Below are 57,671 nucleotides of genomic sequence, written 5' to 3'. Positions count from 1 at the left end.
GCATCAACCTGGAACCGACCGCATCAAACATGCAAAATGCGTTACCTTGGTTATGATTTTTGCGCAGTGTGTAAAGAAGGAATTATTGAAAAAATTCACGATTTAGTATCACCAATAGATTCTTATGCTCCAACTGAAGCTACTATTAACACCCCAAGTTTTCCCTTAAATTTTGAAGCCAACAGTATTCAAACACTTCCAGAAAACACTATAACAACAACGTGGACTTTAAACGGAGACACCATTGCAACCAATGAAATGAACATTGCGATTGAAGAGAGTGATTTAGTTACGGATACCAACACGTTAACTGTTTTGGTACAAGATGAAACTAGCTTAATCAATATCGATAATCATGAAACAATTCATGTAGCGACCGTCACTTGGACAATTGACAATACCTTAGGAATACAAAATGTAAGGGAAAACGAATTTAGCTTGAAGCTATACCCTAACCCAACCACGAATATTGTAAACATACAAATAGACAACATATTAAATGATATTTTAACCGTTGACATTGTAAGTCTTGATGGAAAAATAGTAAAGTCTGTAAACGTATATAATCAAAAAAACACGTCACTAGATATTAGTAATTTGAGTTCAGGAATATACGTAACTAACTTTTATGCTAATTCTGTATTAATTGCAAGCAAGAGACTTGTTAAACAATAAAAGCAGAAATTATTCTGATGTTGGCGGATAGCTTGAAAACATTTTTTCTACCAAAGAATGAAATCGTTCTTCTCGCTTTTTAGGAGTGTCATTATCACTGTAATTACTCTCACTGATAGCTTGCCAAAACATGCCTGTTTTAGTATCGTCTACAAACTCAATAGTTAATTCTCTTGTATTTTTCTGACCATCAATTGGTAGGCCTACTGATAAACCTCCTCCAACATTACGGCCAGAACCACCCACACCAATACCAACATTGCTATTTGTTCGGTTTTGAATATCCTGACTAAAAATATCAATAAAAAAATCTGGATGTTCAGATCGTGTTAAACCCATCGATTCTAGTTTTGCGTCCATGACTCTAATTAAGCGTTTGGTATCTAATTGAGATAAACCCGTTTTCATATCACCAAAATAATTGTAACTTTTGTAGTGATTAAAGTCAGTAGATTTCTCGTAATCGTAGTGAACTACAGCACCACAAGACGTTAAAAGAAACGTTAGAAATAAGAATTTTAAAGCTTTCATCTTTTTAATTTAAAGATAGTAAAATCCCTTTATTCCTTTATCACAACTTTTGTTAAACTCCCTGTCGTGGTTGTAATTTCAATCATATACATCCCAGGTTGGAAATTTGTAAAATCGATTTTCTTTTCAGTAGTTTCAAATACTTTTTTACCCAAACTCGAATACAGCTTCACATTTATTAATTGATGTGTATTAATGTCATCTATAAATAATGTTCCAGAGACTGGATTTGGGTGCAGTTTAAATTCAGCTATTTCATTTTGTTGAAGTGACAAATTGTTGCAAACTAACTGTACTTCAGACCTTGTATTGCAGCCCAAGGCATTATCTAGAATAGTAATGGCATTATTAGCTATTAAAGTACAGACCAAATCATTTTCACATACCGAAAGTTGAGTATTGTTAATGATTTCAGCAGAGGTAAAACTATTGAATTGTGCTGTGTTTAACCTTGAAATATCCGTTAAATTAGCATGTTCACCAATATATAGAAAAGGACTTTGAACTAGTCCGCCAATAATATTGAGATTCTCGTTTAAACCATTTAAATCTGTTAACGCATCGTTATTCTCTAAAATGAGTGTTACAACCTCGCCAATTGGTTCTGATCCTTCTAATGACGTTAAGTTTTCCATATCTCTAATTAGAAATACCACAGGTAGATTAACCGTAAAGTTATTTAAGAATTCTATATGCTGAAGTAAGGGATTGTCATCAATTACGATAAAGGCATCTTCGTCGCTTAAACCAGTTATTGTTAAGGCTTCCAAACCTTGTAAGCTAGTAAGTGCTGTCTCATTAATAAGAAGACTTCCTACGGAGTTTATTTGAGATAGTGAGGATACATCGGTAATATCACTCCCTTGGATTAATAAAAAGCCCTCTATGGTATCGCAATTGGGATATTCTAAACTAAAATTATTGACTTCGGCCTGACTGAAAAATAGAACATCTTCTCCCGGACATTGTCCAAAACCAATAAAACTAAAAACCAGTGCCATTAATACAAAATACATTCTCATCATACAGAATTTAGGATTATACTAAAAAATCATACTATTTTTTATCTTCAGTGGGCTCTACTGCCTTTGTTAAAGATGATGAAATAATCCCTGTCGGAATAGCCACAATCCCTAAGCCAATTAACAACATGAAAAACGTAAAAATACGACCACCTACGGTAACCGGATAAACATCACCATAACCTACAGTAGTTAAAGTTACGATGGACCACCAAAGACTAGAAAAAATAGAAGAAAAATGTTCTGGTTGCGCTTCGTTTTCAAAATAATAAATACCAACTGCTGCAAAATAAATAAGCATGATGGTAATAATCATAAAGAGAATGATCTGTTCTTTCGCCAATTTCATAGCATTCGCAAAGTGACGTATGGCTTTATTGTACCGTACCAATTTAAATAGTCGGAACAGTCGAAACATTCTAAGTAATCTCAGCGATCTTAAATCAATTCCGAAAGCGAGGTAAAACGGTAAAATGGCTAAGAAATCGATAATCCCGAAAAAGCTGAAGATAAATTTCAGTTTACGATCAGCCACATAAATACGCGCTAAATACTCAAACGTAAAAATAATAACACAAAAGGCTTCTATAGCGTTGAGAACAACTCTAGTTTGAGGTTTTAAATCTGGTAAAGTTTCAATTGAAAATGTAATGAATGAAACAATAATTAAAAACTGAATAAAATAAGCAAAACGTTTACTTTGTATAGTGTCGTTTAACTCAACCAGATTTTTAAGATATGATTTCATTTTAATGCGTTCTAAACATTAATCATTTAACATCTTCCAAAGTTTATCTTTTAATTCGGTAAGGCCTTGCTGCGCCACAGAAGAGATAAAAAGATACTCTGACTTTAAGTCTTTATCGAGAATAGTTGCTATTTCAGATTTTAACTCATCGTCTAACATATCTGACTTAGAGACACAAATTAGACGTTCCTTATCTAGCATTTCTGGATTATAACGTCGTAATTCGTCTTCTAAAATTTCGTATTGCTCAACGATATCTTTGGCATCAGCCGGAATTAAAAATAAGAGTATAGAGTTACGTTCAATATGTCTTAAAAAGTAATAACCTAAACCTTTTCCTTCTGCTGCACCTTCAATAATACCAGGAATATCTGCCATTACAAACGATTGGAAATCGCGATATTCTACAATACCTAAATTTGGCTTTAATGTAGTAAACTCATAATCTGCAATTTTAGGTTTTGCAGAGGTTAATACAGACAATAATGTAGATTTACCAGCATTAGGAAAGCCTACCAAGCCAACGTCTGCTAAGATTTTAAGTTCTAACGTAATATCCTTTTCTTCAAGAGGCATTCCTGGCTGTGCGTAACGTGGAGTTTGATTTACAGAACTTTTAAAATGCCAGTTACCGCGACCTCCCATACCGCCTTCTACAACAATTTTTTCCTCACCATCTTCTGTGATTTCAAAAAGAACGGCATCTGTTTCAGAGTCTCTAACTACAGTTCCTAAAGGTACATCGATGTAAATATCTTCACCATCAGCTCCTGTGCTTCGCCCCGAACTTCCGTGTGCACCATGACCCGCTTTAAAGTGACGTTTAAACTTTAAGTGAATTAGCGTCCAAAGGTTAGAGTTTCCACGCAAAATAATATGACCTCCACGACCACCATCTCCTCCATCTGGACCACCTTTTTGTATATATTTTTCGCGATGTAAATGCGCAGAACCTTTTCCTCCGTTACCAGAAGAAACATGCATTTTTACGTAGTCAACAAAATTTCCTTCAGTCATGCTTACTTTCCGTAGATACGGAAACTTTTTTAATTAATTAAAACAATAGATTCCTGCTCTTAGCAAGAATGATAGTTTACAGTTTATCTATCACTGTGCTTAAACGCACTGTAATTTCTTCAATACTACCAACACCATCCACACCAAAATATTTATTTTGATTTGCGTAGTAATCCTTTAATATTGCTGTTTTTTTATAGTATTGTTTTATACGGTTTCTAATTATATCTTCATCCGAATCATCGGTTCTACCACTCGTTTTTCCGCGCTCTAACAAACGTCCTACCAGCACTTCATCATCGACTTCTAATGCAACCATAGCATCAATTTGAGAATCCTTTGCTTCCATTAATTCATCTAAGGCTTTAGCTTGTTCGTTGGTTCTTGGAAAACCATCGAAGATAAAACCGTTAGCTCCAGCGTTTTTCTCCACTTCTTTATTCAACATATCAATAGTCACCTGATCTGGCACTAATTCTCCTTTATCCATATAGGATTTAGCTAACATTCCTAATGCGGTTTCGTTTTTAATATTAAATCTAAAAACGTCACCTGTAGAGATGTGAATTAAATCGTATTTTTCTTTTAGAAAATTAGCTTGAGTTCCCTTACCTGCACCTGGAGGGCCAAATAGCACTATGTTTGTCATATGTTGTGTGGTTTTTAATTGATATACATCTGGTAAGTCTCTTCCTAAGCCGTCATAATCTAAGCCATAACCCACAATAAACTTGTTAGGAATCTCCATACCGACGTAATGAAGTTTAAAATCTTTGTTATAAGCTTCAGGTTTATAAAACAATGTTGCAATAATTAATTGTTTTACATTTTCGTTTTCAAAAATGCGGTGCACTTCTTCTAAAGTGTTACCTGAATCTATAATATCTTCTAAAATAACAACCGTTCTTCCTGTTAAATCTTGGGTTAAACCAATTAAACGTTGAATATCTTCCGTAGACTTTACTCCTTCATAAGAAGCTAGTTTAATAAAAGTTACCTCACAAGGTTTGGGATATTTTTTCACAAAGTCGCTCACTAACATAAATGAGCCGTTTAAAATTCCTATAAAAACAGGCACTTCATCACCCAAATCGTCAGCAATACCATCTACCATCTTTTGGACAGCAGCATCTATTTCTTGTTCAGAGATAAAAGGTTTAAAGTATAAATCGTGAAGCTTAATCACTTTCTTTTTATTTTAGAAATGCAAAGATACATATTTGATTGCTGTTTCAGGGATTTTTGATTTACGAATTTAGAAGTATGTGTCATTTTTAGCGTATTTTTGCTATTGAAAAGCAGATATTTAATCTTAAAAAGTTTCCCTTAAACTTGGGAATAATATAAAAAATTGATGAACTATTTCTCTTCCAATTTTAAACTCGGAATTTTAGGTGGTGGCCAACTTGGTAAAATGATGTTGTATGACACCAGAAAATTTGATATTTACACATGTGTAATCGACCCTAGTCCAGAAGCACCATCGCGCTTAGCTTGCGATGAATTTACAACAGGTGATTTGTTAGATTACGATACCGTTGTCAACTTCGGAAAACACCTAGACGTTTTAACTTTTGAAATTGAAAACGTTAATGTAGACGCCTTAGAAACACTAGAAAAACAAGGAGTTAAAGTCTTTCCTTCGTCAAAAACATTACGAACAATTCAGAATAAAGGCACTCAAAAATTATTTTATCGTGATCATGGGATTCCGACAGCAGATTTTTCAAGATTTGCCTATACCTCTGAGATTGATGACGCCATAAATCATGGAGGCTTAAATTACCCTTTTGTGTGGAAAAGCGCACGTTTTGGATACGATGGTACTGGAGTGAAAGTGGTAAGAAGCATTTCAGATTTGAAGGATTTACCAAATGTAGAATGTATTACTGAACAATTAATTCCTTTTAAAAATGAATTGGCTGTCATTGTTGCGCGTAATGCACAAGGCGATGTGAAGACTTATCCTGTTGTCGAAATGGAATTTCATCCAGAAGCCAACCAGGTAGAATATGTTATTTGTCCTGCAAGGATTCCTGAAGAGATTGCCAAAAAAGCAGAATCAGTCGCCTTGAAAGTAGCTTCTGAATTTAAACATGTTGGTTTATTAGCTGTTGAAATGTTTCAAACTGAAAACGATGACATTTTAGTTAATGAAGTGGCTCCAAGACCACATAACTCTGGACACTACAGCATTGAGGCTAGTTATACATCTCAATTTGAGCAACAGATTAGATGTATTCTTGGTTTACCTTTAGGTGATACCGCGAGTAAAGTTGCTGGAGTTATGGTGAATTTGGTTGGTGCAGAAAATCACACCGGAAATGTAGTGTATAAAAACATTGAAAACATCTTAGCTATGGATGGAGTTACACCGCACATTTACGGTAAGAAACAAACCAGGCCATTCAGAAAAATGGGTCATGTTACAATAGTCAATAAAGATTTAAATACAGCGAGAACCATAGCAGAACAAGTAAAACAAACAATCGAAGTAATTAGCGAATAAAAATGAGTAAAGTAGCCATTATAATGGGAAGCACTAGCGACATGCCAGTAATGCAAGACGCTATTGATATCTTAAACGGATTTGACATAGATATTGAAGTCGATATCGTTTCAGCACACAGAACACCAGAAAAGCTATATGAGTTTAGTAAAAACGCTCACCTTAGAGGCATTAAAGTTATCGTTGCAGGCGCAGGTGGAGCAGCACATTTACCAGGTATGGTAGCTTCAATGTCTCCTTTACCAGTAATTGGAGTGCCTGTAAAAAGCAGTAATTCTATTGATGGTTGGGATTCTGTATTGTCTATTCTTCAGATGCCAGGAGGTGTTCCTGTAGCAACTGTAGCACTTAATGGTGCAAAAAACGCTGGAATTTTAGCTGCACAGATTATAGGCAGTTCAGACCAATGTGTTTTAGACAAGATAATGGTTTATAAAGAAGGCTTAAAAGCGAAGGTTATTGATGCTTCAAAAAGCTTATAAAAAAAGCCTCAATTTACATCAAGGCCTCTCTTTGCTATTAATCAATTCTTTATAGTCATATGTATCACTAAAAAGATGTTGCAAAAATACAAATTACTCCTATATTCATTCTCTTAATTTTTAGTTAAAAATCAGATTATCAATTATTTGATAAAAAAAATAATATATAATGACAATTCTTAATCATTCTTTCAATACTCCATATAAAACAGCACCTTTTTCTAAAATAAAAACAGAAGATTATCTATCGGCTTTTAATATTGCTATAGAAAAAGCTAAAGCTGAAATTGATGCCATTGCTTCAAATGAAGAAGCTCCTAATTTTGAAAACACCATAGCAGCTTTAGATTATTCAGGTGAAGAATTAGATCGTATATCTAGTATTTTCTTTAATCTAAATTCGGCTGAAACCAATGACGAGATTCAGAAAATTGCTCAAGAGGTGTCCCCTTTACTTTCTGAATTTAGTAATGATATCACATTAAATGAAGCTTTATTTAAACGTGTAAAAGCGGTTTATAATGCAAAATCGAGTTTAGACTTAACTACAGAACAAAACACACTACTCGATAAAAAATACAAAGGCTTTTCTCGAAATGGTGCCAATTTACCAGAAGATAAAAAAGAAAAACTACGTGCTATTGACAAAGAGTTAAGTCAGTTAAAATTAAAATTTGGTGAACATATTTTAGCAGAAACCAATAGATTTGAAATGCATCTTACCGACGAAGCCGAGGTCTCAGGTTTACCAGAAGGAGCCAAAGAAGCAGCTAAACAACTAGCCGAAAGCAAAGACAAAGACGGTTGGTTAATCACCTTAGATTACCCAAGCTATATTCCGTTTATGACTTATGCAGATCATAGAGCATTAAGAGAAAAACTCTCTAAGGCCTTTGGCAGAAAAGGGTTCCAAAACGATGAATTAGACAACCAAAATATAGTTCTTAAAATAGCGCAATTGCGTTTTGAACGTGCACAACTTTTAGGCTATAAAACACACGCACACTTTGTATTAGAAGAGCGTATGGCAGAAACACCAGAAAAAGTAACCTCGTTTTTAAATGAACTATTAGAAAAGGCTAAGCCAGCCGCTAAGGACGAATTTAAAGAACTAGAAGATTTTGCAAAAGATTTGGATGGTATTGACCAGCTTCAAAAATGGGATTCTGGCTATTACTCAGAAAAGTTGAAACAAAAATTATTTGACTTGGATGACGAGCAATTGAAACCTTATTTTAAGTTAGAAAATGTGGTTAATGGAGCGTTTACTGTGGCCAATAAATTATTTGGTTTACAATTTGAAGAAATTAATACTATTGATAAATATCACGAAGACGTTTTAACGTATAAAGTTACTGATAACGAAGGAGAATTAGTTTCCATTTTCTATGCTGACTTTTTCCCAAGAGCAGGCAAAAGAAATGGTGCTTGGATGACCTCTTTTAAACCACAGATGATAAAAGATGGGGTTAATGAAAGACCACATGTATCTATCGTTTGTAATTTTACTAAGCCAACTAAGAGTAAACCATCATTATTAACTTTTAATGAAGTTACCACCTTGTTTCATGAGTTTGGGCATGCGCTTCATGGTATGCTCGCCAACACAACATACCCTAGTATTTCTGGAACTAGTGTTTATTGGGATTTTGTAGAATTACCAAGTCAGGTGTTAGAAAATTGGTGCTACGAAAAAGAAGCTTTAGAATTATTTGCAACCCATTACGAAACGGGTGAAGTGATACCGATGGAACTCATTGAAAAAATAAAAGCGTCAGCTACATTTCATGAAGGGATGCAAACATTGCGTCAATTGAGTTTTGGATTACTAGATATGTCTTGGCATGGTATAGATCCTTCAAACATCAACAATGTTAAATCTCATGAAGTAGAAGCCTTTGGGGATACAAACTTATATCCTGACGTTGCAGAAAACTGTATGAGCACATCGTTTTCTCATATTTTTCAAGGAGGATATTCTTCTGGCTATTACAGTTACAAATGGGCCGAAGTTTTAGATGCTGATGCTTTTGAATACTTTAAAGAAGAAGGTATTTTTAATAAAACGGTTGCCGATAAATTTAAAACCTATGTCCTATCTCAAGGAGGTACTGAAAACCCAATGATATTGTACCAAAAATTTAGAGGACAAGAACCAAAGCCTGAAGCTTTATTGAGACGTGCAGGTTTATTAAAATAAAACTTAAAGTTTAAGCGTTCACTGTTTATGAAAGTATTAAAACTTTTTAGACATGTCGCGATCATTATAGTGTTAACAGCAATCACGCAAATTGGCGGAATCATCTGGCTACTTGCTATGATTATTTCACATAAAATAAAAAAGGGAAAGCGCATTGTTTTCCCTTTACTTTATCTGCTATTTAATATTGTTATAATCCCTCCTATAGCCTCCTTTTTTGGAAGAGAAAAACTACCTTGGTTTAATGACCATTTAAAACCTCGAAACTGGTTTTATCCTTTAGCCTTTCGTAATTATGTTAATTCAGAATTAAAAGTTCAGCTAGAAGATGCTGCTTATGCTTTATCGGTTTCAGATATTACAATTACCTATTTAGACGGAAATTTTCCTTTTCTTAATGGTTTTCCTTTATTACCACATCTTAGTCATAATGACGGAAAGAAAATCGATATCTCCTTAATGTATTTAGATCCTCAAGGAAAATCTACAAACAAAAAACCTTCGACTTCTGGCTATGGTGTATTTGCCCATTCGGATAAAAATTATAGTACAAATTCATGTTTACAGAAAGGGTACTGGCAGTACGATTTCACCAAACACCTCACTTTTGGAACTTTAAATAATCTGCAACTTGATAAGGGTAAAACGGCTATATTGATTAAACAATTACTTTCTAGTCCTTCAGCACACAAACTATTTATAGAACCCCATCTTAAGCATTCCCTTGGCTTAAGTCATAGATCGAAAATACGCTTTCACGGTTGTAAAGCGGTTCGACATGATGATCATATACATTATCAAACCAAATAAACTTTCAAAGTTTATTGAAAGTTTAAAATTTATCATATATTTGCATTATGGAATATCAAGAAGCAAAAGAAAAATTTATTAGTACTTGGGGAAGTTTAGGGTCACTATGGGGCATAAACAAAGCCATGGCTCAAATACAAGCGTTACTTTTTATTTCCACAAGCCCTTTGTCTATGGAAGATATTATGGATGAGCTTAAAATTTCGCGTGGGAATACCAGTATGAATTTAAGACAACTTATGGATTGGGGAATAGTAACTAAAGTTCTTGTTTCTGGTGAACGAAAAGAATTCTTTACTACAGAAAAAGACGTACAAGAATTAGCACGCACAATAGCCAAAGAACGAAGCCGAAGAGAAATTAGACCTGTTATTAAAGTACTAGACGAAGTATCTGCCATAAAAGATGATGGTTCAGAAAAAGCAAAAGAGTTAATTAAGCAAACGAAGGCACTAAATCAATTAACGCAAGATTTAGACACATTGATGAATAAAATGGTGAATCAGAAACAAAATTGGCTAACAAAGTCTGTTTTAAAACTGATGAAATAGTAATACTATATTTTTTTACAAAATACTTTCAATTTTTTCTGAAAGTTTAAAACAAACAAAAATCATGAAAACTCTACAAAACCAAACTTTACTTTATGACAAAGATTGTCCCTTATGTAATATCTATACAAGTGGATTTATAAAAGTAAAAATGTTAGATAATAACGGCAGAAAAGCGTATTGCGATTTAACCAACGAGGAGCAAAAATTTATAGACTTACAACGTGCCACAAATGAAATTGCGCTAATTGACAACAAAAACAAAACCGTTATTTATGGTATTGATAGCTTACTAAAAGTCCTAGGCAATTCAATGCCATGGGTAGAAAAAATAGGCCATGTAAAACCTATTAAATTCGGATTAAAAAAACTGTACTCATTTATATCTTATAACCGAAAAGTCATAATTCCGAGTAAAGAAGACAAAACACAAACACTACAATGTGTTCCAAATTTTAACTACACGTACAGATACATTTACATTTTATTTGCAACACTAATAGCGAGTCTTGTACTGTTTAAATTCAGCAAACTAATTACACGTATACCTGAGTCTAATTTTATAAGAGAAGCTTTAATTACTATAGGCCAGATTGGGTTTCAAGCTTTATTCATTTCGAAATTAAACTTTGAAAAACAACTCAACTACTTCGGAAACCTTATGACGGTCTCCTTAATGGGAAGTCTTATGTTAATTCCTGTTTTAATAATAGATTCAATGATTCAAATACCTGAATTAGTCCTACTCTTTTGGTTCGGATTCACAGCAGCCATTATGCTATTTGAACATATAAGGCGTATAAAACTTTTAGAGTTACTAAAGCTGTTATCAGCTACTTGGATACTGTATCGTCTACTTATTTTACTTCTAATTTTATTTCTATAACTTGAAAACTATCATCATCGCAGGCGGCTCCGGATTTCTAGGACAGGTTCTAGAATCTTATTATTCTAAAAAACAATACGGCATAAAAATATTAACCAGAAACCCTACAAAAACAAATCATATTTATTGGAATGCAAAGGATTTAGATGATTGGGCGAAAACACTAGAACATACAGATGTGCTTATCAATCTCACTGGTAAATCTGTGGATTGCAGATATACAGAAACCAATAAAAAATTGATACACGACTCTAGAATAGATTCAACGAAAACACTAGGCAGAGCTATAAATCTATGTAAAAATCCACCCAAAACATGGCTCAATATGTCTACTGCTACCATTTATAACGATTCTTACCATAAACAAATGACAGAAGAACACGGAGATATTGGTAATGACTTCTCCATGAATATAGCTAAATCGTGGGAAGCTGCATTTAATCATATCGAAACACCACGAACAAGAAAAATTATTTTAAGAACCTCCATTGTATTAGGAAAAAATGGAGGTGCTTTAATGCCACTAAAACGACTTACCCATCTTGGATTAGGAGGCAAACAATGGCATGGTAAACAAAAAGTAAGTTGGATACATGAAACAGATTTTGCCAGAGCCGTTAACTTCATAATAGAAAATAAACTAAAAGGTATTTATAATATTGTATCGCCAGCGCCAACAACAAATTCTATTTTAATGCAAACCATAAGAAAAGAACTCAAAATAATTATTGCCATACCTCAACCTAAATGGTTAATAGATTTTGGAGCCAAACTAATAGGTACAGAATCCGAATTAGTTTTAAAAAGTAGAAATGTTATTCCTGAAAAATTAATACAAGCAGGTTTTAAGTTTAAATATCAAACAATAGACCGTGCGATAAGTAATCTTCATTAACTAAATTAAATCTCAACTTTTTAACTTATTTTTGGCTCAGCAATGCAATTGAACGATGCCTAAGCATACCATAGACCCTAACAATTGGGTAACTCTTTATTCGGATTACTTATTTAATTACACGATAACCCGTGTAAATAACAGAGAAATTGCTCAAGATTTAATCTCTGAAACTTTTTTGGCTGGTCTAAAATCTATGAAAAATTTTAAAGGTGAGGCTAGCGAACGTACTTGGCTTATTTCAATTTTAAAACGAAAAATTATAGATTATTACCGTAAAATTAATTCTAATAAAGGTAAAGCCGAAGTTAGAATGAATTATAATACGGATACAGATACTGAAGGAGATTGGCTAGAAGAACGAGTTGCAGATAACACGGTTAAAACTGCAGAAGACACGTTGGTAAATTCGGAATTAGGTGACGCTATCTACGATTGTTTAGCTAAGTTACCTGAAAAACAAGCAGATGTTTTTAAGATGAAAACCATTTTAGGTTACGATACAGAAACTATTTGTAAAGAATTAGATATTACTGCGTCTAACCTATGGGTAATTATTCACAGAGCACGAACAGCATTGTCTGAATGCATGGAGGATAATTGGTTTAAATAAATGATATTCCGTTTACAAGGACACTAATGATGAAAAAAAGTTTTTTATTTATAAGCTGTGATGAAGCCAAACATATTTGTGACAAAGCACAATATGATGAAGCGACAACTTGGGAGCAATTTAAGCTACGAATACGTCTTTTTTATTGCAGCATCACTAAAACATACTCTAAAAAGAACACAAAGTTATCAGAAACTATAGAATCCTCTAAAGTGCAATGCTTAGAAGCAGAGGAACGTCACAAACTACAGTCTGTAATAGATAAAGAGTTAACTAAGCAACAACAAAATTAACAGCCATATAATTGGTAAACTCTCCACCCAAAAAGCACTAAAATATTTCGATTGGTTTTTATTTGAATAAAGCAACAACGTTAACGTTATTAACGTCATACTCATGGTTGAAATTACCGATTCTTGATTTGATTTAACTTTAAGTACTTCTAATAATAAAAAGACCATTAAAAGAATAGCTCCAAAAATTTTAGTTTTTACGACACCTATTTTCTGAGGAATAGTTGCCAGTTTTAAACTATCAAAATTAAGATCTCTTATCTCAAAAGGCAACATTAATACAAGCACATAACTAAAGCGTTGAACACTTGTTATGATGACATCGAAGTTGATAGCAATGTCTCCATTTACTATAGGCAGTATTACAGTGGTAAACATCCAAATCAATGCAATAAGATACACTTTTAAACCACTCACTTGCCGTAGATTCTTATGATCATCGAATAAATAACGCTTCGGAACCATAATAGGAATAGCATAAAAAAATGTAATAATCCCAAGTATTCCGATAACAATTAATGTTTCCACGTTAAGCTTCAAAACAAAATAGCACATGGCTACAAAGGCTACAAACGAGAATACCTGTATGGCCTTTAACCAGCTCGCCAAACTACGGTGATGAAACTTTGCCACTCCAAAGTATTTCACAAAATTATATCCTGTTACGGTTGCAAAAAACACAAAGCAAAGCAAAGCGGTATCAAACTCTAAGTTGAGCTCAATTATGGTCACCCATACTAAAGACAAGGCAGCCAAAGCAACATGAATACTACTATTGAGATAAAAGTTAAAGAGGCGTTTAAAAACTTCCATAACACAAAAGTAAGAATTGTGTTAATAACCTCTAATATCGGTTCAAAACTTTAGTTTTCATTAACTAAAAACTTAGGCTAAATCCGTACTTTTGCAGAATTATATAAATTATATTTTTTTAATGGACACAACTTCTTTTGCACTCAGACATATTGGCCCAAATTCAGATGAACAACAAGCCATGTTAGACACTATTGGTGTTAAAAATATTGAACAATTAGTAACGGAAACCATTCCAGATAATATTCGTTTAGATAATGATTTAAACCTTGATGCTGCATTGAGTGAGCAAGAATATCTTAATCATATCAACGAATTATCACAACACAATAAGATTTTCAAAACGTACATTGGCTTAGGCTATTACCCTACAAACTTACCAGCTGTAATTCAACGCAATATTTTAGAAAATCCAGGATGGTATACCGCCTACACACCATATCAAGCCGAAATAGCACAAGGGAGATTAGAAGCGCTGTTAAATTTTCAAACCATGATTATTGATTTAACTGGAATGGAAATTGCTAACGCATCATTATTAGATGAGAGTACTGCAGCTGCTGAAGCCATGGGATTATTGTTTGCTGTAAGAGATCGTGCTCAAAAGAAGGCTAAGGTCAATAAATTCTTTGTTTCAGATTTAGTATTACCCCAAACTATTGATTTACTTGAAACGAGAGCCAATCCAATCGGTATCGAATTAATTATTGGTAATGAAGCAGATTACAACTTATCTAATGAATACTTTGGAGCGTTATTACAATACCCTGGAAAAAATGGACAAATAACAGACATTAAAGGATTTATAGAAAAAGCCAATGCTGAAAATATTAAAGTCGCTGTGGCTGCAGATCTTTTAAGTTTGGTAAAACTAGAATCTCCGGGAAAATTTGGTGCTGATGTCGTTATCGGTACCACACAACGTTTTGGTATTCCTATGGGTTATGGTGGTCCTCATGCCGCATATTTTGCGACTAAAGAAGCCTATAAGCGCGATGTTCCAGGACGTATTATCGGAGTCACAAAAGACGCTAATGGCAACAGAGCCTTACGCATGGCTTTACAAACCAGAGAACAACATATTAAGCGTGCCAAAGCCACCTCTAACATCTGTACAGCACAAGTACTTTTAGCCGTAATGGCTGGTATGTATGCTGTATATCATGGCCCTAAAGGTCTTACGTTTATCGCAGACAAAGTTAAAAACGCCACTTCTACCCTAGCACAAGCCTTAGAGCGTTTAGGACTAGAACAAGTCAATACACATTATTTTGATACCATTCAAATTAAAGCAGATGCTGTTAATGTAAAGTATGAAGCAGAACAAAAGGAAGTAAATTTTCATTATCCAGACACCAATACGGTTACAATTGCTTTAAACGAAACTACAACTATTTCAGACTTAAATGATATTATTTCAATTTTTGAAAAAGTAACAGGAAAATCAACAGATAAAATTGAATCTATATCAATTAATGAAACCATTCCAACACACTTACAACGTCAATCAGATTTCTTAACCTTTGACGTTTTCAACACTTATCACTCTGAAACTGAATTAATGCGCTACATCAAACGCTTAGAGCGTAAAGATTTAGCATTAAATCACTCCATGATTTCTCTAGGGTCTTGTACTATGAAATTAAACGCAGCCGCAGAAATGTTACCATTAAGCTGGCCAAGTTGGGGAAGTATGCATCCTTTTGCACCGACTGATCAGGCTAAAGGGTACAAATTAATGCTAAAAGCATTAGAGAATCAGTTATCTGAAATTACAGGATTTGCAGCCACATCACTGCAACCTAATTCTGGTGCTCAAGGTGAATTTGCCGGTTTAATGGTTATTAAAGCCTATCATGAATCGCGTGGAGATCACCATAGAAATATTTGTTTAATTCCTTCATCCGCACATGGTACCAATCCAGCAAGTGCTGTAATGGCCGGAATGAAAGTGGTCGTAACCAAAGCCTCTGAAAATGGTAATATCGATGTTGAAGATTTAAGAGAAAAAGCAGAATTACATAAAGATAATCTTTCTGCTATTATGGTAACTTATCCATCTACGCATGGGGTTTATGAAGCTTCTATAAAGGAAATCACTAAGATTATTCACGATAACGGAGGCCAAGTCTATATGGATGGAGCCAATATGAATGCCCAAGTAGGTTTAACCAATCCAGGAAATATTGGGGCCGATGTGTGTCACTTAAATTTACACAAAACTTTTGCTATACCTCATGGTGGTGGTGGACCAGGAGTTGGACCAATTTGCGTGGCTAAACAATTAGTGCCGTTTTTACCAGGCAACCCAATTATAAAAACAGGTGGACATCAAGCTATCACTGCAGTCTCTGGTGCACCGTTTGGTTCAGCCTTAGTTTGTCTAATCTCTTATGGCTATATCAAAATGCTAGGTTACAGAGGTTTAAAGAAATCTACTGAAATAGCCATTTTAAATGCTAATTACATCAAAGAACGTTTAAGCGGATCGTACCCAACGCTTTACTCTGGTGAAATGGGAAGAGCCGCTCACGAAATGATTATTGACTGTCGTGACTTTAAAGCCAATGGTATTGAAGTTACAGATATTGCAAAACGCTTAATGGATTATGGTTTCCATGCACCAACCGTATCTTTCCCTGTTGCTGGCACAATGATGATTGAACCTACAGAAAGTGAAAGTAAAGCTGAGATGGATCGTTTTTGTGATGCTATGATTTCTATTCGAAAAGAAATCGATGCCTCGTCTAAAGATGACACCAATAACATCTTAAAAAATGCACCTCACACATTAGGTATGCTAACATCAGATGAATGGACTTTACCATACAGTAGAACCGCTGCTGCATATCCATTAGATTTTGTAAAAGACAATAAATTTTGGCCAAGTGTAAGACGTGTAGACGATGCTTATGGAGATCGAAATTTAGTTTGTAGCTGCGAACCTATAGAAGCCTACATGGAAGCCTAATTAAAAGCACATAAAACGTAAAAAAGTATTCATTTTGAATACTTTTTTATGTTTTATATAGTGACAGACTACAATTTTTAAGAATTTATTAAAAATTGTATCTTTAAAACTATGCCGTGATGATAGCTCTTTAATAATCATTAATTTTGTAATTACGAAAATAAATTATGATGGGGATTAAAATCACTGGGACAGGAAGCTATATACCAAGTTATATAGAGAAAAACGAGAACTTTTATAATCATCAATTTTTAAATGCAGATGGATCTACAATTAAGAATTCCAATGAAGTTATTGTAGAAAAATTTAAAGCCATTACAGGCATTAGGGAACGAAGGTATGTAACACAAGACCTTAGCAATTCCGATATCGCATCTTTTGCTGCCGAAAAAGCCATTGAAGATGCAAATATTGATAGAGAAACGATAGATTACATTATTGTTGCTCATAATTATGGTGATGTATTGCATAACTCTGAACAAAGCGATACGGTTCCGAGCATAGCATCTCGTGTAAAACACTTACTTAAAATTAAAAATCCAAAATGCGTAGGCTACGATTTACTTTTTGGTTGCCCGGGTTGGATTGAAGGTGTTATACAAGCAAAAGCATTTATAGCTTCAGGCATAGCAAAACGTTGCTTAGTTATTGGGTCTGAAACTTTATCTCGTGTTATTGATAAACACGATAGAGACTCTATGATTTACAGTGATGGTGCTGGCGCTGCTATTATTGAGCAAAGCGACATAGAAGGTGGCATTTTAGCTCATGAATCGGCAACCTTCGCCTTTGATGAAGCGCATTATATTTTCTTTGGTGAAACAAACGATAAGCAAAGTAAAGACAAACGTAGATACATTAAAATGTATGGTCGCAAAATTTATGAGTTTGCACTATCTAATGTTCCCAAAGCTTTAAAATCTTGCCTTGATAAAAGTGGTGTAGCCATTAAAGATGTCAAAAAAATATTGATTCATCAGGCAAATGAAAAAATGGATGAAGCCATTGTAAATCGCTTTTATAAATTACATAACATGAAAATGCCAGATGGCATAATGCCAATGACCATCAATATGCTCGGTAATTCTAGTGTTGCAACCGTGCCAACATTATTTGATATGATTTTAAAAGGGCAGGTAGAAAATCAAGAGATTCATAAAGGTGACGTTATTATTTTTGCAAGTGTAGGTGCTGGTATGAATATTAATGCTATTGTTTATCAGTATTAAAATTTCATAACTCGCTTAAATGTACGAAAACACTTTTCCAAATAAACGTTTTAAACTCACACTCCAGTTTTTACAGAAACATATAAGCACTTCAGAATCAATTTTAGATTTGGGTGTAAAAAACCCATTTTCAGAGATTATGATTTCTGAAGGTTTTTCAGTTGAAAACACTACAGGTGAAGATTTAGACGAAGACACCTCTGCTATTAAAAATTCTTCAGCAGCCGTAGTTACGGCTTTCGAAATTTTTGAACACCTTTTATCTCCATATGAAGTTTTAAAATCTATTAAAACAGACAAACTTTTAATTAGTGTGCCTTTAAAACTATGGTTTTCTTCTGCTTATAAGAGTAAAACAGACATGTTAGATAGACATTACCATGAGTTTGAAGATTGGCAACTCGATTGGCTTTTAGAAAAAACAGGATGGCAAATTAAAGATCGACAAAAATGGACCAATCCTGTAAATAAATTAGGCATTAGACCCATCTTAAGACGTTTTACTCCGAGATATTATATTGTTTATGCAGAAAGAGTTTAACTTTGAAAAAATAGACTTCAGTTTTGAACTTTTACATCATCATTCCTGCGCATAACGAAGAAGATTACATTGGTGACACTTTAGAGTCTTTAGCGAAGCAAACACTGCTTCCCAAACGTGTTGTGGTAGTCAATGATCATTCTTCAGACAAGACTCAAAACATTGTTGAATCCTATACTTTGAAGCACTCTTGGTTATCCATTATAAATTCAAAATCTTCAGATAAGCACCTCCCTGGATCTAAAATTATAAATGCCTTCAACAAAGGTTTAGCATTTCTTGATGATGACTATGACATCATTTGTAAATTTGATGCTGATCTTATTTTTCCTGAGAATTATTTGGAAAAATTAGCAGACCATTTCCATTCAAATAAACAATTAGGTATGGTTTCTGGTTTCTGCTACATTGCACATAATGGCAACTGGATTTTAGAAAACCTAACTAATAAAGATCATATAAGAGGGGCTTTAAAAGCGTATAGAAAAGCATGCTTTGAGCAAATAGGTCAACTTAAACCGTCAATGGGTTGGGACACCGTAGACGAATTATTAGCAAGATACCACGGCTGGACTATTTTAACGGATGAATCTCTTCATGTAAAACATTTAAAACCCACAGGACACTCTTATAACAAAGCGTCCAAATATTTACAGGGAGAAGCCATGTACAAAATGCGTTATGGTTTTTGGATTACTTTAATTTCAGCACTGAAACTCGCATACAAAAAAAGAAGTTTTAGGTTGTTTAAGGATTATATGAATGGGTATTTTAAAGCAAAATCTAATGCATCTGCATTTTTAGTCTCTAAGGAGGAAGGTAAGTTTATAAGAGATTTGAGATGGAAAGGTATTACAGACAAACTTCGTTAAAAACTCCAACTTTTATAACTGCGAGAGGCCTCCAACTGATTTTCTAAACGGTCTTCTAATTCTGGAAAAAAATCAATTTCTGTTAATGCTTCTACCTCATCTACTGAAACCACAAAGGTATATAAAGGTAAATTTGAATTTTTATGTTCCATAAGAAAAGCTAACATTTTAACCTTCCCTTGGGTATAATCTACTATTACTTTGTAAAACTGATTTGGTACCGCCACATGTTCATCACCAATAGTTTTTAAATTTTCATTTAAAACACCACCTGTCACTACAAACACACCATCATTCTTTTTGGCCCAATAACGTATTTTTTGTTCTAAGCGATTCCACACTCCTGCATTAAATTGATGTTCTTGAGGGCTAATATTACTGGTTAAAAATGTTTCGTCGTGTGCCGATTTCGAAAAACGTCGATCGCCTGCAGGACACAAATGCCCTTTATCATAGCCCGATTTCTTATAATTACGCCAATGTGCTGCGCCGGTTTTTACGGCTTCATCAATTTCAAAATAGGGTCTTTTATGATTCGTAGCACTTAAGTGTGATGCTTTTAATTCATAGGCTACCCATTCTGCTTGTTCGTAAGACTCACTATACGATAACGAGTAATTTTGATGATGTATTATTTGACCTGTTGTGCTCGTTGGTAAAAAAAAGTTATTTGTGTGCTCCTTTAACGTTTTTCCTTCTTCTATAATTATAGCGTTTTCTTTAGAAGTAAGGTAATAGTCATAGCTATAAATACCTATTACAATTAGAATTGCAATAATTGTAAAAATGGGTTTTCTCTTCAAAGCAACGGATTAATCAATCACAAATCCTAAAGGCTGGCCTGTTGCTCCATTAGGAAAACTAATACCTAAAAGCGCTGACATAGTAGCAGCAATATCAGGAATCACGGTTTTATCATATGTTTCACCATGCTTAATTCCTTTACCAAAAAATAACAAAGGTACATGTGTATCATAGTTTAAGCCACTACCATGTGTAGATCCTGTTTTTCCGTAAGAAATGAAAGACGTATCATTTACCAACAAAACATCGCCTGATCGTTTTTGATTAAAACCATTCTGCAATAAAGCCTCTATACCCTCATAAAAACTAGTAGTACTCATTGTTGTCGCTGTATATACTTTAGCGACATTTAAGTAACTCAATTGTTCCATAGCAATCGTTTCTTGAACGTCACTAAGTTTTAACCCTAATTCCTTAACCTTATCTCTATTGATAAATACTTGGTCGTTACTAATGTTTTCTACGATAGAATCAGTACCGTATGTTGCATTTAAAAAAGCATTGAACATAGCCTTTCTATCCTTATTATCAACATAGCCGGCTGGCACTTTTAATGAATGTAAGTAAGAAGGTACATCTACAGCACCATGATCAGCTGTTAAAAAAACAGTATACTCACCTTTGCCTACCGTAGTATCTAAATATTGGAATAAACGCTCTAAATCTTTATCCAAACGAATGTACGTATCTTCAATTTCTTTCGAGTTAACCCCAAAATTATGACCAACGTAATCCGTTGCCGAGTAACTCACGGCTAGAATATCTGTAATCTGGTCTTGCCCTAAATTTTCGGCTTTAATAGCTGCCAATGCAAAATCTGTGGTTAAGCTATTTCCATAAGGTGTTGCTTTTAAAATATCATATCCTCTGTTATCCTTACTTAAAGCTTTTAAATCGTAAGGAAAGGTTGCTTTGTCTTTCCCTTTAAAACCTCCTTCAAAGGTATTCTCATCAACTCCACTCTCAATATATGTTGAAATATCATAGTACGTATTCCATTCCTTTAAATATGATTCGGCTTGTGTAGACGTATTAAAATCTAAAACCCATTTTGGCAACTCCTCCATATAATGCGAACTCGATATCCAACGACCTTGATCTTTACCATGAAACCAATACGCTGCGTTTGCAGTATGACCCGCTGGTAAAATTGCTCCTCTATCCTTTAATGCAATACCAATAGTTTTCCCTTGCCCTTGCGTAAACAATCTATTTTCATCTGCAAACGTGGTGGTCTGCAATCTATGTGGTGACATTTTACCTGCTTTATCTTCGGTTCCGACTGAATTTACATCAGCGTCACTGGCACAATACACCATTTCTTTAATTTCTTTATCATACCAATTATTACCAATTATACCATGATTTTTTGGCGTCGTCCCTGTATATACAGAAGCGTGACCAGGACCTGTGTAAGTTGGGACATAATTAAAGTGATTATTTTTACAGTTAAAACCTTCATCTATCATACGATTAAAACCACCATCTCCATATTGTGATGCAAACCGTGTAAGGTAATCGTAACGCATTTGATCTACAACAATACCAACCACTAATTTTGGTCTACCGTTAGATTCCAAATCAGAAGTTTTCTTATTTATTTCTGTAGTCGTATTTTGTGCACCACAAGAGGAAAGAATTAAAAAAACAACAATTATGGAGAAGATATTTTTCATTTGAATCAGTCTTTAATTTGAGTCTCAAAAATACAATTTTTAAATTATCTTAGTTTAAATTAACATTAATAACTAATCATTTTTTATACTTTAGCATTAATGAAAACACCCATAACTTATCTGCATAATATAGGCACCTATTTTATAATGATTAAAGATATTTTTCGCAGACCTACTAAATGGTCAGTAATGAAACCTTTAATCTTAAAAGATATTGATGATCTCATTATAGGATCGCTCGGTATTGTAGCCTTTATTTCGTTTTTTGTAGGTGGTGTTGTAGCAATACAAACATCGCTGAATATGACAAGCCCTTTAATGCCTAAGTACTTGGTAGGCTTCGCAACTCGGCAATCAATAATACTAGAATTTGCACCGACATTTATTTCTATAATAATGGCTGGTAAAGTGGGATCTTTTATTACATCTAGTATTGGAACCATGCGTGTTACAGAACAAATTGATGCTCTAGAAGTTATGGGAATTAATGCCATTAACTATTTGGTGTTTCCTAAATTTATTGCTTTAACCTTATATCCATTTGTTATTTCTATTGCTATGTTTTTAGGCATATTAGGCGGACTTATGGCCTGTGTCTATGGTGGTTATGGCACCATGGAAAATTACATTGAAGGAGTGCAATTAGATTTTATTCCTTTTCACTTTATTTACGCCTTTATAAAAACCTTTGTTTTTGCTTTTTTATTAGCAACGATACCTTCGTTTTATGGCTATTTTATGAAAGGTGGTGCATTAGAAGTTGGTAAAGCAAGTACAACCTCTTTTGTTTGGACCAGTGTATTAATAATACTTGTCAACTTTTTACTAACCAGTATATTGCTCGGCTAATTATGATAGAAGTTAAAGACTTAAAAAAATCGTTTGGAGATACTCAAATTTTAAAAGGTATCACTACAACATTTAATAAAGGTAAAACCAACTTAGTCATAGGGCAAAGTGGATCTGGGAAAACAGTATTTTTAAAATGTTTACTTGGACTGTTTGAATATGAAAGTGGTTCTATTTCTTATGAAGGTAAAAATTTCAGTAAACTCTCTCGAACAGAAAAAACAAATTTACGGTCAGAAATGGGTATGGTTTTTCAAGGAAGCGCCTTATTTGATTCTATGACTATTGCTGAAAACGTAATGTTCCCCTTACGCATGTTTACAAAACAAAGTAAAAGTGAAATGGAAGATCGTGTTGACGAAGTTTTAAAGCGTGTAAATTTAGCTGATGCTCACAAAAAAATGCCAAGTGAAGCTTCTGGTGGTATGCAAAAACGTGTTGCTATTGCAAGAGCCATTGTTAACAGGCCAAAATATTTATTTTGTGATGAACCTAATTCTGGTCTCGACCCAAAAACAGCTATTGTTATAGATAACCTAATTCAAGAAATCACAGATGAATTTGATATCACGACTGTTGTAAATACGCACGATATGAATTCTGTTATGGAAATTGGGGAGAAAATTGTTTTCCTGAAAAACGGACTTTTAGAATGGGAAGGCTCTAGCGAAACCATATTTAGAACTGAAAACGAAGCGGTAACCAACTTTGTTTATTCTTCTGAATTATTTAGAAAAGTACGTAAAATGTACCTCGAAGAAAGCTCTTAAACTCTAGTTACGTTTTATAAATACAGTATCTACCTGAAGCTCGTTTTTTAACCAAGTCTGTAAACTGCGTTCTTTAATAGATACCAAGCTATCCTCAAGCTCTAGTTTCCATCTCACATTAGCAACAGTAACCGTATCTATATTAATAAAATCTTTAGATTCTAGCATTTTAGCATAGCCAAAATACTCTAAATCACTAAATTTTATCTTCGCATCGCGAGATAACGTGCTAAAGGAAACTGTATTCTGATTGCTGCTTTTGGATTCTATTTGTTTATTAAGATTGGTAATGTTTAATTTTAAATCTTCAATTTGCTCTTGAAGCCCATTAATAATTAAATCTTTCTGATCTAAATCTTTTATCGCACGATCATAAGCATCCGAAATTTTATCAATACTTCTGTATTTATTACCTTTTATTACTAAATTGAAATCTTTAATTTTCGGATAATTCTTAATTTCATTTTCTAAATCTGTGACAGTAGCTTCAGTGATTTCGCCATTAAAATATAGGATAATTTCCTCATCTTCCCAATGTGGAATAGCATTTTGAAACCATAATTCGTTATTAGATTTCACTTCTTCCTTAAGAAATTTTTCATAATCACCTTCTAACCCACTCTGAGTTATAAAATTAATGAACGTCCAAATAGCTGGTGCCATTACCAAAACAGCTATTAATGAAGCCAGTTGTGCAATTCTTTTACGTTTTTTTGAATTGGCGTATTTAAGCATCGGAAATCGTAAAACCTTCAATACCAAAAACGTTGCTAAAGCAATAAATATAGTATTAATGGTAAACAAATACATGGCTCCAACAAAGATCTCCCAATTGTGTGCTAATCCATAACCAGCAGTACATAAAGGAGGCATAAGTGCTGTAGCAATAGCAACCCCAAATATTACAGAGGCTATAGTTCCTTTTTTAGTTCTAGCAATAATGAGTGCTGCACCACCAAAAAATGCGATTAAAACATCTCTTAAATCTGGTTTTGTTCTACCAAAAAGCTCATTTGTCATAATATCGGCAGAAGGGAAAAACTTAAAAAACAAATAGGCTGCTAACAAACTCAGCACAATCATTGTAGCTAAGTTAATTAATGATTTTTTTAAGGTATCAATATCATTTAGAGCAATAGACATTCCTATACCTAAAATCGGTCCCATTAAAGGTGAAATTAACATGGCACCAATCACTACAGCTGTGGAATTAGCGTTTAGACCAATAGAGGCGACAAAAATAGAGCAAATTAAAATCCAAGCCGTAGCTCCCTTAAAAGGGATATCCGCTTTGATTGCCGAAATCGTAGCATCTCTATCTGTATCATCCCTAAAATCTAAGAGCTCATTAAGAAATGTTTTCACACTGGCAAACAGGCCTTGAGCATCTTTTTTTACAGCAGCTTTCTTTTCTTCAACGACATTCTCCTTGTGTATCTGAGAATTTTTCTCGTCCTCGGAGAAATTGAATTTATTTTCCTCACTCATAGTCTAACCGTATTCTTCCCCAAAAGTGGCTTTCACATTTTGAAGCACTTTTTTAATATCTTGTTCTTTAGCTTTAGGAAAGATAAGTAAAACTTCGTCTTTGTCTACAACTATATAATCTTTTAGTCCATCGATAACTACAACTTTATCTTTTTTAGAACGAATCATATTCCCATTAGTGTCTTCTAATAAGGTTTTAGCATTTACAACAGCATTATTAGCATCGTCTTTTTCTAATTTATCATATAGACTTCCCCATGTCCCAAGATCATTCCAATCAAAATTTGCAGGAATCACAAAGACATTATCACTCTTTTCCATTAGTGCATAATCCACAGATATATTTTCTGCCTTCTCATAATTGTCTCTAATAAAATTATCTTCTAATTCTGTATTGTACACATCATAACCACTATTAAATAACTGAAATAACTCTGGCTGATTTCTTTTAAAAGCTGCAATTACTGACGTAGCACTCCACATAAATATTCCTGCATTCCATAAAAAATTACCTTGACTTATAAAAGATTTTGCAGTTTCGTAATCTGGTTTTTCTCTAAACTGATTAACGGGTTTTATATCTTGAGTTGTAGATTTATCATATTCTATATAGCCATAGCCTGTGTTAGGAAAAGTTGGTGTAATGCCCAGCGTCATTAACGCATCATTAGAAGCACAATGATCAAAGGCTGTTTTTACATTATTAGTAAAAGCATGTTCATCTTCAATCCAATGATCACTTGGCGCAACAATCATTACGGCACCTTTATTTTCCTTCTGAATTTTTAATGCTGCATATAAAATACAAGGAGCTGTATTACGCATGGCTGGTTCTAAAACCACTTGTCTTTTAGTAACGTTGGGTAATTGTTCAAAAACAAGATTGTTATAGCGTTCGTTAGTTAAAATAAAGATATTTTCCTCTGGTATTAATTGAGCCAAACGATTAAAGGTTTTTTGTATTAGTGTATCACCAGTACCAAGCATATCGTGAAACTGCTTTGGAAAATCTTGTGTACTCACTGGCCAAAATCGCGACCCTACTCCACCTGCCATTAGTATGGCATAATAATTCTTATTCTTCATAACTTAATAATTCAACTTCTGCATTAGGATTAAACAAATATAACTTTCCTGTGCTAACTTCTAAACATTCAAACCGTTTTCTTCTTTGTTTCCCTTGTTTAAACACTCTTCCATTATATAATTTAAACGTCTCACCAAAAGGCACTTCAAAAACATAGGTCTTATCATTGACCTCATTATATTGTTTTAATGCTAATGACAAATTTGCATCTGTATCACTAGACGCCTTTGGGTTTTTAAAATGCTTGGCTAACAATGGTAGTAATTCTGAAGGAAATATATCAGGCCTTAAAAAAGGTAACATTAAATGTTGAAATGTGAGTTTCCACTCTTTACCATGTGGTTTAATGGCTCTTCCATATTTTTTATACGCAGTGAAATGTGCAATTTCATGAATTAAAGTCATTAAAAACCGATAGGTATTGAGGTTTGAATTTACGGTTATTTGATGTTTACCATTTGGTAACTCTCTATAATCACCATGACGTGTTTTCCGTTCGCTTTTTACTTTTACGGTTAAATTATCATCGGTTAAAAGCTCCGTAACCATGGATTGAGCAGCACTTGGTATATAATTTAAAAGTGGTGTTTGCATTGAAACAAAAATAATGGATAAATTATTATTTTCTAACTCTTTTCATTATCAAAACAAAAGTATTAGTCTATTAGTAATAAATGGCTAAAAGTAAACCATGCTATAAACAATAACTTATAAATAACCCAACCGTAAGAAAGCCCTATTTTAATTCGCCTGTAACTGTCTTTTTATAATCCTCGGAATACACTTGATATCTGAAGATTAGAAATCATCGATCATTACAAACTTTAATGATTAATTGTTTACCATAAATATTTTAGAATATACATTTACCTTTAGCAAATACAATCCGATATCTGCAGAAGATAATTTTATAGTGGTGGTATTGGTCATTGCATTATAACTTCTATTTTCGATTTCAATTTTACGTCCTCGCATATCAAAAATCGCAATAACATCTTCGGTTCCGGTATTTGTAATATGTAGCTCTCTATTTGTTGTTGGGTTTGGATACACTCCTATATTTTGTTTTAAATCAACTACATGTAAGTTTTCACCAACAAAGTAAGGCACGGCAAAATCAAACACTTCTTCAGCTACGGCTTGTCCTACAAACCGACCTGGAATATCATCAGCTGGCGGATGGATACCTCCCCAAATACGACTTAAACTAGTTTGATCTGAAGCATCTCTATACGTTGCCCATTGCAGCACCACATCTTGCGAAGGTCCTTCTTCAAAAACTAAAAACTCATTTTTTCTCGCTACAAATTCAGCTAATCCACCTGGAAAATATTCGTCACCAGTTATAAATGTCATTAACTCTGATGCTGTTCTCGAATAGGTGGAATGCCCAGAGACATACCCTGCAAAAGGTGGAGTTACAAAGGTAGGTCTTTGATAAGGATACCAATCTTCAGCTAAAATCCAACCAACTCCTGCTTGATCTGTCTCCGTATTATCAATATAATCATGTCCCTTCCAAGTATACATCTTTATTTTTCCAATATTTTGGCCATTATCTCCAGCTAACGCATCACCTTCTTCAACAATTTCGATATAATCATCTATTAATTCAATGCCAGATACACTATAATTATCTCGAGTTGGATCTGTACTCTGACCTTGTTCTGCCATGTAACGTAGTGCAGATACTGGTCTAATATAATCATACCATCCCTTTATACTCCACGCAGAAATTGCTGCATCATGCATTCCTCCACCTAAAATAAAATAGGCTTTAACATCCCATTCTAACGGATCTAAAATTTCACCTTCACCTTGAAAACGTTTTTCAAAAGCCGGATGATCGTTAACATAGTTCAAAAGAGAAAACCAATGACCAGGTGGTGTTTCCGAGTCTGGTCCGTCTGCCCAAAATTCAGCTAACACTCTAGTATAATCACCTCGTGGTACTATATTAGATTCATAAGGGTTGCCTGTATACGGATTAATAGCGTGACCATTACTATTGGCTCCACCATCAAAAAAGTTATAGAAATCTGAAAAGTCTTCATAATCTGTAGGGAATGTACTAATATCTACATTTCCTATAGTGTTAGGAGAAATATCCCACATTACATTATCATTAGGATCTAAATGAGATTGCCACACGGACACCATTGAAAAACCCCATTTATAAGCTTCACTTTCCATGGTATATTCCGTTGTACTTATATTTGGTGGATTAGAAGGATCATGATAAACATGAAAACTATTTCCGTCTCTTTCATAAGTTACTTTATCTTCATCCGTTAATGCAAAAGCCGCAACATTTCCCCATTCTGGACTTAAAAAAGGCGGAACGCTACCTTCTATAATATTACCACTTTGATCTATAAAAGTTTCTAAACTTAAAGGCTGCCAGCGGTTAGGGTCGTTAATGGGATCATTTTCTAAATCTAAAACATAAGGTGAATTTACTGGCTGATAATAGGTATTATCATAACCTGTAGCTTCTCTAGAACCATCTTGTAAACCATAATCTATTAATGTTTGCGCAACAAAATTCCCTAGAGCTGCTGCATTTCCATCTTCATATAATAGTGAAGTAAAAGAGGTATCATAGCCCAATTTGTCCATTAATAAATCGAATCTGGCTTGTGTGACGTCTAAATTTGGTGAATTCTGAAATCGATGAGACAACAGACGATACATCGCAAAACTAATTGCCTTTTCTTTGGATTCTTCAAGGTTTTCTAGAGGCATAAAATCGGATAGCGTATTATTGAAGCCATGCACTGTATTACCTATTAAGTAAGGCTCGGCAACTTCATCATAAATTGCCCAAATATCATACATAGCAACACTTGAATGAAACAAATTTCGGGCATGAATTGTCGGTCTTGCATAATCCCTTCTTATCGCTTCTAATAAGGCTTCATTCCACAAGCGAGCGATAGAGATATCCTCTGATAAAGTATCGAGATCTAAACTCACTTCCGCAGTAACCTCAATACTATTGCAATTCTCACCTATTTCTATAACGGACAAATAACCAATTTCCTCTAAATGCCATTTCACTTTAATGGTATCGGTGCCTTGCCCGTTTACTATCTCGCCACCAACAACCTGCCAATTGGCCATGGAGTTATTCCCAATAGCATAAGTATAGGTTTCAGTATTTAAAAAAGCTGAAGACATGTTACCCAAAATAACGTTAGATTCTAAATAGCTACAAGTACCATCGGACAATGTAGCATCAGGGTTAAAGTTGCATGACAATGGGTCAATACATCCGTAAACCTTTTGACTTGGGAGAATATCTAACACCTCATATCCTTCGCCTTCTGTGGCTTTTATTGTAACATCTGCATTTAAATTATTAAAAGTTTCTATTAAACCTGACGGCCATTGAATTTCTAAAGTCGTAATATCTGTAACTTCTCCTAATCCAAAATGTACTGCTTGCAAACTCTGGCTTAAGATCCCAACACCAGAATAATATCGCTTTAAACTTCCCTCTTCTGTTGTAAGGGTGACCGTGGTGCCAATAGCATCACGGTTAGAAACAGTACCTTCTAATATAACTTTGAAAAAATGTACTTGGGGATCTGTAGTATCAAAATTTAAGGTTCGATTTTCATATAAATACGAAGGTCTATCACTGTTTGTAACAAATACATCAATATCTCCATCATTATCATAATCCCAGTCAATCGCCTCCACACTAATTGTAACTTCATTAAGTCCTAATTGAGACGATACATTCTGAAATTTATCCTCGTCTTGAGCAAAACTACTTCTAAAATAATAATTAGCCTCTTCATTTCTGTTACCAAAATCGAAGCCATTAACTATAAATAGGTCTTCATCTCCGTCCAAATCAAAATCAGAGAATTTAACACCCCAAGACCATCCTGTATTATTAACTTCAAGTTCAGTAGTGACTTCCGTAAATGTGTTATCACCATTATTATCTAGGAAGAAATTCTCATCTATGTTTGTTATAAATATATCAAAATCACCATCACGATTATAGTCGGCCATGGCTATTCCCATATCATCTCCCATTGTATTAACTCCATAAGGTGGAGCTTGATCCGAAAAGGAGTTACCATTGTCATTTATATAAAGGTAATTTGCTTTACTTAAGTCATTTGAGACCAATAAATCCATAAAACCATCCTCATTAAAATCAAAAGGTAATGCCGTATAACTTGGTCTACCCTGACTAGTAAATAGACCGGCTTCGACTGTAACATCGGTAAAAGTGTCATCTCCATTGTTTTTATAGAATATGTTACTTCCACAGCCATTCCAATCGTTAATATAAATATCTAAAAAGCCATCGTTATTATAATCAAACCAAGTTGCCCCAGTATATCTGCATAAATTGGTAGGTAGAAAACCTGCCGTTTCAGTGATGTTGATAAACGAACCATCACCTAAATTTTTCCAGAGTTGCACTTTAAGGGAGTTTGTTAGGAATAAATCAGGATAACCATCATTGTTATAATCTCCCCAAAATGCTCCCGATTTATAACCAGCTAAACCAAAATACTCACTAACGCCATCTTCTGGTGTCAATAAATTAACAAAGCCAGCTGTATCAGTTACATCTGTAAATGTGCCGTCATTATTATTTTGAAACAAACGACTTATCGTTTTGGGACTATTTGGGTCATCCTGTGCCTTTGCAACTACAAAAACATCTAAATCATTATCACCGTCATAATCTGCAACCGCCACGCCATTATTTTCCTCGAGTACACCTAAGCCTACCGTATTTTCCACATGTATAAACTCTTGAGCAAACCCGTTTTCAGCAATAAAAAGCAATATAAAAATGAGACTTAAAAAGAATGTTTGATTACGTAATTTTCTATGCATACACTATTTTTTTATAAATATAAAAAATAAGAATTAACATTTAATTAACTTTTAATATAAAAATTAAGAACCTCTAATGCACCAGATTTTCAATACTCTAACAAACCTTTCATATTACATTTTAATTAACAATACACCTCTTGATGATGGCATAAAAAAACGTTAACTTAGCTAGACAATATTGAATAAATACTCAAAATTATATTCAGATTTTAAGATTATGGCATTTATTGACTATTATAAAATACTTGGTGTAGATAAAAGTGCTACTAAAAATGATATAAAAAAAGCCTATCGTAAATTGGCTAGAAAATATCATCCTGATTTAAACCCTAACGATAAAGAAGCGGAATTACAGTTCAAAAGAATTAATGAAGCCAACGAAGTTTTAAGTAACGATGACAACCGTAAAAAATACGATAAATACGGTGAAAATTGGCAGCATGGAGAGGCTTATGAAGAAGCCCAAAAACAACAGCAGCGTCAGTCTCAACAACAGTATCAACGTTCTTCTGGTTCACAAGAATTTGAAGGAAGTGATTACTCTGATTTTTTTGAATCTATGTTTGGAGGTGGGTTTGATTATAGAGGTGGAGGAACAAAATTTAGAGGTCAAGATTTTAATGCTCAATTACAACTAGATTTAAGAGATGTTTACACTACAGAAAAACGTGTATTAACCGTTAACGGAAAAAATATACGACTCACCATACCTGCCGGAATAACCAATGGTCAAATTATAAAAATTAAAGGCAAAGGAGGAGAAGGTAGAAATGGTGGTCCTCATGGAGATTTACTTATAGAATTTATCATTACCAACAATACCGAATTTAAACGAGATGGAGCAAACCTATACAAAACTGTAAATATCGACTTGTATAAATCTATTTTAGGAGGAGACGTTACCGTTAATACCTTTGACGGTAAAGTAAAATTAAATATAAAACCATTAACTCAAAATGGCACTCGTGTAAAATTAAAAGGAAAAGGCTTTCCTAAATATAAAAAAGAAGGACAGTTTGGTGATTTGTATATTACTTATAATATTGAATTACCAAAAACCCTATCGGATAAAGAAAAAGAACTTTTTGAAGAACTGGCAAAACTACAATAGCTATGCAGAATAAACATTTAATACCACTACCTAGTTTATGTACCCATTATAAAATAGAAATGTCATTTTTTAATGGGTTAAAAGACTATGGACTTATCGAAGTTGTTTCGGTTGAAAAAACAAATTGTATTCATCAAGATAAAATAGCTGATATCGAAAAAATGATTCGATTACACCAAGAATTACACCTTAATTATGAAGGTATCGACACCGTCTTCAACCTTCTAGAAAAAATTGATTATTTAAAAGCTGAACTAACTTCAGCGCAAAATAAACTTCAACGTTATACAAACGATTAAATAGTTGTTAAGGCGTAGAATTAGAAACCTGCAATACCTTTCCGTTATAATATTTATTTCCTGTTAATGCAAAATCTTGAATATACCTTGCCATTTCTATCGCTGTTGTTGGTGCTTTGTACCCAGGAAATGCTTCTGCTAACATTTCCGTTTGCACAGCACCTAATGCCAACACATTAAACTGAGGCCCTGTTTCTTTGTATTCTTCCGCTAACAATTCGGTTAAAGTAATCACAGCTCCTTTACTAGAACTGTAAGCCGATAAGCCAGCGAACTTCATACTACCTTGTATGCCTCCCATAGAACTAATTGTAACTACATGTCCGTTACTTTTCATAAACGGAATTACAACTCTTGTTAATTCTGCAACACCAAATACGTTGGTCTTATATATTTTTTCAAAATCCTTAAATGTGGTATCAGCAAACGGTTCATTTAAAATTGCGCCAGCATTATTTATTAAAATATCAACGTGTTTCCATTCATTTTTCACAAAATCCGCCACATTTTGGTAATCTTCTTCATTACACAAATCAAATGCAAAGGATGAAATATTATCAAAATTAAGGTTAGACACTGGTTTTGCATTTCGAGATAAAGCTAAAACATTATGTCCTTGATTGGCTAACAAATGAACCAATTCAAACCCTATACCACGACTTGTACCTGTAATAATTATATTTTTACTCATCTTTTAAAACAATTTCCTTAGTTGCTGTATTACTCATTTTCTCTATACCAGGAATAATCCCATTAATTAGACTTGCCATGTGTTTATAATCTAATTTATCAGCTTCATCATCGACATGATGATAATAATCGTAATTAGATAAATCGCAAGACGAAATAGTATGACAAGGAAGTTTAAATTCATCGTAAAATGCCGCATTATCCGATTGACGAAATAAGTTATATTTTTTTGAAATTTCTGAAAAACCAAGCAAATTAGACCCTAAGTACTCGTTCATTTTATTAGCCATATTAGATTTATCATATCCTGTTACAAAGGCAACATAATCTCTATTTACAAATGGTACACCAATCATTTCCATATTCACCATAGTATAAAGATCTAAATTTTCTGATTTTAATTTATTGGCCAAATGTTTAGATCCTAGTAATCCTTTTTCTTCAGCCGAAAAAAACACAAACATCAAACTGCGTTTATTATTTTTTTTAGCCGCGAAATATTTTGCCATTGCTAAAACCGAACTTGTGCCTGCAGCATTATCATTTGCTCCATTAGCAATGGAATCGTTTTGTACTATTTTCTTTGAAATACCGATATGATCATAATGGGCACCAATTATCACAAATTCATCTTTTAAGTCTGAATCATTGCCTTCAATGACACCTACAATGTTAAAAGCATCTAAATCACCAACTTTAAATTCATCTTTATAGGTTTCGAAATATGGTTTTACATTATATGACTTTAATTGATTTTCTAAATAATTAGCAGCTTTATCAATACCTTCTGAACCCGTATCACGACCATTTAAATCATCAGACGCTAAATAAGTTACCATAGATTCCAATTCTTCTGCAGTAATTGTAATTGACTCTGAGTCGGATTGTACACTGGTTTTACAGCTATAAATAAGAAGTAAAATAAACAATGGTATAATTTTTTTCATAAATAATAATTTGCGTTTAAAGATAAAAAAATCCTGATTTGAAAAATGATCAAATCAGGATTATATTATTAATAGTCTTTCTTAGACCTTAATTATCTAGTTATTACACAACCATTGTTAATGGATTTTCAATATAGCCTTTTAATGTTTGAAGGAATTGTGCACCTGTAGCTCCATCAACTGTTCTATGGTCACAAGCTAAACATAACTTCATGGTATTACCAACAACAATCTGTCCGTTTTTAACTACTGGCTTTTCTACTATATTCCCAACTGATAAAATAGCTGAATTAGGCTGATTAATAATAGATGTAAAACTATCGATACCAAACATACCCAAGTTAGACACTGTAAATGTACTACCTTCCATTTCATCTAATGCTAGTTTCTTGTTTCTGGCTTTACCTGCAAATTCTCTTACAGCTGCACCAATTTGTGGTAAACTTTGCTCGTTTGCAAATTTAACCACTGGTACCAATAAACCATCTGGTACGGCAACAGCTACACCAATATGAACGTGATTATTTAATCGCATTCTATCATCAAACCACTGCGAGTTAACTTGTGGATGTTGCTTTAAAGCTAAAGCACAAGCTTTCACAATCATATCATTATATGAAATCTTGGTATCTGGAATAGAATTATATTGTTGTCTAAATGCAATAGCGTTTTCCATATCAAATTCCACATTTAAATAATAATGTGGTGCTGTAAACTTAGATTTAGCCAAGTTTTTAGCAATTGCTTTACGCATATTTGAATTAGGTACTTCGTCAAAATCCTCTTGACCTGTAGCTACAAATTTTCCAACCGAAGTATTTTGAGCAGCAGGCGTAAAGTTTTCAATATCTTTCTTTACAATTCTACCATTCTCGCCAGACCCTTTTACCTGATTTAAATCTACACCTTTTTCATTAGCCATTTTTTTAGCTAATGGAGATGCAAAAATACGTCCTGAAGTTGATGTTGTATTAGATACTGAAGCCTTAGGAGCTTCTTTCTTTTCTTCAACTTTTTTAGGTTCAGCTTTTGGTGCTTCTTTCTTAACCTCAGCTTTAGGTGTTTCTTTTTTAGCTTCCGCACCTTCAGACTTAAAGTTTTTAGCAATATTAGATACATCAGTACCTTCGGGACCAATAATTGCCAATAACGAATCTACTTTAGCACTCTCACCTTCGTTTAAACCTATATATAATAAATTTCCGGACTGGAATGATTCAAATTCCATAGTCGCTTTATCTGTTTCTATTTCAGCAAGAATATCACCTTCCTCTACTTCATCACCTACGTTCTTTAACCAGGAAGCCACAGTACCCTCTTCCATAGTGTCACTTAATCGTGGCATGGTCACGACAGTAACTCCTTCTGGTAACTCTTGTGTATCGTCAGCGTCTGAACTTTCAGATTCAGAAGTTTCAAGTGTTGTATCCTCCGTTTTTTCAGCAACATCTGATGTGGCATCTCCGTTTAAATAGCCAGAAATATCTTCACCTTCTTCTCCTATAATTGCTAACAGCGTATCTACTTTAGCCGTTTCACCTTCTTGAATACCAATATGAAGTAATGTTCCTTCGTTAAAAGATTCAAACTCCATAGTTGCTTTATCCGTTTCGATTTCGGCTAAAATATCTCCTTCTTCTACTTTGTCACCTACTTTTTTTAACCAAGAGGCAACGGTTCCTTCTTCCATGGTGTCGCTTAAACGCGGCATATTTATTACTTCTGCCATAGCTTACTTAATTTTGTGGTCTATAAATGGGTAATCTTCTTGTTCGTATACAACATCGTACATAACTTTGGTATCTGGGAATGGAGATTCATCTGCGAACTTCTCACATTCTGAAACGCGCTGCTTAACAGCTTTGTCAATAGCTTTTAATTCTGCTTCTGTTGCATATTCCTTTTCAAGAATAATATCTTTAACTTGAGTAATTGGGTCAATTTTTTTGTATTCTTCAACCTCATCCTTCGTTCTGTAATGTTGCGCATCAGACATAGAATGGCCTCTATAACGGTAGGTCTTAACCTCCAAAAATGTTGGTCCACCACCTTTTCTTGCACGCTGAATAGCTTCATCAAATGCTTCAGCAACTTTTATAGGATTCATACCATCTACTGGTCCAGACGGCATATCATAGCCAAGACCTAGTTTCCATACATCGGTATGGTTTGCTGTACGCGCAACTGAAGTTCCCATCGCATATCCATTGTTTTCACAAACAAATACAACTGGCAAATTCCAAAGCATAGCCAAGTTAAAGGTTTCGTGCAATGAGCCTTGTCTTGCAGCACCATCACCAAAACAACAAATGGTTACGGCATCCTTATCGTGATATTTATCACCGAAAGCAATACCTGCACCTAAAGGAATTTGACCACCTACAATACCGTGACCTCCATAAAATCGGTGTTCTTTAGAAAAAATATGCATAGATCCACCAAGACCTTGCGACGTTCCTGTTGCTTTCCCAAACAACTCTGCCATTACACGTTTAGGATCTACTCCCATACCTATGGGCTGAACGTGATTACGATAAGCTGTAATCATTTTATCTTTCGTTAAATCCATAGCATGTAAAGCACCTGCTAATACGGCTTCTTGTCCATTGTATAAATGTAGGAATCCTCTAACTTTTTGTTGAATATACACTGCGGCAAGTTTATCTTCAAACTTTCGCCAAAACAACATGTCCTCGTACCACTTTAGGTAAACTTCTTTGGTTATTTTTTGCATTTTATGATGAGTTCTTTTAAATAGAATAACAAAAATAACACTTTAGACAATAATGAAGAAGTAGTATATCGTAAAAAAAAAAGAGATTACTGAATTTATTGCAACGAAAACCTTATAATACTGAACTTTCAAAAAGAAGTGGTAATAAATTGGCTAGTGAATTAGATTTTATCACCTTTCCTTGTGCTCCCATGAAGTAAATTTCTATAGGTTGCTCTTGCTTTATTTCGTATTCTGCTATAGATTGACGGCAAGCTCCACATGGCGGAATAGGTTTGTCCGTAACTTGGTTTTGAGACGATGCTGTAATCGCCATTATTAAAATTTTAGCGTTAGGATATTTTGCTCCTGCGTAATAGATTGCCGTACGTTCTGCGCATAAACCAGAAGGAAAACAAGCGTTTTCTTGATTACTTCCAATAACCACACTATCATTATCAAGCAAAATAGCTGCACCTACATTAAATTTTGAATACGGTGCATAAGCGTTTTCTCTAGCTTCTATAGCCGTACGCATTAAATCTTGAAGTGCTTTAGGAAGCTCATGTATATCATCGTAGACTTGTAATGTAGTTTCTATTTTGACTTCCTTCATATGATACTGTTTAGTTTAGACAAAAAAACTATTGCTTTAGTAAACAATAGTTTTTGATATCTCAAGTTAGTAATAAATATTTAATATTCATCGTATTCGCCGTCACCAAAATTAAATGTTAGTGAAAAACGTAAAGTATTTTCTAACGGACTTTGAACTTTAGAGGCTGAGAATAAGTAAGATAAATCCACATTTATAGTAGTGTATTTAAAACCTGCTCCAAGGGCAAAAAACTTACGTGCTCCTTTATCATCTGCTTCATTAAAATATCCGGTTCTGAATGAAAAATTATCTTGATAGGTATACTCTGCACTTAATGCCCAAGTAAATTCTCTTAACTCTTCACTAAATCCACCTGGTGCATCACCAAAGGATTGAAACACTCCATTTAAGAAACTAACATCGGGATCTTGACCCGAAATAATAATATCAGTATTGCTAACAGGATTATCATACTCTTCACCTTCATCATAAACTCCATTCCCATTCTCGTCATCATAGTTATATTCTTTACCATAAATTGGAGGCGTTGGCACCAAATATTTAGTAACCTCACCCGTCACGGCAAGTTTACTGTATTGGTCAAAGATAAAATCGAAACCAGCACCTAATCTTAAGTTTGTTGGTTGAAACACATCGTCACCACCATCGTCATACTTAAATTTAGGGCCTAAATTCTGAATCGCAAAACCTAATCTCCAACGTCCGTTAAAATCATTGTAAGCTTCTTCTTCACTTTGATAATAACCTGTGATATCAGCTCCAAATGTGCTTCCTGGTTGTGCATTAGAATCCACTTGTCCAATTCTTAATGCTGATCTCATGTAACGCATTGCGACAGCCATAGAAAACTGATCACCCAATCTTAGCGTATATGCACCGTCAATAGCATATTCATTAGGTTTTACAGCGGTTCCTGGGTCATTAGCATCTTGTGTTAATACAATTTCACCTAAAGAAAAATACTTAAGTCCTACCGAAAATGCACTGTATTCGTTTATTCTATTAAAATACGTTACGTAACTTAAAGAGATATCGTTAACTAAACGGGTTAAATACGGTGTGTAACTGATACTCACTCCTTGTTTGGTTTCAGAAAATGCATATTTTGCCGGATTGTATTGTTGAGAAAACCCATCGACTGATGTCGCAACTCCCATATCACCTAAAGACGCAGACCTTGCATCTGGTGCAATTAACATAAAAGGTAAACCTGTAGTAATTACTCTACTGTCATTAGAATTAGGTAATATTACAGTACCATCTTGGGCAAAAGAGTTACTTAGTGTAACAAGAGCCATTAAGGCTATAATTTGTTTCTTCATGTTCAATTTTTGAAATATTAATACGTCTACATTCGTATTAATTCGTTAGCAAATATAAATTATTATTATAGTATGACAAGTTTTTGAATTTTTTCAACCTGTTTATTTAAACGACTAGATTTTACTTTTAGTTTATAGACATAGACTCCTTTTCCAATTTTCTCACCAAAATCGTCTCTTCCATCCCATACTATATTTCTAGATAAAGATGAAGAACCATCAGAACAGCATTCATCTGCACTCGTTTGTCCATTTAAAGTTCGCACCAATTTACCAGAAACTGTAAATATCTGAACCGACACATCTAATGGATCTGAACTGTTGTGATTAAACCAAAACTCAGTATAATCGACAAAAGGGTTGGGATAATTTAGAACATTATTAATTACAAGTTGTTCGTCCTCGTCATATACCATAAACTGTATTTCTGATGTCGCTGAATTATTGTAAACATCCCAGGCCTTTAAAGTAAGCGTATGCAAACCTGGTTCTAAATCTCTAAACGGGTAAGATACCGTACCATTTGTATAATCATCTACATCAGCTTGATAATAGTTGTTTAAAACAATAGCATTGGTTTCATCTCCATCAATAATAGCCGTTATATCGTGACCAATACCACTTGCCGTATTAATTCCATTGTCATCCTGAAGCTTAGCTAATAATGTTGGAGATTCATTGGTTATGCCACCAGAAACAAAATTCTCGTCATTCATATATAAATTAATAACTGGTCCGATGTTATCTTCTGGTGCATCTTCATTAATTCCGCCTATTTCGATATCAAAACTAGCACCAGCTTGGTCAGAAAGTTGATTGGTTGCCTGAGCATAAAAACTCACTTTACCACTACCAATAGGAATGCCAATATCTTTTGGGACAATGAAATCGAACTCAAACTCACCATTTACCACACTGGCCTGTCCTTTAAAAATAATCTCACCCAAGGTGGTAAAATCCATAATAATAAGCTCACTGTCGGTTCCTGTGACTCCATCGTTACCCAAGGTCTGTCGCTCAATTCCTTTATCGTATACAGTTGCTGTTAATGTACCATTATAATTAGATAGGATGTTACCATTTGTATCTACAACCTCACCTGAAAGTTTGGCATAACTCAATGCTTCTAGAACATCGACAGGTTGTGCTATATCTACATCATTGACTTTTGTTAATTTTACATCTGGTTGCGCAAAGGCTAATTTCATTGCTGGATCTCCAATAAAAAATACCAATCGTTTTTGACTAGATCCAGAAATATTTCCGTCTGTTTTTGTTAAACGCAATGCTTCTGCCATAGACACGTAATCACTAGACCCAAAAGCAAATAAATAATCATCTAAAACCTCATTAAGAGATTCACCTACCGATACAATAATTTGTCTCGTTGTGGTTATTAAGGAAATAGAACCACCATTGGTATTCCAAAACGTATATTCTCCAGCAGTTTCTCGGTTGGGATCATCGAATTTAGTATATTCACAAGTTACCGTAATAAACAAATTATACTTACAAATATTATTAACTTCTTGTGAATCTATTTTATCGAAAATACGTTCTTTAGCAATACCATCTTCACCTCCGTGTCCAAAATAGTTAACGACTAATGCGCCAACCTCAATAGCATCTTTTATAGCATCATTAACTTTAGGATAGCGATTGCCGGCCGACGACGACTCTTGCTCAAAAGCATCAGAATGAATTTTAACCACATTCAAAAATGGTTTTTCTTCTACTAAAGTTGTTCCTAGATCATCAGTAGTTTGTTGTAAGCGTTGCTCCCACGCTTCATCAACATCATCTGAAATAAGTAAAATATTGTTGCGCCAACTACCAAAAGCTTGTGCTGAATAATAGGCTTCAATTTTATCGACCATTTCTTTAGCACGTTGCACATCTTCTGCTAAAATTCTTCCTACAGCGATATCCATACGATCAATAGCATTTACCATACCGCCTTCATTATCATCTAACATGGCGTAAAAATCATCTGAAACAAATGAGCTCGTTAGGCTAAAGCTTGTATTGGTATACCATGAAGGCACTAAATTGGTATTATTGCTAATTCTATCTTTATAATCGTAAGATCCATCACCAAACAAACAAAGGTATTTTAAACGTTTACTTGGCGTGCTCGCATTGTCATAAACATACTTTACGAAATTTCGCAATGCGGCAATGTCTTGGCTACCTGTACTAAACTCGTTATAAATAAGCTGAAGATCAACCACCTTAACATTTAAGCTATATTGCTCTCTATTAATCTGAGCTAATCGTTCTGCTTGCGTTAAGAGTTGTGAAGGTGCTAAAATGATATAATCAATATCTTCAAATTCCCCTTGAGAATTATTAAAAATAGTTCCTTTTAAGTCTTGATTGGCAACGGTAGTTCTAGAATCTGTTTTAGGCACATAAACATTTCCATTAGAGAAAGCCAAATACGTTCGTTCTTCTCCAGATTGTGCTTTAAAAGATAATGTATTGGCGTTGTCTGAATTAACAAACGAACTCACCTCAAAGCGATTAGTTATATCCCAAATTTCTTGAACATTCGATGCATTTGCCACATTATATTGTACAATTCCTGGTGTGGTAATCACTTCTTTATTTTTAAACACCAGTTGCTCTCCTTCGTAGCGTAAGCTTCTTGTCGCTTCAATATTAATGTAATCTAAAAAAGCATTTGCAGATGGGTTACCACTATTATTATAATCAAAATCTACTGTAATAACATCAGAAGATATATTCATTTGTTGATTAAACGACGCGTCAGTACCTAATACAGAACCTGGATTTATCGCATTCAAACCTAAAGTAGTTGCTTCGGTACCATTGATGGATATTTTCATAGTTGTTAACACTTCTGAAACCGAACCTACAGCAATACTAAAATCTACAGGAATACTTGTAACTAAATTTGGAAATTCAAATTCATAAGATCTTTGGTTTTCAATATCAAAATCATCACCAAACCAGCGTCTACCTAACTTCGCAAGGTTATAGTCATCAACTTCGTAAAACTGGTAGTCTTGAAATGTATCTATTTCAATCGTTGGAGAAGCATCAATTGTTGGCATATCTTGTATGCGCTTACCAGTACCCGAACTAATATTGACGTAATAATAAGTCTTATCTGTATATAAATTTAAATTGGTATTACTTTCTTCACTATAAGTTTTTGGACCTTCTCCATAAAAAAGAATATAATCTGCATTATCAAAACTACCATCCGCTTCACCTACAAATTTTACAGCATTTTCTACAACATCAAAGGGATAATTCTCTGAGTTTTCTAGAGGCAACATTCGTCCACCATTGCCATAAATTTTTATAGTTCTCGGATCTACAGCATTGGTATTAATACCCAATCCGTTTAGAAAACTCTTAGAAAGTTTAAAGATACCTGAGTCTTCAATATAAAAACGATACCATTGTCCCGTACTTAAAACTGAATTAGTAATTTCTGTAACACCCATTACTCCGTTTGTAAAACGGCTAGAACGTGTATTATAGTTTATAGTAAAGGCTGTTATTTTCTTAAAAACACCACGATCTTTTATTATAGGACTTAATTCGAAGTAATGACTATACTTCCCTCTAGCATTGGTATTATACAACTTGTATTTCGGAGCTGGTGGTATAAGACTAGTATTTAAATCCTTTAAATCACTAGAAGATATCGTTTCATAAGAAATATTTGTAACAACAACCGAGCTTTCATCAATTTGGCTACCATTACTATCCCATTGCGTATAATAAGTTAAGCCCCTATTGACATCATAATCATAATGGTTTTCATCAAAAACAGGAATTTCAATTTTACTGTAACCCGTTTCTAAAACGGCAGTGCCATTCCAGTTGATATTGAATTGTTTTTGTTGCCCAAAACAAAGTATCGTAAAAAAGAGAAAAGAGAATAAGTAGCAATTTTTCATTGATTCATTTTCGTTTTTAGTCTCAATTTAGAATTACAAGCGAATTTGCATCATCAAATTACCCGTTGTATTTCCCTAAAGAATAACGTTGATTAAAGACCGTTATTATGACTACACAATTTTTATTTCAAAAATACAACAATAAATCATTTCTAAGCTCGTTATTAAAGGGCAAAATACATCGGTAAATTGAAAAATATCCGTTGTTATGTACAAAAAAAAGGATGAAATGCATACTTTTTTACATTTAGACGTTAAAAAAAGTTGTCAGTTTACCTTTAATTGTTATATTGCGACTCTAAAATTAAACGAGCTTACTTAAACGTATGGATATGAAACATGTCTCAAACCTAAAATTTTTAATAGCAGTAACGCTTTGCGCTTCAATTGTAAGTTGCAACCGTTCTTCTAATTCTGGCAATGTAGATAGTGCCACAGGCTGGAAAATCAACGATAAAAAAGGTGGTTTTCAGTACAACACACAATTTAAAGAGCAAGAAACTCCTCCAGGAACGGCTTTCGTTGAAGGCGGAACCTTTACAATGGGAAAAGTACAAGATGACCCTATGCACGATTGGAATAATACTCCAACACAACAGCATATACAGTCATTCTATATGGATGAAACAGAAGTTACCAACGTTAACTATTTGTTCTATTTAGATTACTTAAAAAATGTTTACCCACCAGATGATCCTAATTATGCATTAATTTATAAAGGAGCACTTCCAGACACATTAGTTTGGAGAAACCGTTTAGGATATAACGAAATGATGACAGAAAACTATTTACGTCATCCTGGTTATGCAGATTATCCTGTAGTTGGTGTTAGTTGGATTCAAGCTGTAGAATATGCAAATTGGAGAACTGACCGTGTTGCAGAATTATCTTTACAAGAAGCTGGTTATATTAAAAGAGACGCACAGTACACAGACGTAAGCGCGGAAAGTACATTTAGCACCGACACTTATATTAATGCACCATCACAAACTTATGGTGGTAATTCTGAAGTATTAGAAGGTGGACAACGTAGACAACAAGTAGATGCAGACGGAAACCCTATTAATGTTTATGCAGATAGAGAATCTGGATTAATCCCAGTAAAATACAGACTTCCTACCGAAGCTGAATGGGAATATGCCGCTTTAGGTATGAGTGAGTTACGTCAATACAACGTCTACAGAGGACGTAAAAAATATCCATGGGACGGTCAATATACAAGATCTGGTAAGCGCGTAAACCGTGGAGATCAGTTAGCTAACTTTAAACAAGGTAAAGGTGATTACGGTGGAATCGCAGGTTGGTCTGATGATGGTGCTGATATTACTGCAGAGGTTAGAACATATGAGCCAAATGATTACGGTTTATATGATATGGCAGGAAACGTTGCGGAATGGGTAGCTGATGTTTACAGACCTATCGTAGATGATGAATTTAATGACTTTAACTACTATAGAGGTAACGTATACTCTAAAAATGCAATCAACGAAGACGGTACAGTAAAAATCGTAACTGTTGACGAAATTGTGTACGATACACTATCTAATGGTAAAATTATTGCCAGAGATTTACCAGGTGAAATTGCTAGAGTTCCTATCGATGAAGAAGAAACATACTTAAGAACTAACTTTAGCCAAAGTGATAACAGAAACTTTAGAGATGGAGATAAGCGTTCTTCACGTTATTACAGAGAAAGTTTTGACGAATCTGAAAGAGATAATACAACAAGTAAAATGTACAATTCTCCAAAGCATAGAGTAGAAATGGATTCTACCGATGGAAAATTAATAAGAGAATACGACCAATCTAACAGCAGAACATCACTAATTAACGATGAAGTTAGAGTTTATAAAGGTGGTTCTTGGAGAGATAGAGCGTACTGGATTGACCCAGCACAACGTCGCTACTTCCCACAAGATATGGCAACCGATTATATTGGCTTTAGATGTGCTGTTTCGAGAGTAGGATCTAAAAGTGAAAGCGGAGGAAAGAGACGTAATTAAAAAAGCGTAACTTAATAAGTTTTAAAAGTCCTGATAAATATATCAGGACTTTTTTTATTTTTAAACCGATATTGGAAGCGTGCTAACCATACGTCAACACATACTAACAACATCTCGTAACTATAAAACCTAACCGCTTTTAAACACTAAACTCCCATACATGAAAATAGAGGATCTTTATCAGAATTTTAAAACGTGTTCAAGCTTTTCTACAGACACTAGACGACTACAAGAAGATAGTATGTATTTTGCTCTTAAAGGAGATAATTTTGATGGCAACACTTTTGTTTTAAACGCTTTTAAGGCAGGTGCTAAATATTGTGTAGTAGATTGTATAGACGCAGTGATTAATGATCATTGCCTCTATGTCGAGGACGTGCTTACAGCGCTTCAACAACTGGCAAAATATCACAGAACAGTCATTAACATTCCTATTATTGCGTTAACAGGTAGTAATGGTAAAACAACCACAAAAGAACTTATTAATACCGTTCTAAGTACAACTTACAATGTAAAAGCAACTGTAGGCAACTTAAACAATCACATAGGTGTACCCTTAACTCTACTTAGTTTTACACAAAACATGGATTTTGGCATCGTAGAAATGGGCGCGAATCACCAAAAGGAAATCGAATTTTTATGCAGTATTGCACAACCTGACTTTGGCCTCATCACTAATTTTGGAAAAGCACATTTAGAAGGATTCGGTAGCGTTGAGGGTGTTATCAAAGCAAAATCAGAATTGTATGATTTTATAAAACTAAATCACAAAACAGCATTCATAAATAAGGATGATAACACTCAAGTACAACAAATTGAGGATTACTTTAAAATTATAACATTTGGTAATGATTTAGAAAATGACTACGTCGTGTCTTTTAAAAGTGCTAATCCTAATGTGACTTTATTATTCGATAATATTAAAATTGAAAGTCAACTTATTGGCCATTACAACTACGGAAATATAGCCGTTGCAGTGACCATTGGGAAGCATTTTAAAGTAAGTACAACTGATATCAAACACGCTATAGAAAATTATCAACCAGATAATAATCGGTCTGAAATCATTGAAAAAGGTTCTACAAAAATAATTCTCGATGCCTACAATGCCAACCCAACGAGCATGTTTGCTGCTCTTAAAAATTTAAAACAATTACAAGCAGAGCAAACTTATATGTTTCTAGGTGATATGTTTGAATTGGGCACTGAAACCGAAAAAGAACATCAAGAAATTGTTCACTTTATCGAGTCGCAATTTGATGGGAATATTTATCTGATAGGTAAACACTTCTATACAACAGAGACCAAGGCTTCGACTCATAAATTTCAAACTTTTGAAGATATAAAACCAATATTGAAAGCTCTTAAATTAAAGAATGCCACAATACTCATTAAAGGGTCTCGAGGTATGGCTTTAGAGCGCATCTTAGACATTATAATTTAGTTAAATCATATCGTAAAAACAAAAAATCCCGATTTACCTTGTAAATCGGGATTCTTTGTGAAAGTGGGCGCGAAGGGATTCGAACCCCTGACCCCTTGGGTGTAAACCAAGTGCTCTGAACCAACTGAGCTACGCGCCCTAATAAATGAAGTAACATATAAAAATAGCTCACATTTCTGTGAACTATGTGGGCGACAAGGGATTCGAACCCCTGACCCCTTGGGTGTAAACCAAGTGCTCTGAACCAACTGAGCTAGTCGCCCTATTTAATTAGGACTGCAAAGTTACTATAGTTTTTAATATCTCAAAATATTTTATCAATAAAAATCAAATAATTTCTGCAACCACAAAAGTACTTCCGCCTACATAAATTAAATCATTTACCTTAGCAACTGATTTTGCAGCACTTAAAGCCAATGGAACACTTTTATAAACGGACCCTATTAGGCCATAATTTTGAAACGTTTTTTTCAAAATTTCTGCATCTAGGCCTCTTTGTACATTTGGTTGGCAAAAATAATAGGTAGCGTGCTTTGGTAAAAGAGGTATTATAGACTGTAAATCCTTATCACTAACCACACCAAATACCATATGAAGGTGGTAAAATGTTTCCTCTTCTAATTGAGTCATCACAGAAGTTAAGCCTTCTTTATTATGCGCAGTATCACAAATAATTATTGGTGTCTTATCTAAAATCTGCCAACGTCCTTGTAAACCCGTATTATCAACAACGTTTAATAGTCCTATTTCTAAATGTTGTTCTGAAATACTAAAACCTAAATTATTTAACACCTTTACCGACTGTATAACCGTCTTTAGATTATGTTTTTGGTAAGCTCCTTTTAAATCAGTCTCTAAAATGGTATTAATAAGTTGGTCTGCAAAATATATTTCTGAAAGCATCGTTTTTGCCTTAACTTTAAAAACATCTGCAGTCTCAGTCTGAGTTTCACCGATCACCACAGGTACATGTTTTTTAATGATACCTGCTTTTTCAGCCGCAATATCTTTTAATGTGTTTCCTAAAATCTGTACGTGATCTAAACCAATATTTGTAATTACAGACAATTGTGGAGTTATAATATTTGTAGAATCTAAACGACCACCTAATCCAACTTCAATAATTGCTATATCTACTTTCTGCTTTGCAAAATAATCGAAAGCCATTCCCACAGTCATTTCAAAGAACGATAGGTTATTTGCTTCTAAAAACGCTTTATTTCTTTTAATAAAACCAATTACGGATGGTTTAGTTATCACCTGGCCATTAATACGAATTCGCTCTCTAAAATCTTTTAAATGTGGAGACGTATACAATCCAACCTTATAACCAGCTTCTTGCAAAACTGAAGCTAACATATGACTGGTAGATCCTTTTCCATTGGTACCTGCGACATGAATTGATTTAAAACACTCTTCAGGATGATTTAAATGTTTCGCTAAACTAAGTGTATTGGTTAGGTCTTTTTTAAAAGCAGAGTTACCTTTATTTTGATACATTGGAAGTTGCTGAAACATCCAGTTCACCGTATCTTGATAATTCATTCTATTGACCTACATCAAAGTTAATACTAACGAAGCCAACTTGTCTTTCTGGGGCATCTGGATCTGCTGGCCATTTATGAGACATGGCTATTTTTTTAGCAGGTTCTAATAAACAAGGATGCTTATTTGTAGTGCCTTTAATACCAGGTTCTGCTTTTATGACTTTTCCTTGCTGATTAACTTCAATTCTAACGACTACAAGGCCATATTCATTACACTCTTGCTTATATATTTGTTTAGAAGGTCTTCCTCTTCCTCCCAACCCATAACCAACTCCACCTTTTCCTGGTCCTGCACCACCAAAATAACTCGTAGCATAAGGATCACCATCTAGCTGTCCTTTATTACCACCTTTGTCATCTGGTCCTTCACCGCCATCAGTATCACCGTCAGCATTTTTTACTCCACCGATTAAGGCATCTAACTGCTTTTTTTTCTCGGCTTCTTCTTTTCGTTTCTTTTCCTCAGCTTCACGTTTTTCACGTTCTAGTTTTTCAGCTGCTGCTTTTGCTTCCGCTTTAGCTTTAGCTTCAGCTGCCTTTAGTTTAGCCTCAGCTTCTTTTTGTTTTTTAATTGCAATAGCTTCAGTATTTTCTTGGGTCATTACATCTTCAGCTTTAGTAGCTTCTTCTGCAGGTGCCACTTCGGTTTCTTCTGGCAAAACTTCCTCTATCACTTCTTCTACCACCTCTTCTTCAACAACCTTATCTTCAACAGCCTTTTTTGGTTCGCTTAGTGGTTTGTTACCGCTTCCAAAATCGGTTGTTCCAAAATTTACTGCTACACCATACTCTTCAGGTGGATCCATATATTGAGGTCCAACCACAAACAATAGCAATAGCAGAATCAGAGCTATGAGCGCTGTGATTTTTGCAGAATTACGTTCGTGTTTGGTCTCTAAATATTTCATGTGTTTTATATAAACTTATTAAGTTTTAAATTCATAGAAAGATAACATTGTTTTCAAAAATAATGTCGACTATTCTGGTTGTACAGCTAAAATAACTTTGAATTTATTTCGATTTGCAATATCCATTACTTTTACCACATTCTCTACGGGAACAGATTTTTCTGCTCGTAATACAATTGTTGGAGATTCTTGGGATGCCATGATAGAAACTAATTCTGATTCTAAAACACTTTCTCCAACACGATTCTGGTCAATGTAATACGTCAAATCTTTCTTAATACTTACTGCTATTGATTTTTTATTCTCGGTTTTACCACTTGCTTTGGGCAAAAGAATATCAATAGCATTCGTTGTCACCAGCGTCGATGCAATCATAAAAAAGATTAATAACAAGAATACAATATCCGTCATAGACGCCATATTGAATTCTGGAGTTACTTTATTTCGTCCTCTAATGTTCATATTAGATTGGTTCGTTTAGGTGATCTAAAAACTCAACAGAATTTGCTTCCATTTGGTAAACGACCTTATTGGTTTTAACGACAATGTGATTATAAGCCACATAAGCAATAATACCCACAATTAATCCACCTACAGTTGTGGTCATTGCTGTATATAATCCGCTTGCTAACACATCCATTTGAATGGTTCCACCTGCATTTGCCAGTTCAAAAATTGAAATGATCATACCAACTACAGTTCCCAAGAAACCAATCATAGGTGCTACACCCGAAATAGTAGCCAAAACACTCACATTTTTCTCTAAACTATAGACTTCTAATTTTCCTGCATTTTCTATTGCAGAATTGATATCTTCTAAGGGCTTACCAATGCGTGTGATTCCTTTTGCAATTAATCTTGAGACCGGTGAGTTTTGCTGAGCGCATAACATCTGAGCAGAATCGAATTTACCATGACTAACATGATCTTTAATTTGATTCATAAAATTTGAATCAACTTTAGATGCCGCTTTAATAGCAAAAATACGTTCAAAATATATGAACGTCGCTACGATTAACAATAGGAATAAAATAATAATAATCACCATTCCTGATGTTCCTCCGCTTGTTATTAATTCTATTATGGATAAAGTTTTTTCTACTGATTCACCATCAGTTAAAACATCTACTTCATCTTGAATAGTACTCAATGCTATCATATTCTAAAAATTGAAATTATTTTCATTAATTGTATAACGTCTATATTGTAACAAAAGTATATCTATTAAAATATAGTTCTGGTAAACATAAAGACCACAGCTCCGGCCAGAAATCCTATTAAGGCTAACCAAGATATTTTCTTTAAGTACCAAAAGAAATCTATTTTTTCCATTCCCATAGCCACAACACCTGCCGCAGATCCGATTATTAACATACTTCCACCTGTACCAGCAGAATAGGCTATAAAATGCCACAACTCATTATCGATTGGCTCTGTAAACATCCCCAAACTTGCTGCAACAAGTGGAACATTATCAATAACCGCAGAACCTACTCCTAATAATAACACTACCAAATCTGATACTCCTGCATGGTGCAATTCAGTACCCATCATTGGCATAGTATCTTGAAGTGTGCCTGCAAAGCCAAATAAAATACCTAAAGATTCAAGAGCAGCAACTGCCATTAAAATTCCTAAAAAGAATAGAATACTTGGCAATTCTATTTTAGAGAGTGAATAATGAACAGGACTGTGATGTGCGTGTGCATCACTCTCTACTGAATCGTGACTAGACATGCTAAATTTAGTATTACTATATATTTCTGCAAATATTGCTACTACACCAAGTGCTAACATCATGCCTACATAAGGAGGCAAATGTGTTACGGTCTTAAAAATTGGAACAGAAACAATACCTCCAAGTCCCATATACAACATTATAGCACTGTATTTACTTTTGGGTTTTTCATCGAGATTCTCCTCTGACTCTATTTTTCCCTTGAAAGCAGGTAATAAAGAAGCTATAAATGTTGGTACCAACATACAAATTAATGAGGGTAAAAACAGATACACAAATAAATGCCCACTGGTTACCTTTTTCCCAATCCAAAGCATTGTAGTAGTAACATCACCTATTGGAGACCACGCTCCACCGGCATTGGCGGCTATAATAATTAAACCGGCATACCAAATACGTACATCTCTATTATTTATCAGTTTTTGTAAAATAGATATTAATACTATTGTTGCAGTAAGGTTATCAATAATAGCAGAAAGGAAGAATGCTAAGAAGCCAAAAATCCAAAGAATTTTCTTTTTACTTTTGGTTTTAATAAAACCTTTTATTGTTGAAAATCCATCAAAATAATCAATAATTTCTACGATGGTCATTGCTCCAAGTAAGAATACCAATATTTCTGCAGTTTTACCTAAATGATGTAGTAAGGTTTCTTCCATTAAATGCATTTTGTCTTCATGCGGAAGCAACCCAAAATTTTCCATTAGATGATGTTTGGCAGAATCAAACCATTGTGTAAAATCATCGATACCAAGAGAAATTAATGCCCAACTAATAGCCATCATTACTAGAGCTGGAATTAATTTATCTATTTTAATATTGTGTTCTAGGGTTATGGCCAAATAACCAAGGACGAATACAAGTATTATTACTGTTTCCATAGTGTTAATTATAATTGTAGTTAATTATATGAGTTGTCTAAGTGCAATCTCAAAAGCAGTTTCACTTATACCTGTTTTTGTTGGATTAATTTTGTGCACGTCTTGTAATGCTTTTCTAATGACATTAGAGGTGTCCTTAAAAATAGCTTCATCAGTCATTTGTACTTTGCGTTCCATAAAGTAGGCAAAGACTCTTGCCATACCACAGTTAGAGATAAAATCTGGTATTAAACTTATTTTTTGATCAGTATATTCCATTATAGAACCAAAAAATATTTCTTTATCGGCAAAAGGAACGTTAGCTCCACAGGTTATTACTTCTAAACCTGTATTTATCATTTGGTCTATTTGATTTTGTGTAACTAATCTAGATGCTGCACATGGAGCAAATACCTCTGCTTGTAAAGACCATATTTGTTCGTTGATCTCACTAAAAGGAATAAGGTTATCTGCAATAAGGGTGTTACCTACTTTGGCAAGATATAAATCTGTAATGTCATCAAAAGAAAAACCAGAAGGGTTTATTAATCCTCCATCTCTATCAATTATACCTACAACTTTAGCTCCCATTTGAGCAAAATAAAATGCTGCGGCCGCACCAACGTTTCCAAAACCTTGAACAATGACACGTTTCCCTTTTATGGAATCTCCATTAATATCATAAAAATGATGAGCAGCTGTAGCAACACCATAGCCCGTTATCATATCGGCTACAGTATATTTTTCGCTTACACTTGGAGAATAGTTTGGGTTTTCAATAACCTTAATCACTCCATGTCTTAACTGACCAATTCTATTAATCTTGTCGGCTTGTGTAGGTTTAAAATGACCTTCAAAAACACCTTCTTGGGGATGCCAAACACCACTTTGCTCAGTAATTGGTATTACTTCGTGAATCTCATCTACATTTAAATCACCTCCAGTACCGTAATAGCTTTTAAGTAATGGTGAAACGGCTGCATACCAACGTTGTAGTACACCTTCTTTTCTAGGGTCTAGTGGGTCAAAGTTAATTCCAGATTTAGCTCCTCCAATAGCAGGACCAGAAACGGTGAATTTAACCTCCATAGTTTTAGCCAGTGACAAGACTTCATTTTTATCTAATCCTTTGCGCATTCTGGTTCCTCCACCCGCTGCTCCACCTCGTAATGAGTTAATTACAGTCCATCCTTCTGCTTCGGTCTCTGCGTCGTTCCAATGAAATACGATTTCAGGTTCCTTATTTTCGTATTTCTGAAGTAAATCTTTTATCAATTTTTGTGCATTTATTATGTAGTAACAAATATAAAAAACAATCTATGTGAAAGCTTAATTTAATTTATTTTTTCGGCATTAAAATTTTTCCAGATGAATGATTTTTTTTAGCACCAGTTACGCTTTTTAAACAATTGACTTCATTCCTATCTTTTAGCACACCAAGTAACCCAAAAATTAAAGCCTCCTTAAATTCTACAATTTCGTTATTAGGAATAATAACTTCAACTTCAGAAAAATGCTTTATTCTTTCCATTAAAAAACTATTATACACTCCTCCACCTGTTATTAAAAGTTTTGCATTAGGTGTAACTAAAACCTCTGAAACCTGCATTGCAATATGCTCAATATATGTTCTTAATACATCTTTAACTTGAAGGTTGTATTCATCTATTAAAGGAAATACATTAACATCTACCCATTCTAAGCCTAAAGATTTTGGTGCTTCCTCCTTGAAATACGCAAGCGCATTAAGCTCAGATAATAAATTTTTATTAACTTTTCCTGTGGCTGCCAATTGTCCTTTATCATCATATTCTAAATTAAGGTTGCCTACGTAATAATTTAATACAATATTTACAGGACAAACATCAAAAGCAATACGTTCCTTATTAACTTCATAGGAAATATTAGCAAAGCCGCCTAAGTTTAAGCAATAATTATAGTCTTTAAAGAGCAGCTGATCTCCAATTGGCACTAAAGGAGCTCCTTGTCCTCCGAGTCGCACATCTTGAATTCTAAAATCGCAAATTACTTTTTGTTGTAAAGTATCTGCCAAAATTTGCTTATTTCCAATTTGATAAGTCAATCCGAGATCTGACTGATGCAGAGCGGTATGTCCATGAGAACAAATAAAATCGATGTTATCAATATTATGCCGTTTAATAAAGGATGAAATCACAGTTCCTAAATACTGAGAATACTCGAGGTCAATTGCCTGTAATTGAGACCTTGAATAATTAACAAGTGCAGATAACAAGAATTTCCATGAGTTAGAATAGGACACCGTTTCGGCTTGATAAATTTTAAAACCCCAAGTACGTCCCACATCGAAACTAGCATAAATAATATCGATACCATCTAAAGAAGTTCCGGACATTACTCCGATAATATTATAAGTAGATTTTGTCATATGAGTAAAAATAATATTCCTTATTGAAAATACCGTAATAAAAAATTATCTTTGCTTTAAATTTTTAAGAAATCAATAATATTTTATAATATATGGACTTTAACTTAACAGAGGAACATCTAATGATTCGTGATGCTGCTCGCGATTTTGCACAAACAGAATTACTTCCTGGTGTCATAGAACGTGATAATGCACAAACTTTTCCTGATAGCCTAGTACGCAAAATGGGTGAATTAGGATTTTTAGGTATTATGGTAGATCCTAAATATGGTGGTAGCGGAATGGATGCTATTTCTTATATACTCATCATGGAAGAATTATCTAAAGTAGATGCCTCTGCTTCTGTTATGGTTTCTGTGAATAACTCTTTAGTATGCTACGGATTAGAAGCTTACGGAAATGAGGCACAAAAAGAAAAGTATTTAACAAAATTAGCAACTGGAGAATGCATTGGTGCTTTCTGCTTAAGTGAACCAGAAGCTGGTAGTGATGCAACATCCCAAAAAACAACTGCCATAGATAAAGGTGATCATTACATTTTAAATGGTACAAAAAACTGGATTACTAACGGAGGACGTGCTGAAGTGTATTTAGTGATTGCGCAAACCGATAAGCATAAAGGCTCTCATGGCATTAATGCATTTATATTAGAAAAAGGGATGCCAGGTTTTGATATTGGTCCCAAAGAAGATAAATTAGGGATCAGGGGAAGTGATACTCACACCTTACAATTTAATGATGTCAAAGTTCCTAAAGAAAATAGAATTGGTGAAGACGGTTTTGGATTTAGATTTGCAATGAAAACACTTTCTGGTGGACGTATTGGTATTGCAGCTCAAGCCTTAGGTATCGCATCGGGAGCTTATGAATTGGCTTTAAAATATTCTAAGGAACGTAAAGCTTTTGGCACGGAAATTTGTAATCATCAAGCCATTGCTTTTAAATTAGCAGATATGTATACTGAAATAGAAGCAGCAAGAATGCTTGTTATGAAAGCCGCATGGGACAAGGACCAAGGCAATAATTATGACATGAGTAGCGCTATGGCAAAATTATACGCAAGTAAAGTTGCTATGGAGCAAACTGTAGAAGCTGTACAAATCCATGGTGGAAATGGTTTTGTTAAAGAATATCATGTGGAACGCTTAATGCGTGATGCAAAAATTACACAGATCTATGAAGGTACATCTGAAATTCAGAAAATTGTAATTTCTAGAGGTCTTATAAAGTCATAGACATAAGACAAACTCATTTACTTTTTAATTAAAAAACCCATCAAAAAATTTGATGGGTTTTTTATTTTTTGAGATTATCCTATTTTCCATAATAAGTACCGAGATAAATTTTATGGTAAAAAAAAGCTCAGTAGACTTATTCGTAAAAACTTTATAAAATAATTATAATAACTACAATTTAAAGCTAAACAATAAAGCGTAAAATAATAATTACATCGTTGCATTTAATTCTTGTAACACTAACCCAATCTCGTTATAAGAATATTTATCATCTATTTGATGCTTTAAATCTGAAAGACTATCAAATGTTTTAGTAGGAATTATTTTTTTTAACTCTTCATAATGTTTTTTAGAAATAATGTCCGTGACCTTAATTTCACCTGTTGCTATGAAATCTGTTAAATGTCTAAAAATAGTATTTGTCGTAAGCTCTCGTTCTAAAGCAATTTGTTCAATGGATTTTCCAGATTGAAACAAATCTAAAGATATTTTTTTGGTATCAGCTTTCTTCTTTTTTGGTTTAGCAGTTTTAAAAGCTATTTCTTCACTTTTAAACTCAATATCATTTTCATCGCAGTAAGTTTTAATAACCTTTAAGATTTCATCACCATATTTATCAACTCGAGTTTTACCCATGCCATGAATTTCTTTTAATTCCTTTTGACTTACAGGTAAAGTTTCACACATGGCATAAAGTGATTTTTGAGTAAAAATTTGATAATGAATTAAATCTTCTCTCACTGCAATGTCATTTCTAAGCTCCCTTAATAATTCAAACAATTCTAAATTTGCAGTGCCATCTACCACCGATTTACGGGTTTTCTTTGGCTTCTCTTTAGCTAAGAAAACTGATTTGGCTCTTAATGCTAAAAAATCAACGGTTTTAAATCCATTTCTTAAACCTTCAAAGTAGGATAGTTTTGTTTCTAGTAATTCTTCTATAGTGTCTAATTGCTTATCAATATCTTTTTGAACCGCTTTATTATCCGTTGTATATTTAAAGTCTTTTAATGGACTTCCGATCTTAGTCTTTACTTCTTCTTTAAAATAATGTAATGCTTTTTTAAAACGGTCTTGAATAATTGAACTCGATTCAGGTAAATCAGTAGGATCTAATAAGGTGTTAAGTTGTGATTTAAATCCATTACTAATTTTTAGAAGATGAGTAACACAATCTTTTATTATAACTAATGGAGTTTCAACGTGCCCTTCAACACTACCTCTATTTTTATAATATATATCTAAAATGCGGTTAACAGGATACAAAAACTTATAAAAGTTAAAAATTTCTGATATTAAATCTAGCTGGAAACTTCGTTTAGATTCAGTTAAAATGGCTTCATTAGGTTGATTTGTTTCCGCATTTTGATTAAATGCAATTACATTAGAATCGCTAATAATTTGATCGGATTCAATTTTACTTTTTAATACTAGGCCTTCTAAAGATTTGCAACGACTCAACGCCACATAGGTTTGACCATGCGCAAAAGCACCTTGCGCATCAATAATAGCTTTATTAAAAGTAAGTCCCTGACTTTTATGAATAGTAATAGCCCATGCCAAACGCAACGGAATTTGAGAATAACTACCTATTTTATCTTCCGATATCGCTTTAGTATCTTTATCTACTGTATATTTAATATTTTCCCATGTCTCGACTTGGGTATTAATGTTAAAATCATCATCGGGACATTTAACGACCACTTCATCTTTATCTAAAAAAATAACTTTTCCTATTTTTCCATTGAAATAACGTTTCTCAGGTGAACTGTCATTTTTAATGAACATTACTTGCGCACCAACTTTAAGCATTAATTCTTCCTTATTAGGATACGAATGTTCTGGAAAATTCCCTTGTACTTTAGCTCTATATATTCTTTCTGGACCATCTAATTTATCTAACTTTAGCTGATTTGTTTGTAACGCTTTATGGTTATGTGTCGTTAACGATATATATCCATCTGATTCATTTGCTTCAAAATCTGGAATAAAACGCTTATTTAATTCAGTAGCAGAATCAATACTAAGCGTATTATTTCTAATTTCATTAAGAATATTAATGAACAGAGGGTTCTCTTGTCTATAGATATACTTAAGTTCAATAGTAATAACTTTAGCCGCTTGGTAAGCAATACTACTAAAAAAGAATACATTCTTATAATAAGCCTGTAACAACCTCCATTCGGAATCCTTAATAACTGGAGATAATTGCTGTAAATCACCAATCATTAATAGTTGAACACCTCCAAATACTTTATTTCTATTCTTATAACGTCTTAGGGTTTTATCGATACCATCAAGTAAGTCAGCTCTAACCATACTGATTTCATCAATGACTAGCAGGTCTAATGATTTAATGATATTGATTTTAGTTTTACTAAATCTTCTTGTAAAATTTGAAGATTTCCCTAAGTCATCATGAGGCAAAATAGGTCCAAAGGGTAGTTGAAAGAAAGAATGCATAGTAACCCCTTTGGCATTAATAGCCGCGACACCTGTAGGTGCAACAACAACCATTCGTTTGTTACTTTCAAATTTTAATTTATGTAAAAATGTCGTTTTTCCAGTTCCTGCTTTACCGGTTAGAAAGATATTCCTATTTGTATTATTTACAAACTTCCATGCTAATTCTAATTCCTTATTTACATTCATAGCTATTTTTTCTCTATCAAAGTATTAATATAACAAA

General features: G+C 34.0%; 48 protein-coding genes and 2 tRNA genes (1 of these 50 running past the window's edge). 21 read left to right on the top strand and 29 right to left on the bottom strand.

The genetic code is table 11. The annotated features are described in order from the left end of the window. Positions 1–675: the 3' portion of a T9SS type A sorting domain-containing protein gene (locus C8N41_RS14900; RefSeq protein ID WP_115839865.1), read on the top strand. Its footprint begins 711 nt before the window's first position; only the last 675 of its 1,386 coding nucleotides appear in the window; the start codon falls outside the window, past its left edge; its stop codon occupies positions 673–675. A 9-nt stretch (positions 676–684) separates the two neighbouring features. On the opposite strand, the gene C8N41_RS14895 is transcribed toward C8N41_RS14900, so the two are convergent. From C8N41_RS14895 to C8N41_RS14875, 5 genes are all read right to left on the bottom strand, one after another. After that, positions 685–1,206: a DUF4136 domain-containing protein gene (locus C8N41_RS14895; RefSeq protein WP_115839864.1), complete on the bottom strand. Its 522-nt coding sequence runs from the start codon at positions 1,204–1,206 to the stop codon at positions 685–687. Between the two features lie 29 nt (positions 1,207–1,235). After that, the gene (locus C8N41_RS14890) at positions 1,236–2,222 is read right to left on the bottom strand and encodes a T9SS type A sorting domain-containing protein (RefSeq protein WP_170137139.1); all 987 of its coding nucleotides are present in this window, start codon (positions 2,220–2,222) and stop codon (positions 1,236–1,238) included. Between the two features lie 40 nt (positions 2,223–2,262). Then, entirely contained in the window at positions 2,263–2,976 is a 714-nt protein-coding gene (locus tag C8N41_RS14885; RefSeq protein WP_115839862.1) for an ion transporter, read from the bottom strand. A gap of 18 nt (positions 2,977–2,994) precedes the next feature. After that, a complete protein-coding gene (obgE, locus tag C8N41_RS14880) occupies positions 2,995–3,993 on the bottom strand; it encodes a GTPase ObgE (protein WP_092446755.1) in 999 nt (332 codons plus the stop codon). Between the two features lie 76 nt (positions 3,994–4,069). Then, complete coding sequence (locus C8N41_RS14875; RefSeq protein WP_092446754.1) at positions 4,070–5,179, bottom strand: adenylate kinase; 1,110 nt, start codon at positions 5,177–5,179, stop codon at positions 4,070–4,072. A gap of 168 nt (positions 5,180–5,347) precedes the next feature. Here C8N41_RS14875 and C8N41_RS14870 point away from each other — a divergent pair, with 168 nt between their 5' ends. The 9 genes from C8N41_RS14870 (at position 5,348) to C8N41_RS14830 (ending at position 13,232) form a co-directional block, all read left to right on the top strand. Beyond that, complete coding sequence (locus C8N41_RS14870) at positions 5,348–6,502, top strand: 5-(carboxyamino)imidazole ribonucleotide synthase (RefSeq protein ID WP_115839861.1); 1,155 nt, start codon at positions 5,348–5,350, stop codon at positions 6,500–6,502. Positions 6,503–6,504: 2 nt separating this feature from the next. Beyond that, complete coding sequence (gene purE / locus C8N41_RS14865; protein ID WP_092446752.1) at positions 6,505–6,984, top strand: 5-(carboxyamino)imidazole ribonucleotide mutase; 480 nt, start codon at positions 6,505–6,507, stop codon at positions 6,982–6,984. 169 nt (positions 6,985–7,153) lie between these two features. Then, entirely contained in the window at positions 7,154–9,184 is a 2,031-nt protein-coding gene (locus C8N41_RS14860; protein WP_115839860.1) for a M3 family metallopeptidase, read from the top strand. A 27-nt stretch (positions 9,185–9,211) separates the two neighbouring features. After that, positions 9,212–9,994: a hypothetical protein gene (locus C8N41_RS14855; protein WP_249033287.1), complete on the top strand. Its 783-nt coding sequence runs from the start codon at positions 9,212–9,214 to the stop codon at positions 9,992–9,994. A gap of 47 nt (positions 9,995–10,041) precedes the next feature. After that, entirely contained in the window at positions 10,042–10,545 is a 504-nt protein-coding gene (locus C8N41_RS14850) for a GbsR/MarR family transcriptional regulator (protein ID WP_092446750.1), read from the top strand. A 64-nt stretch (positions 10,546–10,609) separates the two neighbouring features. Then, a complete protein-coding gene (locus tag C8N41_RS14845) occupies positions 10,610–11,431 on the top strand; it encodes a DCC1-like thiol-disulfide oxidoreductase family protein (protein ID WP_115839859.1) in 822 nt (273 codons plus the stop codon). A 1-nt stretch (position 11,432) separates the two neighbouring features. Further along, positions 11,433–12,326 (top strand): TIGR01777 family oxidoreductase, encoded by an 894-nt coding sequence (locus C8N41_RS14840; RefSeq protein WP_092446748.1) that lies wholly within the window; start codon positions 11,433–11,435, stop codon positions 12,324–12,326. A gap of 55 nt (positions 12,327–12,381) precedes the next feature. Further along, the gene (locus tag C8N41_RS14835; RefSeq protein ID WP_092446747.1) at positions 12,382–12,939 is read left to right on the top strand and encodes a sigma-70 family RNA polymerase sigma factor; all 558 of its coding nucleotides are present in this window, start codon (positions 12,382–12,384) and stop codon (positions 12,937–12,939) included. A 26-nt stretch (positions 12,940–12,965) separates the two neighbouring features. Next, a complete protein-coding gene (locus C8N41_RS14830; RefSeq protein ID WP_092446746.1) occupies positions 12,966–13,232 on the top strand; it encodes a hypothetical protein in 267 nt (88 codons plus the stop codon). Here C8N41_RS14830 and C8N41_RS14825 read toward each other — a convergent pair. Next, positions 13,209–14,045, bottom strand: coding sequence for a UbiA prenyltransferase family protein (locus C8N41_RS14825; protein ID WP_115839858.1), 837 nt, complete (start codon positions 14,043–14,045; stop codon positions 13,209–13,211). The genes C8N41_RS14830 and C8N41_RS14825 overlap by 24 nt on opposite strands. A 121-nt stretch (positions 14,046–14,166) precedes the next feature. Between C8N41_RS14825 and gcvP the strand changes: the two genes are divergently transcribed. The 4 genes from gcvP (at position 14,167) to C8N41_RS14805 (ending at position 19,658) form a co-directional block, all read left to right on the top strand. Further along, positions 14,167–17,016, top strand: coding sequence for an aminomethyl-transferring glycine dehydrogenase (gene gcvP / locus C8N41_RS14820; protein ID WP_092446744.1), 2,850 nt, complete (start codon positions 14,167–14,169; stop codon positions 17,014–17,016). Between the two features lie 170 nt (positions 17,017–17,186). After that, positions 17,187–18,245 carry a 3-oxoacyl-ACP synthase III family protein gene (locus tag C8N41_RS14815; RefSeq protein ID WP_115839857.1) on the top strand — a complete coding sequence of 353 codons (1,059 nt, stop codon included), beginning with the start codon at positions 17,187–17,189 and terminating at the stop codon, positions 18,243–18,245. Positions 18,246–18,264: 19 nt separating this feature from the next. Continuing rightward, positions 18,265–18,786 (top strand): methyltransferase, encoded by a 522-nt coding sequence (locus C8N41_RS14810; RefSeq protein WP_115839856.1) that lies wholly within the window; start codon positions 18,265–18,267, stop codon positions 18,784–18,786. 23 nt (positions 18,787–18,809) lie between these two features. Then, positions 18,810–19,658, top strand: a complete 849-nt coding sequence (locus C8N41_RS14805) for a glycosyltransferase family 2 protein (RefSeq protein WP_115839855.1) — start codon at positions 18,810–18,812, stop codon at positions 19,656–19,658. On the opposite strand, the gene C8N41_RS14800 is transcribed toward C8N41_RS14805, so the two are convergent. Then, positions 19,655–20,461 (bottom strand): DNA/RNA non-specific endonuclease, encoded by an 807-nt coding sequence (locus C8N41_RS14800; RefSeq protein ID WP_115839854.1) that lies wholly within the window; start codon positions 20,459–20,461, stop codon positions 19,655–19,657. The two genes, C8N41_RS14805 and C8N41_RS14800, sit on opposite strands and share 4 nt — an antisense overlap. Positions 20,462–20,470: 9 nt before the next feature. Further along, positions 20,471–22,138 (bottom strand): alkaline phosphatase PafA, encoded by a 1,668-nt coding sequence (pafA, locus tag C8N41_RS14795; RefSeq protein WP_115839853.1) that lies wholly within the window; start codon positions 22,136–22,138, stop codon positions 20,471–20,473. Positions 22,139–22,237: 99 nt separating this feature from the next. On the opposite strand from pafA, the gene C8N41_RS14790 reads away from it, so the two are divergent. Together C8N41_RS14790 and C8N41_RS14785 are read left to right on the top strand one after the other, a co-directional pair. Continuing rightward, positions 22,238–22,987: an MlaE family ABC transporter permease gene (locus C8N41_RS14790; RefSeq protein ID WP_092446737.1), complete on the top strand. Its 750-nt coding sequence runs from the start codon at positions 22,238–22,240 to the stop codon at positions 22,985–22,987. Positions 22,988–22,989: 2 nt separating this feature from the next. Beyond that, a complete protein-coding gene (locus C8N41_RS14785) occupies positions 22,990–23,757 on the top strand; it encodes an ABC transporter ATP-binding protein (protein WP_092446736.1) in 768 nt (255 codons plus the stop codon). Positions 23,758–23,760: 3 nt separating this feature from the next. Here C8N41_RS14785 and C8N41_RS14780 read toward each other — a convergent pair whose 3' ends face one another. The 4 genes from C8N41_RS14780 to C8N41_RS14765 all read right to left on the bottom strand — a co-directional run bounded on the left by C8N41_RS14780 (position 23,761) and on the right by C8N41_RS14765 (position 31,201). Next, positions 23,761–25,245, bottom strand: a complete 1,485-nt coding sequence (locus tag C8N41_RS14780) for a DUF389 domain-containing protein (protein WP_092446735.1) — start codon at positions 25,243–25,245, stop codon at positions 23,761–23,763. 3 nt (positions 25,246–25,248) lie between these two features. Continuing rightward, a complete protein-coding gene (locus tag C8N41_RS14775) occupies positions 25,249–26,331 on the bottom strand; it encodes a mannose-1-phosphate guanylyltransferase (RefSeq protein WP_115839852.1) in 1,083 nt (360 codons plus the stop codon). Then, positions 26,321–26,926: a SprT-like domain-containing protein gene (locus C8N41_RS14770; RefSeq protein WP_092446733.1), complete on the bottom strand. Its 606-nt coding sequence runs from the start codon at positions 26,924–26,926 to the stop codon at positions 26,321–26,323. The genes C8N41_RS14775 and C8N41_RS14770 overlap by 11 nt, the downstream gene beginning before the upstream one ends. 237 nt (positions 26,927–27,163) lie before the next feature. Continuing rightward, complete coding sequence (locus C8N41_RS14765; protein ID WP_115839851.1) at positions 27,164–31,201, bottom strand: FG-GAP-like repeat-containing protein; 4,038 nt, start codon at positions 31,199–31,201, stop codon at positions 27,164–27,166. 220 nt (positions 31,202–31,421) lie between these two features. Here C8N41_RS14765 and C8N41_RS14760 point away from each other — a divergent pair, with 220 nt between their 5' ends. After that, the gene (locus C8N41_RS14760) at positions 31,422–32,315 is read left to right on the top strand and encodes a DnaJ C-terminal domain-containing protein (protein ID WP_092446731.1); all 894 of its coding nucleotides are present in this window, start codon (positions 31,422–31,424) and stop codon (positions 32,313–32,315) included. 2 nt (positions 32,316–32,317) lie between these two features. Continuing rightward, a complete protein-coding gene (locus tag C8N41_RS14755) occupies positions 32,318–32,614 on the top strand; it encodes a chaperone modulator CbpM (protein WP_115839850.1) in 297 nt (98 codons plus the stop codon). Between the two features lie 7 nt (positions 32,615–32,621). On the opposite strand, the gene C8N41_RS14750 is transcribed toward C8N41_RS14755, so the two are convergent. From C8N41_RS14750 to porU, 7 genes are all read right to left on the bottom strand, one after another. Further along, a complete protein-coding gene (locus tag C8N41_RS14750; RefSeq protein WP_115839849.1) occupies positions 32,622–33,305 on the bottom strand; it encodes an SDR family NAD(P)-dependent oxidoreductase in 684 nt (227 codons plus the stop codon). Next, complete coding sequence (locus C8N41_RS14745; protein ID WP_115839848.1) at positions 33,298–34,251, bottom strand: M20/M25/M40 family metallo-hydrolase; 954 nt, start codon at positions 34,249–34,251, stop codon at positions 33,298–33,300. Before C8N41_RS14745 ends, C8N41_RS14750 begins: the two co-directional genes overlap by 8 nt. Before the next feature lie 103 nt (positions 34,252–34,354). Continuing rightward, a complete protein-coding gene (locus C8N41_RS14740) occupies positions 34,355–35,980 on the bottom strand; it encodes a pyruvate dehydrogenase complex dihydrolipoamide acetyltransferase (RefSeq protein WP_115839847.1) in 1,626 nt (541 codons plus the stop codon). Positions 35,981–35,983: 3 nt separating this feature from the next. Beyond that, positions 35,984–36,985 (bottom strand): pyruvate dehydrogenase (acetyl-transferring) E1 component subunit alpha, encoded by a 1,002-nt coding sequence (gene pdhA / locus C8N41_RS14735; RefSeq protein ID WP_115839846.1) that lies wholly within the window; start codon positions 36,983–36,985, stop codon positions 35,984–35,986. A 112-nt stretch (positions 36,986–37,097) separates the two neighbouring features. Continuing rightward, positions 37,098–37,580, bottom strand: a complete 483-nt coding sequence (cdd, locus tag C8N41_RS14730) for a cytidine deaminase (RefSeq protein WP_115839845.1) — start codon at positions 37,578–37,580, stop codon at positions 37,098–37,100. Between the two features lie 80 nt (positions 37,581–37,660). After that, on the bottom strand, positions 37,661–38,905 hold the full coding sequence (porV, locus tag C8N41_RS14725) for a type IX secretion system outer membrane channel protein PorV (RefSeq protein ID WP_115839844.1): 1,245 nt from the start codon (positions 38,903–38,905) through the stop codon (positions 37,661–37,663). Between the two features lie 65 nt (positions 38,906–38,970). Continuing rightward, entirely contained in the window at positions 38,971–42,840 is a 3,870-nt protein-coding gene (porU, locus tag C8N41_RS14720; RefSeq protein WP_115839843.1) for a type IX secretion system sortase PorU, read from the bottom strand. A gap of 326 nt (positions 42,841–43,166) precedes the next feature. Between porU and gldJ the strand changes: the two genes are divergently transcribed. Together gldJ and C8N41_RS14710 are read left to right on the top strand one after the other, a co-directional pair. Beyond that, positions 43,167–44,843, top strand: a complete 1,677-nt coding sequence (gene gldJ, locus C8N41_RS14715) for a gliding motility lipoprotein GldJ (RefSeq protein ID WP_092446722.1) — start codon at positions 43,167–43,169, stop codon at positions 44,841–44,843. 160 nt (positions 44,844–45,003) lie between these two features. Next, on the top strand, positions 45,004–46,287 hold the full coding sequence (locus C8N41_RS14710; protein WP_115839842.1) for a UDP-N-acetylmuramoyl-tripeptide--D-alanyl-D-alanine ligase: 1,284 nt from the start codon (positions 45,004–45,006) through the stop codon (positions 46,285–46,287). Positions 46,288–46,351: 64 nt separating this feature from the next. Here the strand turns inward: C8N41_RS14710 and C8N41_RS14705 are convergent. The 9 genes from C8N41_RS14705 to C8N41_RS14665 all read right to left on the bottom strand — a co-directional run bounded on the left by C8N41_RS14705 (position 46,352) and on the right by C8N41_RS14665 (position 53,747). Continuing rightward, a tRNA-Val gene (locus C8N41_RS14705) sits at positions 46,352–46,426 on the bottom strand. 49 nt (positions 46,427–46,475) lie between these two features. After that, a tRNA-Val gene (locus C8N41_RS14700) sits at positions 46,476–46,550 on the bottom strand. 64 nt (positions 46,551–46,614) lie between these two features. Beyond that, positions 46,615–47,832 carry a bifunctional folylpolyglutamate synthase/dihydrofolate synthase gene (locus tag C8N41_RS14695; protein ID WP_115839841.1) on the bottom strand — a complete coding sequence of 406 codons (1,218 nt, stop codon included), beginning with the start codon at positions 47,830–47,832 and terminating at the stop codon, positions 46,615–46,617. Position 47,833: 1 nt separating this feature from the next. Then, positions 47,834–48,742, bottom strand: coding sequence for an energy transducer TonB (locus tag C8N41_RS14690; protein WP_115839840.1), 909 nt, complete (start codon positions 48,740–48,742; stop codon positions 47,834–47,836). A gap of 69 nt (positions 48,743–48,811) precedes the next feature. Next, positions 48,812–49,204 (bottom strand): ExbD/TolR family protein, encoded by a 393-nt coding sequence (locus tag C8N41_RS14685; RefSeq protein WP_092446718.1) that lies wholly within the window; start codon positions 49,202–49,204, stop codon positions 48,812–48,814. Between the two features lies 1 nt (position 49,205). Next, on the bottom strand, positions 49,206–49,901 hold the full coding sequence (locus C8N41_RS14680; protein WP_092446717.1) for a MotA/TolQ/ExbB proton channel family protein: 696 nt from the start codon (positions 49,899–49,901) through the stop codon (positions 49,206–49,208). 65 nt (positions 49,902–49,966) lie between these two features. Further along, on the bottom strand, positions 49,967–51,361 hold the full coding sequence (nhaD, locus tag C8N41_RS14675) for a sodium:proton antiporter NhaD (RefSeq protein WP_115839839.1): 1,395 nt from the start codon (positions 51,359–51,361) through the stop codon (positions 49,967–49,969). A 24-nt stretch (positions 51,362–51,385) separates the two neighbouring features. After that, positions 51,386–52,612 (bottom strand): Glu/Leu/Phe/Val dehydrogenase dimerization domain-containing protein, encoded by a 1,227-nt coding sequence (locus C8N41_RS14670; RefSeq protein ID WP_092447803.1) that lies wholly within the window; start codon positions 52,610–52,612, stop codon positions 51,386–51,388. Positions 52,613–52,679: 67 nt separating this feature from the next. Further along, complete coding sequence (locus C8N41_RS14665) at positions 52,680–53,747, bottom strand: anhydro-N-acetylmuramic acid kinase (protein ID WP_115839838.1); 1,068 nt, start codon at positions 53,745–53,747, stop codon at positions 52,680–52,682. 92 nt (positions 53,748–53,839) lie between these two features. Between C8N41_RS14665 and C8N41_RS14660 the strand changes: the two genes are divergently transcribed. Then, positions 53,840–54,982, top strand: coding sequence for an acyl-CoA dehydrogenase (locus tag C8N41_RS14660; RefSeq protein WP_092446714.1), 1,143 nt, complete (start codon positions 53,840–53,842; stop codon positions 54,980–54,982). Between the two features lie 210 nt (positions 54,983–55,192). On the opposite strand, the gene C8N41_RS14655 is transcribed toward C8N41_RS14660, so the two are convergent. After that, a complete protein-coding gene (locus C8N41_RS14655) occupies positions 55,193–57,634 on the bottom strand; it encodes a helix-turn-helix domain-containing protein (RefSeq protein ID WP_115839837.1) in 2,442 nt (813 codons plus the stop codon). Positions 57,635–57,671 lie beyond the last annotated feature (37 nt).

Source organism: Winogradskyella sediminis (assembly GCF_003387355.1).
In the GTDB taxonomy this organism is placed as follows: domain Bacteria; phylum Bacteroidota; class Bacteroidia; order Flavobacteriales; family Flavobacteriaceae; genus Winogradskyella; species Winogradskyella sediminis.
This window is presented reverse-complemented; position numbering and strand designations above follow the sequence as displayed.

What these genes read in the sequence shown, in the direction of transcription:
- C8N41_RS14895 (WP_115839864.1), bottom strand. Translation starts at nt 1,206, where the DNA reads ATGAAAGCTTTAAAATTCTTATTTCTAACGTTTCTTTTAACGTCTTGT.
- C8N41_RS14890 (WP_170137139.1), bottom strand. Translation starts at nt 2,222, where the DNA reads ATGTATTTTGTATTAATGGCACTGGTTTTTAGTTTTATTGGTTTTGGA.
- C8N41_RS14885 (WP_115839862.1), bottom strand. Translation starts at nt 2,976, where the DNA reads ATGAAATCATATCTTAAAAATCTGGTTGAGTTAAACGACACTATACAA.
- obgE (WP_092446755.1), bottom strand. Translation starts at nt 3,993, where the DNA reads ATGACTGAAGGAAATTTTGTTGACTACGTAAAAATGCATGTTTCTTCT.
- C8N41_RS14870 (WP_115839861.1), top strand. Translation starts at nt 5,348, where the DNA reads ATGAACTATTTCTCTTCCAATTTTAAACTCGGAATTTTAGGTGGTGGC.
- purE (WP_092446752.1), top strand. Translation starts at nt 6,505, where the DNA reads ATGAGTAAAGTAGCCATTATAATGGGAAGCACTAGCGACATGCCAGTA.
- C8N41_RS14860 (WP_115839860.1), top strand. Translation starts at nt 7,154, where the DNA reads ATGACAATTCTTAATCATTCTTTCAATACTCCATATAAAACAGCACCT.
- C8N41_RS14855 (WP_249033287.1), top strand. Translation starts at nt 9,212, where the DNA reads ATGAAAGTATTAAAACTTTTTAGACATGTCGCGATCATTATAGTGTTA.
- C8N41_RS14850 (WP_092446750.1), top strand. Translation starts at nt 10,042, where the DNA reads ATGGAATATCAAGAAGCAAAAGAAAAATTTATTAGTACTTGGGGAAGT.
- C8N41_RS14845 (WP_115839859.1), top strand. Translation starts at nt 10,610, where the DNA reads ATGAAAACTCTACAAAACCAAACTTTACTTTATGACAAAGATTGTCCC.
- C8N41_RS14835 (WP_092446747.1), top strand. Translation starts at nt 12,382, where the DNA reads ATGCCTAAGCATACCATAGACCCTAACAATTGGGTAACTCTTTATTCG.
- C8N41_RS14830 (WP_092446746.1), top strand. Translation starts at nt 12,966, where the DNA reads ATGATGAAAAAAAGTTTTTTATTTATAAGCTGTGATGAAGCCAAACAT.
- C8N41_RS14825 (WP_115839858.1), bottom strand. Translation starts at nt 14,045, where the DNA reads ATGGAAGTTTTTAAACGCCTCTTTAACTTTTATCTCAATAGTAGTATT.
- gcvP (WP_092446744.1), top strand. Translation starts at nt 14,167, where the DNA reads ATGGACACAACTTCTTTTGCACTCAGACATATTGGCCCAAATTCAGAT.
- C8N41_RS14815 (WP_115839857.1), top strand. Translation starts at nt 17,187, where the DNA reads ATGGGGATTAAAATCACTGGGACAGGAAGCTATATACCAAGTTATATA.
- C8N41_RS14810 (WP_115839856.1), top strand. Translation starts at nt 18,265, where the DNA reads ATGTACGAAAACACTTTTCCAAATAAACGTTTTAAACTCACACTCCAG.
- pafA (WP_115839853.1), bottom strand. Translation starts at nt 22,138, where the DNA reads ATGAAAAATATCTTCTCCATAATTGTTGTTTTTTTAATTCTTTCCTCT.
- C8N41_RS14790 (WP_092446737.1), top strand. Translation starts at nt 22,238, where the DNA reads ATGAAAACACCCATAACTTATCTGCATAATATAGGCACCTATTTTATA.
- C8N41_RS14785 (WP_092446736.1), top strand. Translation starts at nt 22,990, where the DNA reads ATGATAGAAGTTAAAGACTTAAAAAAATCGTTTGGAGATACTCAAATT.
- C8N41_RS14780 (WP_092446735.1), bottom strand. Translation starts at nt 25,245, where the DNA reads ATGAGTGAGGAAAATAAATTCAATTTCTCCGAGGACGAGAAAAATTCT.
- C8N41_RS14775 (WP_115839852.1), bottom strand. Translation starts at nt 26,331, where the DNA reads ATGAAGAATAAGAATTATTATGCCATACTAATGGCAGGTGGAGTAGGG.
- C8N41_RS14770 (WP_092446733.1), bottom strand. Translation starts at nt 26,926, where the DNA reads ATGCAAACACCACTTTTAAATTATATACCAAGTGCTGCTCAATCCATG.
- C8N41_RS14765 (WP_115839851.1), bottom strand. Translation starts at nt 31,201, where the DNA reads ATGCATAGAAAATTACGTAATCAAACATTCTTTTTAAGTCTCATTTTT.
- C8N41_RS14760 (WP_092446731.1), top strand. Translation starts at nt 31,422, where the DNA reads ATGGCATTTATTGACTATTATAAAATACTTGGTGTAGATAAAAGTGCT.
- C8N41_RS14755 (WP_115839850.1), top strand. Translation starts at nt 32,318, where the DNA reads ATGCAGAATAAACATTTAATACCACTACCTAGTTTATGTACCCATTAT.
- C8N41_RS14750 (WP_115839849.1), bottom strand. Translation starts at nt 33,305, where the DNA reads ATGAGTAAAAATATAATTATTACAGGTACAAGTCGTGGTATAGGGTTT.
- C8N41_RS14745 (WP_115839848.1), bottom strand. Translation starts at nt 34,251, where the DNA reads ATGAAAAAAATTATACCATTGTTTATTTTACTTCTTATTTATAGCTGT.
- C8N41_RS14740 (WP_115839847.1), bottom strand. Translation starts at nt 35,980, where the DNA reads ATGGCAGAAGTAATAAATATGCCGCGTTTAAGCGACACCATGGAAGAA.
- pdhA (WP_115839846.1), bottom strand. Translation starts at nt 36,985, where the DNA reads ATGCAAAAAATAACCAAAGAAGTTTACCTAAAGTGGTACGAGGACATG.
- cdd (WP_115839845.1), bottom strand. Translation starts at nt 37,580, where the DNA reads ATGAAGGAAGTCAAAATAGAAACTACATTACAAGTCTACGATGATATA.
- porV (WP_115839844.1), bottom strand. Translation starts at nt 38,905, where the DNA reads ATGAAGAAACAAATTATAGCCTTAATGGCTCTTGTTACACTAAGTAAC.
- porU (WP_115839843.1), bottom strand. Translation starts at nt 42,840, where the DNA reads ATGAAAAATTGCTACTTATTCTCTTTTCTCTTTTTTACGATACTTTGT.
- gldJ (WP_092446722.1), top strand. Translation starts at nt 43,167, where the DNA reads ATGGATATGAAACATGTCTCAAACCTAAAATTTTTAATAGCAGTAACG.
- C8N41_RS14710 (WP_115839842.1), top strand. Translation starts at nt 45,004, where the DNA reads ATGAAAATAGAGGATCTTTATCAGAATTTTAAAACGTGTTCAAGCTTT.
- C8N41_RS14695 (WP_115839841.1), bottom strand. Translation starts at nt 47,832, where the DNA reads ATGAATTATCAAGATACGGTGAACTGGATGTTTCAGCAACTTCCAATG.
- C8N41_RS14690 (WP_115839840.1), bottom strand. Translation starts at nt 48,742, where the DNA reads ATGAAATATTTAGAGACCAAACACGAACGTAATTCTGCAAAAATCACA.
- C8N41_RS14685 (WP_092446718.1), bottom strand. Translation starts at nt 49,204, where the DNA reads ATGAACATTAGAGGACGAAATAAAGTAACTCCAGAATTCAATATGGCG.
- C8N41_RS14680 (WP_092446717.1), bottom strand. Translation starts at nt 49,901, where the DNA reads ATGATAGCATTGAGTACTATTCAAGATGAAGTAGATGTTTTAACTGAT.
- nhaD (WP_115839839.1), bottom strand. Translation starts at nt 51,361, where the DNA reads ATGGAAACAGTAATAATACTTGTATTCGTCCTTGGTTATTTGGCCATA.
- C8N41_RS14665 (WP_115839838.1), bottom strand. Translation starts at nt 53,747, where the DNA reads ATGACAAAATCTACTTATAATATTATCGGAGTAATGTCCGGAACTTCT.
- C8N41_RS14660 (WP_092446714.1), top strand. Translation starts at nt 53,840, where the DNA reads ATGGACTTTAACTTAACAGAGGAACATCTAATGATTCGTGATGCTGCT.
- C8N41_RS14655 (WP_115839837.1), bottom strand. Translation starts at nt 57,634, where the DNA reads ATGAATGTAAATAAGGAATTAGAATTAGCATGGAAGTTTGTAAATAAT.